Below are 42872 nucleotides of genomic sequence, written 5' to 3' on the forward strand. Positions count from 1 at the left end.
CGAGAATGCCAGCGTTCTGGTCGAGGGAAACCTCATTAAATCCGTTTCGACCGATGCGATCGAGGCACCGGATGCCACCGTGATCGATGGCGGAGGACGGACACTGACCCCCGGCTTTATCGAGCTGCATGCACATCTCATGCTGATGGGCCCAACGCTTCCGGCGATGGAGGCCAACACGACGTGGGAAGACTTCGCCATTCACGGCGCCCGGATGGCCGAGATGTACCTGATGCAGGGCTTCACCACTGTGAGGGATGCGGGCGGGGCCAATGGGGGACTTCGCAGGGCAATCGACTCGGGTCAAATCGAGGGCCCCCGTTACTATCCGTCCGGTGCGTTCATCGGAACCCGGGGTGGCCACGCCGACTTTGCCAATTTCACCGCGCCGCCGGGTTCGGAAACCAACATGAGCCGCCTGAACCTGGCGCAGGAGGTCAGCGGCGTTGACGATGTCTACAAATTCGCGCGCAACAATTTTCGCATGGGTGCGACGCAACTGAAATTCATGCAGTCCGGTGGTGTGGTTTCGGCATTCGACCCCTGGCAATTGCTGGCGGGGTCCCCTGAAGAGATCAAAGCCGCAGTGCAGGTGGCAAATGAGTACGGCAGCTACGTCATGGCGCATTCCTATCGTAAGGAAGCGATCCTGGGTGCGCTCGACGCAGGTGTGATGTCTATAGAACATGGCTTCTCGTTTGACTGCGAAATTGCCCAGGTCATGAACGAGAAAGGGGCCTACATCACCACGAACCTGACAGCCTTCGACCCCGGCCTGCTGGATATTCCGGCGGTTGCCAATGTGCCCTCCAGCCTCGCCAAGGCGAAATCGGCCTCGGCCACTTTCGCTGGCTACATCGACAACATGAAAGAATGCCCGGTCAAGCGCGGGTTCCAGACAGATTGTGTCGGCTCGGTCGAAGCGTGCAACATCCAGATCGCCTACGAGAAGCACCTCAATAACGAATTCTTCGGTCCCTACACGTCATTGGTGACGCTGACCTCGACCGGTGGCGAGGTTGTGGCGCTGTCGGGCGATTTCATGAACCCGTATACCGCCGGCAAGCTGGGTGTGATCGAAGAAGGCGCCTATGCCGACATTCTGCTGATCGATGGCAACCCGCTCGAGGATTTCTCGGTGGTTGGTACCGGGGATCAATGGTTCGGTGCTGATCCCAGACCCGATAGCCCGGAAACCATTCGCGTGATCATGAAAGACGGTGTAATTTACAAAAACACGCTGGATTGACCGCAGAAATCACCCGGAGGTTCTTAATGCGTCACTGGTTTTTCCTCGCTGTCGTCGCAGCCATGTCCTGGTGTGCTCAATCTGCGGTGGCGATGTCAGGCACAGCGCTGGACTGGGCTGATTTGCCCGACCCGTCCGTGCAGGAATTCGAGGACCCGTACCGGGACCTCAGCCCCGAACAATTCGACGACGTTCTGTTTGTTGTGCGGTTGCGCGGCAGGCTGCAGCAGGACAAAGGCAGCGCCGAAGAACGGCAGAACTGGCAAGAGCTTCTGACCGAGACCGAGGATGCCTTGCTGGCCGGTGGTGTGGATGTCGACTGGCTGCTGGATCAGCGGGAAATCGTGACTGAACGCCGAAGAAAGGCGGGGACTGCCGGTAACCCGCAATTCGACGGTCAGACAATTACGCTGGCGGGTTTTGCTATTCCCGCACCCAGCGACCCGGACGGCCAGCCCGTGGCCTATTTGGTGCCGGAACGCGGGATGTGCAGCCACATGCCCCCACCTGTGCCCAACCAGATGATCCGGGTGCGGCTGAACGGCGATTGGACGCCCAGCTATGTTCATGAACCTGTGCGACTGACTGGAAAGCTGACAATTGACCCTTCGGATCAGGAACTGATGGTTGTCGATGGACTTGTGCCCATGCGCGCAACTTTCCAGTTGGAGACGGACAGCGTTGAAACTTTGGAAACAGAGGCAGACAGGCTGGAGTGGAAAAAGCAGGCAGCAGATCGTCTCCGCGCGGCGGGTGACCGCAAGACCGGTGGGGCAAGGATTTCCGAATGATAAGGCACCTGATTGCCGCCGTTTTTGTCATCGCGACCGTTGCTGCAGCCAATGCGCAGGGGCTGTCAGGACCTTCATCCGTTGAGGCCGATCTTGAACCCGGGGACGGGCTGACCGACCCGCAATACCGTTCGGATTTTCCGCGCAACATCGCGCCGGGTTGGTTCAATTGGAAAGATCGGCTGGCCGAAAACGGGGTTCGGTTCAACCTGGATTATCTGGCGTTGGGCCAAACCACGAATGCAGACTGGGGAACCGGAGAAGCAGCCAGCGGCATCGCGCGCTTTTACGGAAACTGGCAAGCGACCGAGCGTGGCTCTCTGACATTCAAGATCGAGCACCGGCACAGCTATACGGATGTTGCGCCGCAGTTTCTTGGACTGGACGGCGGCGCCCTGTCGATCACCGGGACGGCTTTCAACGACACCGGGCTGCTGTTGACCAATCTGTTCTGGACGCAAAGGGCCGACGACGGGGCGTGGACATTACAGTTTGGTCAGATCGATGTGACCGACTTCGTTGATATCTACGGTCTGGTCAGCCCATATAGCGGGTTTCAGAACCTGGCATTCAACACCAATCCAACCATCAATGCCCCAAATCCTGGGCTTGGTATTGCCGGGGGCCTCAAGCTCAACAGCAACCTTTATTTGGTCGCCAGTGTCGCCGATGCCAATGCCGACCCGTCCGACCCGGATTTTGATGTTTTCAGCGATGGCAATCTCTTCAAATCGCTCGAACTTGGTTACACATCCGGCTTCGACCGCATCTATTTTGACAATGTCCATCTTACCCTCTGGCACGCGGATGCCGCCGACGACGGCAGCCGCCCCGAAGACTATGGCGGTGCGTTCTCTGCCGCTTGGTTTGTGGACAACAAATGGATGCCGTTCCTGCGTGCCGGGGCCGCGAAAGGGACGGCCGCGCTGTACAAGCGGTCAGTCTCGGCCGGCATGGGATATTACGGCCGAAACACCGATCTGGCCGGGTTGGGCCTGAACTGGGCCGAAGCCCGCGGCATCGACGGAGACCAATTCACAGTCGAGGCCTTCTATCGCTTTTCGATTTCGCCCGGCCTGCAGATCACGCCATCGGTGCAGTTCATTTCCAATCCGCTGCTGAACCCAAATCAGGATAATATCACGCTGTTCAGTCTGCGAACCCGGATCGTTTTCTGAGGCTCGCCCGACGTCCTGAACAACAAATAACAAGGGAGATTCCGTAATGAAGACCCTGTTGGCCGCAAGCGCCCTGGTAATAATCTTTGGTGGCGCGTTGCTTGCCAGTGAAGAAAGCAAGACATGGGACGCGTCAGATGAAGCCAGGCAGTTCGTGAAGGACACAATCGTTCTGGGCATGCTGGCCAGCCCCTATGGCACCGGCTGGACCGAGTACGAACAGCTGCACACCTACTTTGAACGTGCTCGGGACAATGGCATCACGGGGCATGAGATGACGCTGGCAGCCTGAAAACTACCTGATCGTGAACGAGACACGCGACATCGAGGCCGCCCATATCCAAGGCAAGACGGCGGTCATCTGGAATAGCCAAACGGCAACGATCCTGGATGGCGATCTCAGGAAGATGGCGTTGCTGAAGGATATGGGGGTCAAGAGCATGATCCTGGCCTACAACGATATTTTCCGAACGGGTTCGGGACAATTAGCAGCCTACAACGGACGTGACATCGGCCTTACGCCCTGGGGCAAATCCGTCATCGATGAAATGGTGCGGTTCGGCATCCTGCTGGACCTCAGCCATACTGGTTCCAAGACCGCCAACGACGCCATGGACTATATGGACGAGAATTACCCCGGCGTGCCTTATGTCTACACGCATTCTGTGCCTGCCGGACTTTACGCAAACGAACCCAATGCCACGGCACGCGGGTGTTATAGGGCCATTCCCGACGACGAGGCGCTGCGCGCGGCCAAGTCGGGCGGATACGTATCGCCGACGTTCACCGAATGGATGATGGACGGCGTCTGGCCCGAGGATATCTCGCCCAAACAGGCCGCAGATATGATCGATTATTACGTCCAGCTTGTGGGTGTCGACCATGTCGGGATCGCAACGGATGACATGTTCTCGACCGAACTTGTCGTGCAGTTCGCAACTGCAAATGCAAGCATGTACGATGATGGCGGATACATGATCGACGCCTTCAACAAAGGAGCCACCGGCAACGGTGAACTCGCCAAGATCCTGGCGGCCATCACGGATGATCTTTGGGCGCGCGGCTATTCCAACGAGGATCTCGAAAAGATCTATGGCGGCAACAAGATGAGGGTCTACGCGCAGGTCTGGGAAGGCAAGCCGCCCGAACAGTTTCTGAAAGAATACCCCGAGCGTCTGCGTTTGCGACAAGAGCTTCGTGACGAGTTCTATTCACGTTAGACCAACAACAAACACCCGCGATGAACGCAAAGTGGCGTTGTCGCGTCTTTATTTGAAAAGACGCCAGAACATCAGGGCTGAAGTATGGTGGGTGATGAGAGACTCGAACTCCCGACATCTTCGGTGTAAACGAAGCGCTCTACCAACTGAGCTAATCACCCGTGACGGTGCATGTAGCCAAGCCTGCGCGCGGGCGCAAGAGGGTCCGGAACAAATTCTTGCGCCAAAGGACAGGAACGGACCGGATCAGATCAGCGATTTCGTCAGACCACTGGCCCACAAATTCCTTCGCCGCAGGGAAAGGCGCTTGCGTGTTCCCTGCTGCCTCCGATATTCCCGAAAGGACTGAAACCACAGGAATGCGCATGATCCTGACCCGCGCCTGCCGTTTTCTCATTGCGGCCCTGGTCCTTGGCACCCTGACGCTGGCTCCGGTGCGGGCCACGGCCGAGGGTGTTCTCGTCTTTGCGGCGGCCAGCCTCAAGACGGCGCTGGATGAAATCGTCCCTGCTTTCGAAGACCGGACCGGGCATCAGGTGACGGTGTCTTATGCCGCATCCTCAGTTCTGGCGCGGCAAATTCAGCAGGGCGCACCGGCGGATCTTTTCATCTCGGCCAATCAGGACTGGATGGATCAGTTGCAGGACATGGGGCTGATTGCGCCCGATTCCCGTATCGATCTTCTGGGCAACGGTCTTGTGCTGATAGGCCCTTCCCGTAAGGCACCCGCGCAAGACCTGTCCGCTGATTTCGATCTGATGACCGCGCTGGACGGCGGGTATCTGGCCACGGCGCTGGTCGATGCCGTCCCTGCGGGTGTCTATGCCAAGGCCGCGTTGCAAAGCCTCGGCCTGTGGGACGATGTGCAGGAACAGGTTGCACAGACCGACAACGTGCGCGCCGCACTTGCGCTGGTCGCAAGCGGCGCAGCCCCGCTGGGGATCGTCTATCGATCCGATGCGCAGGCCGAAACCCGGGTCAGCGTCGTCGCCGCGATACCGGGTGACCTGCACCCCCCAATCGTTTATCCCGCCGCCCTGACCGCAACCGCCAATCCGGCAGGTCGGGCCTTTCTCGAACACTTGCAATCTACGCCATCTCAGGGCGTTTTTGCCGCGCAGGGTTTTTCCCTGCCGAACGGGTAAAGCCGATGGGCTGGTTGGGACCAGAGGAGCTTGAGGCGCTGAAACTGTCCCTGCGGGTGTCGTTCTGGGCCACACTGGCCACGCTGCCGTTTGGCATTTTTGTGGCCTACGCCTTGGCACGCTGGCGCTTTCCGGGGCGGCAGGTGCTGAACGGGCTGGTGCATCTGCCCCTGATCCTGCCACCTGTCGTGACCGGATATCTGTTGTTGCTGACCTTCGGCATTCAGGGACCACTAGGCAGCTTCCTGGCCGAGTTCGGCATCGTGTTTGCCTTTCGCTGGACCGGCGCGGCGCTGGCCGCCGGCATCATGGCCTTTCCCTTAATGGTTCGCGCCATCCGATTGTCGATTGAGGCGGTGGACCCCAAACTGGAACAGGCTGGTGCGACCTTGGGGGCCTCACGGCCCATGGTGTTTGCCACCGTGACCCTGCCGATGATCCTTCCGGGCGTCATCGCCGGGGCAATTCTGGCCTTTGCCAAGGCAATGGGTGAGTTTGGGGCCACCATAACATTCGTGTCCAACATCCCCGGTCAGACACAGACGCTGCCATCCGCAGTCTATGCCTTTCTGCAGGTTCCCGGCGGTGAGGCCGCCGCAACCCGGCTGGTCATCGTGTCCATCATCATTGCCATGGGCGCGCTGCTCCTGTCCGAATATGTCGGCCGCCGCGCGGCGGAACGGGTGGCCGGGTCATGAGCCTTTCTGTCCGCTTGCAACAGGAACTGCCGGGGATCGATCTGGACCTCAGCTTTGACGCACCGCCCGGTGTGACCGTCCTGTTCGGGCGATCGGGTTCCGGCAAGACCACCGTTGTGAATGCGGTGGCCGGTCTGCTGCGTCCCCGGGCGGGGCGGGTGGCCGTGGATGACTGGGTTCTGTTCGACACGGATCAGGGCCTGTGGCTGCCACCCCACCGGCGGCGTCTTGGCTATATCTTTCAGGAAGGCCGTCTGTTTCCGCATCTGACCGTCCGCCAGAACCTTGCTTACGGCCGCTGGTTTGCGCCCCGCAGGGCGCACCGTGAAGATCCCGGCAAAGTAATCGAAATGCTGGGCGTCGGCCATCTACTGGATCGCCGCCCCTCGGGCCTGTCGGGTGGCGAAAAGCAGCGTGTTGCCATCGGCAGGGCGCTATTGGCCAGCCCCCGCCTGATACTGGCCGACGAACCGCTCGCCGCGCTGGATGACGCCCGTAAGGCGGAAATCCTGCCCTACTTCGAGCGGCTGCGGGACGAAGTATCGGTGCCTATCCTCTATGTCACGCATTCCGCCGCCGAGGTGGCCCGGTTGGCGACCTCGGTTGTGGCCTTGCAGGACGGCAAGGTCGTGCGGCACGGTCCCGCCTCGGACGTGCTGGCAGACCCTTCTGTTGCACCTGCCGGTGTGCGCGCGGTCGGCGCGGTGCTGCGGGTACGTGTACACGATCACCACGCCGACGGGCTGAGCGAGCTGGACGCGGGCGGTGCACGCCTGTTCCTGCCGCGCATCCCGCACCGGGTCGGAGAAAACCTGCGCATTCGCATCCCGGCGCAGGAAGTCATCCTGTCAGACCGAAAACCCGAAGGTCTGTCGGCCCTGAACGTCCTGGAAGGCACGGTCGATACGATCCGCGCCGGTGACGGTCCGGGGGCAATCGTATCGGTGCAAACCCCCGCGGGCCCGGTTCTGGCCCGCGTCACTCGCCGGTCGGTGTCGGCCCTGGGCCTGGCCCCGGGACGCACCTGTTACGCCGTAATCAAAACCGTGGCTCTGGCACCTCAGGATGTCGGCGGCCGGGTGAACACAAGCTGATCCGTCCGGAGCGGCATTCCGGATACAAACCGCGGGCATTCCCCGACCAAGTCACAGAAAACAAGGTGTTGAACCTGCCTGCGCGCCCTCCTATCGTGCCCACTCAGAAAAACCAGTCAGGAACAGGCCATGACCGACCAAATTGCACATCCCATGTCCCCGCAGGATTGCCTCGTGGCGATCATGGTTGCGGTCTCGGCCTCGGACGAAAACATTCGCACTGCCGAATTGGTCAAGATAGAAACCGCCGTCAACATGCTGCCGGTCTTTGCCGATTACGACATCGACCGTACCCGCCGGGTGTCACAGATCGTGTTTGACCTGTTCGAACAGGAAGACGGCCTGGACGCCCTGTTTGGCCTGATCCGGGAAAACCTGCCCGAGCGGCTGAACGAAACCGCCTACGCGCTGGCCTGCGACGTTGCAGCCGCCGATGGCACCCTTGCGGAAACCGAACTGCGCCTGCTCGAGGAAATCCGGTACGAACTGGACGTTGACCGTCTGCACGCCGCCGCAATCGAGCGGGGGGCCCGCGCCCGCCACACCGTCTGAGTTCAACTGCCGTAAAGTGACCCCCAGCGCTCGATCAGCGTGCGCTGCAGCTTGCGCGAGCGCCTGTTCCAGTTGCGCGCACCCTCGGGGCGTTCGCGCAGCGCACGTGGAATTGTGGCGCGCCGGTCCACGTCGGCGGTAAAGATGGCAAAGGCCAGATCGGTTCCGTCAACCGTGGTCAAAAACCCGCCCAGGCCGGAAACGAAATTCAGCGTACCGGTTTTGGCGGCTACCTTGACGGGGTGATCCCGCACGGCGCGTCCTTTGCTGTCGGTCAGGGTGAAGGGCTTCAACAACGGGCGCAGCACATTTGTCTTGCGCGCCGCCACCAGCGCCTTGACCAGATCGCCGGGCGCCATGCGCGAGGCATCGCCCAGACCCGAATGATCCACCATGGCGATCCGGTCGACACCATAGGTTTCAGCCGCCCATCGGTTCATCTCGGACGCGGATTCGGCAAGGGTCTGCGGCCGCGCGCCCCGCGCCCGTGAGGCTGCCAACCCGACCATCTCGGCCGTCAGGTTGGTCGAGTATTTCAGCATTCCCCGCAGGATGCTCTCCAGCGGGTCACTCTGGTGCACCACCAGAATCGTGCCCTCGGGCGCCTGCCGTGTGACCTGAACTCGGCCCAGAACGATGCCGTTGACCCGCGCCAGCGTACGGAACACATCGCCCGCATATAGCGCCGGCTTTCGAACGGGCAGCCACCGCGCGCCGCCATTGCCCAACGCCGCCTTGGCAACAGTCCACCGGTCCTGCCGCGCACTGGGCTGGTAGGTGTAAATCGGCAAACTGCGGGCTTCGACCTGCATCGTCGCCATGTCGACGGCCGGGTTATACCGTGCACTGCGCGCATCCATGGCCACATCATAGCCCTTGCCGTCGCGCTTCCATTCGAAATGAACCCGGTTGAAATTCAGCGATATGCCACTGATCGCCGGGCTGTAGCCCAGATGATCCGGCTGGCCTGGGTCGATGCTGTTCACGTAGGGCAGCGCGCCATCATACACTTTGAACGCGCCGCGCACCTCGGTGATCCCGGCCTCGCGCAGATTGGCCGCCATACTGGCCAGCGCATCCGTATCCAGCAGCGGATCGCCGCCGCCCACAAGGATCAGGTCGCCCTTCAGAATACCGTTCTCGACCGGTCCGTCTGCCATCAATCTGGTTTCAAGCCGATGCTCTGGCCCCAGTACATCCAGCGCATACATTGCCGTCAGCGCCTTGGCCACGCTGGCTGGCGGCAATCCGTCCTGCGCGCCATATCCTTCCAGCTGCGCCCCGGTTTCCGCATCGGCGACAGCAAAGACGACCTCACCCTGCAGTCCGGCTGCGCGGACAATCCGCTCGACACCGTTCAGCTCCGGCCCGCGCATCTGCGGGCGCAGTGACACCAGCGGCGCCCCAGCCAGTCCGGTAGCGGGGATCAGCGCGGCCCCAAGCCCGCCAAGAATGAATCGACGCGAATAACGATCAACCATAGGTCAATTAAAATCCCAGAGTTTTCGCCCAAACAACCGCCTGCACAGGATTATGTGGCCATGGGGGCTATTCCGGCAACACCTGATTTGCCCATTCACCGCGCCCGCGTATTTCGGTCGAGCTGACATCGACCATCGGCACATTCACGAAACACCAAGCGGGGGCGCTGGCCCGCCCCAGCAAATGCCGCGCCTGCCCGTCAATCCGGTGGCTTGCGTAAGCCCGTGCCGCCGGAGACATCCGCGCCGATATCCGGTCGCCGGGCCGCGCGACCACACCCACAGGTACACTGTCCATTATCTTCCGCCAGTCTTTCCAGCGGTGAAACTGCGCCAGATTATCCGCACCCATCAGCCAGACAAACCTGACCTGCGGATAGAGCCTCTGCAACGCCGCCAGAGTATCCGCCGTCGCCCGCGTTCCCGTCTGTGCCTCGATATCCGTGACTTCGACCCTTGGGTGCCGCATGACTGCCCTTGCCGCCCGAACCCGCCGTTCCAGCGGCGCGGGGCCGCGCTCTTTCAGCGGATTGCCCGGCGAAACCAGCCACCACACACGATCCAACCCGAACGCCTTCATCGCCTCAAGCGTCACATGCACATGACCGCGATGCGGCGGATCAAAGGATCCACCGAACAGCCCCACGACCTGCCCGGGCCGCGCAAAAGGGATCGAATACCGCTTCATCCTTTGCTGATGTTCAAATTCGGTCGGGCTTGTCAATCAACTGGTTGCACCGCGTCGCCCAGGCGGACCTGCCCGGATCGCACCACTTCGGCACACCAGCCGCCATGTCCGCGCACGGCTGAGTAGCCACCTTTGCCCAGCGCCTCCTCCATTCGGCTGCAGGGCGCACAAATCACGGTGAACCGCAAAATGGCCTCACCCACCTGCACCTCGCGCCCCTTGAGGGCCGCCAGATTGATCCCCGACACCACCAGGTTGCGTCGGAGGGTTTCTGGCAAAACAGGTCCCTGCCCCAGATACGCGCCAATCGCCGCCAGATGCTCCTGCTGGATCAGCGTCACTGCGCGTTTACCTGCACGGCCCCGATCGCCCTCGGGTCCGGCCTCGGATACCAGAACCTGTTTCACAGGGATCATCGCGGCCCGCCGGTCAGGGCGCAAGCCGATCCAATCAACATGCCCGGGCTGCGCCCATCCAGCTATCAAACCTGCCAGTTCCGACAAAACACTCTCCCCTTCAACCATGGCCACAATACCCGTCGCGATCCGTGAACGAAATTCACGAAACCACCAGCTTGCCCCGCCCGTCCCGCTTGGATATCTAGCGTTCCAACCCAATTTCCCGACCCAGAGGACGCGACATGGCCGCCTATCAATATGTCTACCACATGCAGGGTGTCTCCAAGACCTATCCCGGTGGCAAGAAGTGCTTTGAAAACATCCACCTGAGTTTTCTGCCCGGCGTGAAAATCGGTGTCGTCGGCGTCAACGGCGCAGGTAAATCGACGCTGATGAAGATCATGGCCGGTCTCGACACCGACTTCACCGGTGAGGCCTGGGCCGCCGAAGGTGCCAAGGTCGGCTATCTGCCGCAGGAACCGCAGCTGGATGAATCGCTGACGGTCCGCGAAAACGTCATGCTGGGCGTGGCCGCGAAAAAGGCCAAGGTCGACCGGTTCAACGAAATCGCCATGGAGATCGCCGAGAACTACTCGGACGAGCTGATGGAGGAAATGACCACCCTGCAGGACGCCATAGACGCGGAAAACCTGTGGGACCTCGACAGCCAGATCGACGTCTCGATGGAGGCGCTGCGCTGCCCGCCGGACGATGCCAACATCGCAAACCTCTCGGGTGGTGAGAAACGCCGTGTGGCGCTGTGCAAGCTGCTGCTGGAAGCGCCCGACATGCTGCTGCTCGACGAACCGACCAACCACCTGGACGCCGAGACCATCGCCTGGCTGCAACAGCACCTGATCGACTACAAAGGCACCATCCTGATCGTCACCCACGACCGGTATTTCCTGGATGACATTACTGGCTGGATTCTGGAACTCGACCGCGGCCGCGGCATTCCTTACGAGGGCAACTACTCCGCGTGGCTGGAACAAAAGGCCAAACGGCTCGAGCAGGAAGCCCGCGAGGACAAGTCTAAGCAAAAGACCCTGCAGCGTGAACTGGAGTGGATGCGTCAGGGTCAGAAGGCCCGTCAGGCCAAATCCAAGGCCCGGATCAATGCCTATAACGAGCTGGCCGAACAGTCCGAACGCGAAAAGCTGACGCGCGCCCAGATCGTCATCCCCAACGGCCTGCGCCTTGGCGGCAAGGTGATCGAGGTCGAGAGCCTGTCCAAACACATGGGCGACAAGCAACTGATCGAAGGGCTGGACTTTGCCCTGCCACCCGGCGGCATTGTCGGCGTCATCGGCCCCAACGGTGCCGGTAAATCGACCCTGTTCAAGATGCTCACCGGTCAGGAGCAGCCTGACAGTGGTACCATCACGCTGGGTGACACGGTCGAGCTGTCTTATGTCGACCAGTCCCGCGATGACCTGAAAGATAACGACACTGTATGGGAAGCAATCACCGGCGGTGCCGAGATCATTCAGTTGGGCGACGCGCAGGTCAATTCCCGCGCCTATTGCTCGTCCTTCAACTTCAAGGGCGGCGACCAGCAGAAGAAGGTCTCTCTGCTGTCAGGGGGTGAGCGCAACCGCGTCCACATGGCGCGCCTACTGAAAGAGGGCGGCAACGTCCTGCTGCTCGACGAACCCACCAACGACCTTGACGTCGAAACCCTGCGCGCACTGGAAGACGCGTTGGTCGATTTCGCCGGCTGCGCCGTTGTCATCTCACACGACCGCTTCTTCCTCGACCGGATTTGCACGCATATTCTGGCCTTCGAGGGTGACGCTCATGTGGAGTGGTTCGAGGGCAACTTCGAGGACTACGAAGAGGACAAAAAGCGCCGTCTGGGACCGGACGCGCTGGAGCCCAAGCGGTTGAAACATAAGAAGTTTGCGCGGTGAACGCTAAACGTGGCGCGCCATTAATAAATTGGCGCGCCACGTTTGCTTCGCCATTCTTTCAACCGCCTTTACTGCTCGGTCCGACGCAAGTATCACCGCCGGGGTCATGTTTCATCAAGCTTGAGGCTTAAGAAGCTGTTAGTAAAAGACAAAATAGCAACCCGATTTTTTATTGCAGCCCGCGAGCATATTAAGTGCGGTCTGTTTCTTGCAACACTCATTTTAAGTATCTTGGGCAGACCACTTTTGGCTGACACCGAAACGCCGCTTAAGGTTAGTGGGCATTCCGCACCGCCCAGCTTTTTTCGCTACTTGTTTCTGCATGATGGCGGCAATCAAAAATTTGACCAGAGCGGGACATGGGTGCCACCCGAGAATGCTGACATAATGGTCGTTTTCATCCAGAACAGTCAAAACATGGGTTTCGTCCCAGCTAAACTTTATAGTTCGCTCCAAACCGTTCTCGCCATTGTCAACACTCATTTCTATGAGATCCCCAGTGATGCGTTTGGCGATACATTGGACTCGGATGTTTATTTGATCTCCTTTGATCGATTGTTGAGCAAGCTAGAAGAAATCAAAACTAGCTTCCCAACTGATCCGTCGGAAAGAAGTGAGTTCGCTACTTGTGTTTCCGCAGGCCTAATAAATTCATTTTACGAACGTGGAGACTTGAATGCGGATTACAACAAAATCGGGAAAGCTTGTTTGGCTTGGGCAAGTTAAGGCCCCAGACCAAACAATGTGAGTGAAAACACCAAGTGTAGGATGGGTGCTCGCACCCACTCCTCCATCTTGTAGGCCGGGCTTCAGCCCGGCAAAGCGCGCAACACTCGTGACTTCCTCAACATTGGCCCATGAATTGCATCAAATCCCTTAAATCAACCCGAGGTTATGGTGAATGCCGGGCTGAAGCCCGGCCTACAATATTCGGATATCTATTCTACGGCTCCCCGAACGCGCCCTCTGTCTCACCACCACTCCATTCCGGATCGACCCGACCTGCGCGAATATCGCGGTGTATCGACGAATACGGCCAATCGGCCGGCTGCTCCACCAACCCATGTTTGACCGGATTGCCCCAACAATACGCCATATGATTGCGGTAATCCCGTTCGTCCCGGATGCAATGTTCCCAAAACCGGCGTTGCCATACAGGCGCTTCGCGTTTATCGGCCCGTAGGCCGGGCTTCAGCCCGGCATACCTGCCGGATGTCACAACGGGTAATTCCCTGGGCACGGGTGCCGGGCTGAAGCTTGCCTTATTCACACGCATGGTAAACCGTGCCTTGATCGCGCCCCACCGCGTCGAATAATCCGCATCCCCAGGCGGCAGGGTCCATACTGCATGCAAATGATCGGGCAACACGACAAACGCATCGCACCGGAATGGCCGCTCCCTCTGCGTCATCGCAAAGGCCGCCCTCAGATGCGCCGGTTCGCGCGTCAACAGGTCCGACGAACGATCGGCCAAAGAAACGGTGAAGAAATAACTGGCGCAGGGAATGCGGACACGCCGAAAGTTAGACATGCATCCGGTTTACGGCAGCTATAACTACCAACTCGTAAAGGGGTGGACTGAAACGGTAAGGGACCGGAAGGACGGGCGGTTCTATCCATCCAGCGACTGGTTGCATACGCGACCTCGCGAAGCCAAAGCACCGCGCCATCGGATTACATAATTCAATTTCGAAATACCAAGGGGTCGTTCGTTGCCGAACCTAACCGGACCGGCTGCCACCCATCCGTCTGAACCCGAACAGTCCCGCCAAAGCAGCGATCAGCAACAACCCAGTGGCCGGAATTGGGACGGCAGAGACATTCACTTCTGTCACGGTACCTTCCGACCCGGGCTCTTCGCACCACAATTCACAGAAATCGGGCTCTGTAACTTCCGTCAATTCCTCACCCTGTTCGATGGGATCCTGTTCGATTGGGTCCTGCTCCTGCTCCAACTCCAGCTCTTCAAGATGCCGAATTTCTTCGAGGTGGCGATCAGAGGTTGATGCCGACTGGATGATTCGGAACATGTCCCATTCCATATCCTCACGGGATTTTTCGCTCGAATACGTGGACAACCGGTTGGTTTCCCGTTCGATACCATCAGGCAACGGGCTTTCCCAATCAACTGTAACAGTCAATGCATCGGTAGAACCAGCCCAGCAAAGGACCGCAAATGTACAAACAAGTCTCATATCCGCCCCCACGGTTATGTACGATACTATAGCACCAAAAGTCTGCTTTTCAAAACATCGTAATATCTGAATAAAATCTAAGGGTTGTAGGCGACCTTGCTTCTCTACCCTATAGTTTTTCGGGTGCTCTGCGACTCGGGACTCAACTGACGATTGCCCGGGCACGGTCCATGGTGGTAGGCGCTTCTGTCAATTCTGCTCAGGTTGTTGAAATCGCGGTCCCCGTATCAGGTTCGACATGCGCGGGATTCGGGCCGAACCCTTCGGCGGGAAACCGTTCAAAACGCGCTGCAGGCCCTTAAACCGTTGTACAAAGCACACAAACTCCCTTGTCACACGCCCTGCGCGGTGCCATATCCCGGTTGCTTACGTTTTTCTATTTCGACCTACTGTCTCCGTTTCCGGCGCTCAGTCTATCGATCCAGACCGACGACGCCAGGCTGCCGCAACCCCGTGGGCAGCATCAAAACAGGAGACAACGGACATGCCAGCAGGCACCGTAAAATGGTTCAACACCACCAAAGGCTACGGCTTTATCGCACCCGAAGATGGCGGCAAAGACATCTTCGTACACATCTCGGCCGTGGAACGTTCCGGCCTGACTGGTCTGGCCGACAACCAGAAAGTCACGTACGAGCTGCGCTCGGGTCGTGACGGCCGCGAAAGCGCGGACAATATCGAACTGGCCTGACCAGTTAAAAAGGGCGGAGAATCTCTCCGCCCTTTTTCTTGCCGCGCCCTTGAACTGTGGCGCGCAAAATACATCACAATCCCTTTATCAGTGCGCAGCGATTGACCGGATGGTGTATCCTTCCGAGACTGAATTCATGTTTTTCATGAAGGATAGGTGAGCCCACCATGTTCACGCGCCGTGTATTTCTTGCATCGACAGCAGCAGCCAGCCTCACACCGGGAATGAGCCTGGCCAAGAAGAAAGCCGTCGAATACGACCCCACGCCGCAGGTGGTCCGGATCAAGAAACAGTTTCAGCCTGGTCAGTTGCTGGTCGTGCCACGCTCGTTCTATCTGTATTTCGTGACCGAGCCGCGCAAGGCGATCCGCTATGGCTGCGGGGTCGGCAAAGCCGGATTGGAATTCACCGGCACCGCGACAATCGACGTGAAGAAGGAATGGCCGACGTGGCGGCCAACGGACGAAATGATCGAGCGGGAACCGGTGACTTACGCCAAGTTCAAGGACAACGATTATGTCCAGCCCGGCGGAGGAGACAATCCACTGGGGGCCCGGGCGCTCTATCTGTTCCAAAACGGCGTCGACACCTATTTCCGCATTCACGGTACAACACAGCCGCAGACCATTGGACGGGCGGTGTCAAACGGCTGCATCCGAATGCTGAACGAGCATGTGATCGACCTTTACCAGCGCGTACCATTGGGCACGGTGGTCAGTGTGGTTTAATCCGATCACGGCGCTGACCAATCCACATTATCAGCCCGCTCGATCCTTAACCGCCCTTCTGGCCACGGGCGAGCAAGGCTTTGCGCTTCAGCCTCGGTTCCGGTCAGCCATCCCGGCACATCGGACGGATTCAGCAAAACCCCCATGCGATGATGAATCGGCCGGACATCCGCGTTCGGTTCGCAGGTCACTGCGGCAACCTGATTGACACATAGTCCGCCGGGGGCCTGCCAGGTGTCCGTAATCGCCGCAAATATCAGCGGCGCACCGTCAACCGAGGAAATGCGCCACGCTGTCTTGCGCCGTTTCTCTCCGGTCCATTCGTACCAGCCGTCGACAGCAATCACAGCCCTGCCCACACCCTGAAACGCCGTCTTGTCAAACACCGTTTCGGATCTTGCGTTGATGATCGTCTCCATCACCGGGCGGCCCCGCGCGTTGACCCGCCCCACCGGGATCATGCCCCCGCGCATCGGCGCCAGCCCCGCGCTTGTCAGGGTCATCACCTCCTGCCCCGGCTGAATGTTATGACGCGGCGGCTGAGCGGCCACCTCAGCGGGCACACCCAGAAACCGGGCAATCTCGGAAATGGGCCGCGTCAGAGAAAACCGCCCCGGCATGATGCGCTCCTATCGGTTTGCGTTCCCGACCAGCTTGAGAACATCTGGCCCAAGCGCCTCGACAATCAGGGCCACGCCCTGTGCATTGGGATGAATGCCATCAGCCTGCATGAACCCAAGCGCGGCAGTCGGATCGCCCCCGGCATCAAGACCGGCAAAAAAGCTTTCTGCATAAAGCGTTCCGTGTTTCTGCGCCAATTCGGGATAGATGGCGTCAAAGGCCTGTTTGTAGTCAGGGCCAAAGTTTCCCGGCGCTTCCATCCCGATCAGCAAGACCTCGACATCGGCCGCTTTGGCTGTCTGCAGGATGGTATCGAGGTTCTCACGCGACACCGCAGGATCAACACCGCGCAACAGATCATTGGCCCCGAGGGCAACGATTACGCCATCGACTTCCGGTGTCAGCGTCCATTCGATACGCGCCGCGCCACCGGCTGTTGTGTCCCCCGACACACCTGCGTTGATCAGCGTCACCTCGGCGCCGCGATCTTCAAGCCAGCGGCCGAGCTGAGGGACAAATCCCTCCTGCTCGGGCAAGCCATAGCCATGCGTCAGCGAATCCCCTACCGCCGCGATGACCACCGGTTCGGCTGTGGCCGCAAAGCCGCAAAAGACAAACAGGCCCGACATCAAGGTCTTGCGCAAGGTCCCAACCGCTCCATATCCCAAATGACCGCTCCTTTTCGGAAAGACTGATGACGTCACCAGTTCTCACGCTCCAAGATGCCTCATTGTCGCTGGATGGCAATGCCGGTCAGGTGAATATCCTGCATGGCATCGACCTGACTGTGCGGCAGGGTGAAACGATAGGCCTGGTCGGACCCTCCGGGTCAGGCAAATCCTCACTCCTGATGCTGATGGGGGGGCTTGAACAGGCGACCCGTGGGACCGTCTCGGCGCTTGGGCGCGATCTGACGGGGCTGGACGAAGACACTTTGGCGCGTTTCAGGCGCGACTACATGGGTGTTGTGTTTCAGAACTTTCACCTGATCCCGACAATGACCGCGCTTGAAAACGTCGCCACGCCACTGGAACTGGCCGGTCACAAGGATGCGTTCACCCGCGCCGAGGCCGAGCTTGAAGCCGTTGGACTGTCGCACCGGCGCAATCACTACCCGGCGCAGTTGTCGGGTGGGGAACAGCAGCGCGTTGCCCTTGCCCGCGCATCGGCCCCCCGGCCTCAGATCCTGCTGGCGGATGAACCGACCGGCAATCTGGACGAAAGCAATGGCGCCGCCATTGTCGAGCTGTTGTTTGGGTTGCGGGACAAACACGGTGCCACCCTTGTTCTGGTAACGCACAGCCACGCACTGGCCCGGAAATGCGACCGAGTCGTGCGCTTGCGGGATGGGCGCATTGCCGGGGATGCCCAACAGGAGGCCGCTGAATGAGCCTGCGGCTGGCCGGACGGTTGGCGCGCCGTGAACTGCGCGGCGGATTGCAAGGATTTCGCGTGTTTCTGGCCTGCCTTGCGCTGGGTGTCGCCGCGATCGCTGCGGTGGGTTCAGTCCGGCATGCGATTCAGGCTGGCTTGGCTCAAGAGGGCGCCGCCCTTTTGGGCGGGGACGCGCAGCTGGAATTCACCTACCGCTATGCCAGCGACGAAGAACGCAGTTGGATGAACGCTTCAGCTCGGCAGGTATCCGAAATCGTCGACTTCCGGTCCATGGCTGTCACGCAACACGATGACGGTCCGGATCGCGCATTGACACAGGTGAAGGCGGTCGATGACGCCTACCCATTGCTTGGCTCTGTCACGCTGGAGCCCGCGATGTCCCTGCCAGTTGCTTTGAATGGAACGGACGACCTGCCCGGTGCGGTAATGGACCCGGCCCTGATGGATCGGCTGAACCTGGAGGCAGGGGACACCGTCACGCTCGGGACGCAGGAGTTTGTCGTAATGGCCGCGCTGATGTTCGAGCCGGACGGGGCCGCCGACGGATTCGGGTTGGGGCCGCGTACTTTGGTGCGCACTCAAGACCTGAGCAAATCGGGTTTGCTGGAACCCGGCACGCTGTTCTCCACGAAATACCGGCTGGACCTGCCGCCCGCCACAGATCTTGCCACCCTGTCGACCGAAGCAAAAGAAGCCTTTGACGGCACCGGCATGCGCTGGACAGATGCTCGCAACGGTGCCCCTGGCATCGCTGAGTTCGTTGCAAGGCTCAGCGCCTTTCTGGTGCTTGTAGGTCTGTCGGGTCTGGCCGTAGGCGGCATCGGCATCTCGGCAGCGGTACGGGCGTACCTGTCACAAAAGACGGAAACGGTTGCCACATTGCGCACTCTTGGCGCCGACCGTGCCACGATTTTTCAGACATACATGATCCAGATCGGCATTTTGTCTGTCATCGGCATCGCGTTGGGCCTAGCCCTGGGCGGCGCGGCCCCCCTGATGCTTTCACCGCTGATCGAAAGCCGGTTGCCTGTTCCCGCTGTATTCTCGATCTATCCCCAGCCATTGGCCGAGGCTGCCCTCTACGGCGTTCTGACGGCGTTCCTGTTCACTCTCTGGCCGCTGGCCCGAACCGAAGAGGTCCGCGCCGCAACCTTGTTTCGCGATGCCCTGACATCGGCGCGGTTTTTTCCCCGTCCTGCTTACGTGATCGCCACCGCAGTGGGCCTTGTTCTCCTGATCTCAGCCGCCGCATGGTTCAGCGGCTCCGCCCGCCTGACCCTGTGGACCAGCGGCGGTTTGGCCGGAGCGATGGCTTTGCTGGCCGCAACCGCGTGGATCATTCGACGGGTCGCCCGAGCCGGGGCTTCAGCAACACGCGGGCGGCCCGCCTTGCGCTGGGCCCTGTCGGCCATCTCTGACCCGCGCGAAGGTGCTGGTCCCGTCGTGCTGTCGCTTGGGCTGGGGCTGTCGGTGCTGGCGGCCGTCGGGCAGATTGACGGAACATTGCGCAACGCAATCTCGGGCAATCTGCCGGACGTGGCGCCGTCATACTTCTTTGTCGACATCCAGAAAGACCAGATGCCCGGGTTCATGGAACGGCTGGAAACCGACCCGGCGGTCCGCCGCATCGAAAGTGCGCCAATGCTGCGCGGGATCATAACCGGGATCAACGGACAGCCTGCACGCGAGGTGGCTGGCGATCACTGGGTGCTGGACGGAGACCGGGGGATCACCTATTCCGTACGTCCCCCCAAGAACGCGCGCATCACCAAAGGGGAATGGTGGTCAGATGACTATTCCGGCGCGCCGCAGGTCAGTTTTGCCGCGGAAGAAGCTGCTGAGATGGGTCTCAAGCTGGGCGATGAGTTGACGGTTAACATTCTCGGCCGGGATATCACGGCCCGGCTGACCTCTCTGCGTGAGGTCGATTTCTCAACCGCCGGAATGGGGTTTGTCATGTCCATGAACCCCGGCGCGCTGGCCGGGGCACCGCACAGTTTCATCGCAACGGTCTATGCCAATGAACAGGCCGAGGCCGCCATACTACGCGATCTGGCAGGGCAATTTCCGAACATCACCGCGATCCGTGTGCGGGACGCGATCGACCGGGTTTCCGGCCTGCTTGCCGGGCTGGCATCCGCCACGTCTTACGGGGCCGGGGTGTCACTGCTGACCGGGTTTCTTGTGCTGATCGGCGCAGCCGCCGCCGGAGAGCCCGCGCGCCGCTACGAGGCCGCGATCCTGAAAACGCTCGGGGCTGGCCGCCGCCGCATTCTTCTCAGCTTTGCATTGCGCGCCGTACTTCTTGGCACGGCAGCCGGAGGCGTGGCCCTTCTGGCCGGCATCACCGGCGGTTGGGCCGTGGCAACGTTCATTTTTGACACAGGCTTCACGATCATCTGGCCATCCGCGCTTGCCATCGTTCTGGCCGGAATCGCCGTGACCACAGGAGCCGGCCTGGTCTTTGCCCTGCGTCCTCTGGCTGTCAGGCCGGCGCGCATCCTGCGCGCCGCCGGTTAGGTCTCAGCGAACACAGGCCACCGGCTGCAAAATCTGCAACAAGCGATCATTATCACAGACCAGCGCGTCCAGTGTGATTTCATCCAGCGACGCATAAAACACTTCGGCTGCATCGCGCAGGGCCAACCGCAATCGACAGGCATCGGTCAGCGGGCACGTGTTGTCCGCATCGGCAAAGCACTCCGTAATCGGCAGATTGCCTTCCACATGGCGAAACACCGATCCGATCCGGATCTGTTCCGCCGGACGGGCCAGCATCATGCCGCCGTTGCGCCCGCGTTGCGTGTTCAGATAGTTCAGCTGGCTGAGCTGGTTGATCACCTGCGCCAGATGGTTTTCCGAGATGTTGCACACTTCGGCAATCTCGGCCTTTGTCACCAGCCGATCCTGATGCGCCGCGCAATACATCAGCAGGCGCACTGCAATATTCGTCCGTTTGGTAATCCGCATCACAGGCCTCCCAAATATCAAGATGCAGTCTTATTGCATGTTCCGCAAAAAAGCGGTTTGACATACATCAATCGAGATCCAGGACGGTACAGCGCATGAAAGACCCGTATTTCTTCGGTTATGGCAGCCTGGTCAATCTGGCCACCCATGACTTTCCCGATCCGCATCCGGCCCGGCTGAAGGGCTGGCGGCGCGCATGGCGACATACCGACCTGCGCGAAGTGGCGTTTCTGACAGCCGTACCTGACCCCGATGCCGAAATCGAAGGCATGATCGCGCATGTTCCAAAGAACGACTGGGCAGCGCTGGATCAGCGCGAATGGGCCTACGATCGCGTGACTGCGACGCAATCAGTGACCCACCCCCTGGCGCATGAAGTTGAAATCGCCGTCTACGCCGTTCCGCAGGATCGGCACAATGCGCCAAGCAACAAACATCCGCTGCTGCTCAGCTATATCGACGTGGTGGTGCAGGGTTATCTGCGCGCTTTCGGTCTGGACGGAGCAGATCGTTTCTTCGCCACCACGGACGGGTGGGACGCCCCGATCCTGAATGACCGCTCCGAACCCCGCTATCCGCGCCATCAACAGCTCCGCCCCGACGAAACAGACTTCGTCGACGACCGCCTGCGCAGTATCTCGGCAAACATCGTTCAAAACGCATAAAAAAGGGGCCGGATTCAACCAGCCCTCTTCATCTTTTTCAAAATACTCTCGCCGAAGGCACGCGCCGCAAGGCGCGTTTCATCACCCCCGCGCGCGGATCACCTGCAACAGGGGCAACAGGGCCGCCATCTCGGGCCCGCGTTCCATCCCCGTCAGCGCCTTGCGCAACGGCATGAACAGACCTTTGCCCTTGCGGCCGGTCGCTTCTTTCACGGCGCTGGTCCATTTACCCCAGGTTTCGCCGTCAAACGGGCCCTCCGGCAGCAGCGCCATCGCCTCAACGATGAACGCGCGATCCTCATCGGCGATCAGTGGTTCCGCGCCTACGCGGCACAGCTCCCACCAGGCTTTCAAATCGCCCAGCGTGGTGATGTTCTCGCGCGCCATGGCCCAGAACGGCTCGGCCAGATCTGCCGGAACACCGGCATCGGCAACAGCATCAGCCACATCGGCAAGCGGCAGTGATTGCAAATACTTCGCGGTCAGCGGGAACAGGTCCTGCACGTCAAACTTGGTGGGCGCGGCACCAAAGCGGCTTACGTCGAACCCGTCAATCAATTCGGCCATATCCGCGCGCAGTTCGACCGGGTCGGACGATCCCAGACGTGCCATCAGGCTCAGCAAGGCCATCGGCTGCACGCCCTGTTCACGCAGATCCCGCAGCGCCAACGTGCCCAGACGTTTTGACAGCGCCTCGCCCTGCGGACCGGTCAGCAAAGAATGGTGGGCAAAGCGCGGGCAGGTGCCGCCCAGTGCCCTGATGATCTGAATCTGGGTCGCCGTGTTGGTTACATGGTCCGAGCCGCGGACCACGTCGGTCACGCCCATCTCAGTGTCATCCACAACGGAAGCGATCGTATAAAGAACCTGACCGTCACCACGGATCAGCACCGGATCGGAAACCGAGGCTGCATCGATCGAGATGTCGCCCAGAATACCGTCGGTCCACTCGATCCGCTCGTGATCCAGCTTGAAGCGCCAGACCCCGTTGCCACGTTCGGCGCGCAGCGCGTCTTTCTCGGCCTCGCTGAGGTTCAGCGCGGCGCGGTCATAGACCGGCGGTTTGCCCATGTTCAGTTGCTTCTTACGCTTCAGGTCCAGTTCGGTCGGCGTCTCGAAAGCCTCGTAGAACCGCCCCATCTCGCGCAGCTTGTCGGCGGCCTCGGCATAACGGTCCAGACGCTCGGACTGACGTTCGACCCGATCCCAGTGCAGGCCCAGCCATTCAAGGTCCTGCTTGATGGCATCGACATATTCTTCCTTCGACCGCTCAGGATCGGTGTCGTCGATGCGCAGGATGAACGTACCCCCGTTTTTGCGGGCAATCAGATAGTTCATCAGGGCAGTGCGCAGGTTGCCCACGTGTATGTAACCGGTGGGCGACGGGGCGAAGCGGGTGGTGGTCATGGATATCTCCTGTTGGCGCGGCTCTTGTCACATGAGGGGCGTTTTGTCCAGCAAGCGAATGAGGCCCCGGGCAAGATTGGGCGCGCCAGGAAAGGCTCAGGTCGGCTCGACTTGCCAATGTCGGCCCAGATCTTCAAGCCCCGCGACGATCAGCTCGGACAGAACCGAAGGATCGATATCCGCCAGCTTGTTCACGTAAAGACAGGATTTCCCAAGTTTGTGTTTTCCCAGCCGGGACAGGATGTCACCGAAATCAGCATAACCGGGCATGATGTAGATGGAATGCGCCGCCTTGCGCGGGGAAAACCCGGTTGCCAGAAAGTCTCCTTCGCGCCCGGATTTGTAGCGATAGTGATAGCGGCCATACCCGATGATCGACTGTCCCCACATCATCGGTTCAAATCCGGTTGCTTCGCGAAACAGCGCATCCAGCACACGCGCCTCGTCGCCCTTTCGCGGTGGCAGGACGGATGACAAAAACCCGTCGACCGGCTGCCCTGTCGGCTGTGTTTTGTTTTCGGATCGGGACATGAGCAAAAATTAACACGTAATGTTTATCCATGCAGCCCATGTCAGGCGGGTAAGATATGGGAAATGACCCACAGCGGGCTAGTTCCAAGACTGGTGTCCTGACAGGGAGAAACATAGTGACCATCAATTTGACAAGAAGAGCAGCGCTCGGCGCTGCCGCAGCAATGCCATTTGCGTCGGCTGCAGCTCCGGTTCTGGCCAATGATGCTGAAACCGGCGCAAACCCGACAACCGCCAGATCGTTCGCGCTTGGTGATTTCACTGTTACAACATTGCTGGATGGCAGTCTGCCGCGCGACGGCGCCAAGGAAATTTTCGGCGGCGGTGCATCGGACGAGGAATTCGCGAGGGTTTCCGCCGAGAACTTTATTCCAGACGACATGGCCCAGTTCTTCTTCACGCCAACGCTGGTCAATACCGGGTCCGAAATGGTGCTGTTCGACACAGGCCTCGGAAAAGGCGGGATTCAGGCGGCACTGGCCGATGCCGGTGTGACACCCGATCAGATCGACGTGGTGGTCATCACCCACATGCACCCCGATCACATCGGCGGCATGACAAACAGTGACGCACCGACCTTTCCGAATGCACGCTATGTGACCGCCTCGAACGAATACGATTTCTGGGCCGCGCAGGAGGCAGGAAACCGGGTCGGCGATCTGGTTGCGGCCAAGGTGACGCCACTGGCGGACAAGATGACCTTTGTCGAAGACGGCGGCGATGTTGCGTCCGGCATCACGGCCATGTCTGCCTTTGGCCACACGCCCGGCCATACGGTCTATCATCTGGAAAGCAACGGCCGGCGTCTGATCCTGACTGCGGATCTGGCAAACCACTATGTTTGGTCGTTCGCCCATCCGGAATGGGAAGTCCGGTTCGACATGGACAAGGCGGCAGCCACCGCGGCACGGCGCAATGTGCTGGGCATGCTGGCGGCCGACAAGGTGCCGATGATCGGTTATCACATGCCATTCCCCGCAGCGGGATATGTCGAAACCCGTGGTGAAGGGTTCCGGTTTGTCCCCGTCAGTTATCAGATGATGGGCTGACCCCAAAGACACAGGATTTCATAGCGGACTCGGCCCGCCCTTGAACTAGGGCGGGTTTTTTTGCGCGTGGATTTCCACCTGCCGCAACCTGCGGTGGCCTTACCAGCAAAAGTTCAGATCGCGCAAAAGCCGCACGACCGGAGGCCTGTTCGACTGGACCATCGCAGGCCAACGAGCCACAGCGCTACACCTCATCGAGCGTCACTAGTTCTGTCTGTGCGACATTGTCCGGCCAGTCAGAAAGCTTGAAACCGTCCTTGGTACTCTGGGGCAGTTCACCGGCAGGGCGAATCGAATCCACACCTGAAAAGTGTCGCGCTCAGCGGTGAGTCTCTACTTGGTTGTATTGAGCATCAAACTGCCAACCACCCGCGCTGAGTCACGCGGGTAATGGCCTATCAGAATGAGACAAGGTCAAGCCGTTACGAAGCCAGCACCCCCGTCCCTAGAATGACGGCACTGCATCCGTAATTTCATCAAAAGGGGAATCAAATGAGCATTTTGTCCAAACTGCTGACTACCACTGCAAGTGTTCTCGTATTGTCAATGACCCCAGCGGCGGCTGTTTTGACCGGCTTTGTCGCAACCTCCGCTTATGCCCAGGAAGGCGAAGGCGAGACTGAGGGTGGTGGTGAAACCGAGGGCGGTGGCGAAACCGAAGGCGGTGGCGAGACCGAGGGCGGTGGCGAGACCGAAGGCGGTGGTGAAACCGAAGGCGGTGGTGAAACCGAAGGCGGTGGTGAAACCGAAGGCGGTGGTGAAACCGAAGGCGGTGGTGAAACCGAAGGCGGTGGTGAAACCGAAGGCGGTGGTGAAACCGATGGCAACTCGGGCGGTGATGAAGGCGGCAGCGAGACCGAAGACGATGGAGACACCGAAGGCAATTCGGGAGATGACGAAGGGTCAACCGAGAATGACGTAGAACGGCCGGGCGAAGATCGCTAACCAAACACGGTTGGTATTACCGGAAATGCCGAATGATCAGAGCTTTTAAAGCTCACGATCAAAATCCTTCGGGAAAGTTCAATAAAAAGGCCGGTGCTGTCCCGCACCGGCCTTTCAACTCTGTACGATATCTTCAGTCGCGCAGCAGCTCGTTGATGCTGGTTTTCGAACGGGTTCTTTCGTCCACACGCTTCACGATTACGGCGCAATAGAGGCTGATATTGTTCTTCGACGGCATCGAACCCGCAACGACCACCGAATAGGGCGGAACCTCGCCATACATGACCTCACCGGTTTCGCGATCCACGATCTTTGTGGATTTACCGATGAAAACACCCATCCCCAGAACCGAACCTTCGCGGATGATGCAGCCTTCGACCACTTCCGAGCGGGCACCGATAAAGCAGTTGTCTTCGATGATGGTCGGACCAGCCTGCATGGGTTCAAGTACCCCGCCGATGCCGACGCCACCTGACAGGTGCACGTTCTTGCCGATCTGCGCGCAGGATCCGACGGTGGCCCAGGTGTCGACCATGGTACCTTCGTCAACATAGGCGCCAAGGTTCACAAAGGACGGCATCAGAACCGCACCCGGTGCGATATAGGCTGATTTGCGGACAACACAGTTGGGCACGGCGCGGAAGCCGGCGGCGCGCCACTGGCTCTCACCCCAACCGGCAAACTTGCTGTCGACCTTGTCCCACCAGCCACCGGCCTGCGGTCCGCCAGCGTGGATTTCCATGTCCTTGATGCGAAAGCCCAGCAGAACTGCCTTTTTGGCCCACTGGTTCACGTGCCAATCGCCACTTTCCAGCTTCTCGGCAACGCGCAGCGATCCGCTGTCCAGCGCGTTCAGTGTTTCCTCAATCGCCTCTCTCTGCTCGCCGGTGCTGGCGGGCGAGATCGTGTCGCGAACCTCCCAGGCGGCTTCGATTGCGGCTTCCAGTTGCGCATTGGACATGAGATCACTCCCTGCTGAATCTGTTCACGTTGTTTTTGCCTATAAGCAAGCCACACACAGGGCGCAATGCGGCGTAGGCGGGCGGTTTTGCGTCACTCGTGGGACAAAGACCATCGCCCGGGTGATTATCCGCAGCCTTTCGCGGCTTTTGTCAGCTGGCCCGGCGTATGTGCCGAACCAGTATCGAGACAGCGGCGGCAGCGTCCCTGCCTTTCATCGCGCGCACGATGGCGGCGTGATCAGTGTCTGCGCGTTGCTTCCACCGGGGACGCCAATAGGCAAACAGATGGCGCGCGCTGGCGATATGCAGATCGTCAATCGTGTGAAGCAGGCGCGGCAACCCGCAGGGTGTCAGGATGGCCCGGTGAAAAGCACGGTTTCCCGCCTCCCACTCCGGCATGGTCCGGGCCGCGTCGCAGGCCAGCCGTGCTTCGTCAATTTTCCGCAAGGCGGCTGGCGTCAGGTTCTGAACCGCGTGCTGCATCGCCAGCGATTCCAGCGCCACGCGCATTTCGATGACCTCGCGCACTTCGGATGGGTCCAGCGCAGTGACCCGCATCCCCCGCCGCGGCTCGCTTTTGGCCAGCCCATGCGCCTCCAGCCTCAGCAGCGCTTCGCGCACCGGAACATGGCTGGTCTCGAATGCGCGGGCGATATGGTCCTGACGCAGTTTTTCACCGGCGATCAGGTCGCCGGTGACGATTTGCTGGCTGAGTTTCTGATAAATCGTATCGGCAATGGTCGCGGTCATAGATTGTAGATAAAAATGAAGCCCGCCTTCCACAAGCAGATAATTCAGCCCGCGAACGGGTCCGGGGCAATATTGCCGCCGCAAATCAGAACGGCCACTTTCTCGCCCGGTTCCGGCCGATAGGCACCCGACATCAAGGCCGCCAAAGCCGTTGCCCCCGCCGGTTCCACCAGAAGCCTATGGGCCCGCCACAATCCGCGCTGCGCCTTGGTAATGGCCGCATCCGGGACCAGAACCGATGGCATGCCACGCGCCAGATCGAAACAGATCGATCCGATCCGCCGCGCGCCCAATGCGTTTGCCGCAACCCCTGATACGGACACGTCCACCGGTTCCCCGGCCAGCAACGCGGCGTGCAGCGCGCAGGAGGTTTCCGGTTCGACCGCTACAACTTTGCGCGCACCCTGAAACCAGGCCAAAGCCCCGGCGATCAGACCACCGCCACCGACCGCGACAAGAACGGTATCCGCCTGCAAGCCCTGCGCCTCCCACTCGGCGAAACATGTGCCCTGCCCGGCCACCGTCGCCGGTGCATCGTAAGCATGGATCTGCATTGCCCCGGTTTCTTCTTCATGAGCCCGGGCCAGGGTCAGCGCATTGGCGTATTCGCCGGGAACAACGCTCAGGTCGGCACCAGTCTGCTCGATCAGCGCAATTTTGGACGGCCCCGCCAGTTCCGGCACAAAAATCTTGGCCGGGTGGCCCAGCGACTGCGCCGCATAGGCCGCCGCCGCACCGTGGTTGCCGCCTGATGCCGCAACAACGCCCGCCTCGGGCACATCCAGGCTGAGCAGCGTGTTGAAGGCCCCGCGTGCCTTGAAACTGCCGGTGTGCTGCAAATGCTCCAGCTTCATTTCAATCGGAAACCCCGGAATACGGCTTTCCATCACCGGCGTGACCTGTGCATAGCCGGCAATGCGATCCCGCGCCGCCGATATTTCACTCTTCCAGTTCATTCTTGTCTTTCCGTGGCTGGCACTCTGTCCGCGAACCCTATAGCTGTTTGAAAAACACGCAAGCAGGGATCGTTCACCCATGAGAGAAGACCGACTCAGCCCCTTCCGCGACGCGCAGACCGACCGATCGACCGCAAGCGAGGTGCCGGACACGCCACAGACACGGTCGCCCGCCTATCGTCTGGCCTTTGCCGACGAGGACTTCATGTGCCGGGAAGAACTGCGTCCGGTACGCCTGCAACTGGAATTGCTGAAACCCGAGATGATCATGACCGAGCGCGAGATCACCTCGACCATCGTGATGTTCGGAGGGGCCCGCATTCCCGAACCGTCACAAAAGCACACCGCCCGGACCGAAACGCTGGCCGGTCTGTCGCAGTATTACGACGAAGCGCGCGAATTTGCCCGGCTGATGACCCTGAAGTCGAAGGAAACCGGCTGCCGCGAAAACGTGATCGTCACCGGCGGCGGTCCCGGCGTGATGGAGGCCGGAAACCGCGGCGCACAGGATGCCGACGGTTACTCGATCGGCCTGAACATCGTGCTGCCGCACGAACAGGCACCAAACCTTTACGTGACACCGGACCTGAGCTTCAATTTCCACTATTTCGCGATCCGCAAGATGCATTTCCTGATGCGCGCCCGCGCCATCACCATCTTCCCCGGCGGGTTCGGCACGATGGATGAACTGTTCGAGTCGCTGACCCTGATCCAGACCGGTCGTATGGAACGCGTCCCCTTCCTGCTGTTTGGCCGCGCATTCTGGGAAAAGGTCATCAACTGGGAAGCTTTGGCGGACGCTGGCACCATTTCGGACGAAGACCTGGACCTTTTCCGCTTTGTCGACACGGCACAAGAGGCGGTCGGGATTATCGAGAACTGGGAACCCGCCCCGCCCCGCGACGAAATTCCGGGGCGCTGACGGATGACGGCGCCAAAGACCGGGGAAATGCTTCACCTGCGCGGGAATGCCCTGAAAATGGGCGACCCGGTGGCGCTGCCGCTGACGCAAAGCAGCATGTTCCACTTGCCGGGCCCGCCAGATGGTCACGCGACCTACGGACGCGTCGACAATCCAACATGGGTACATCTTGAGCACGTGCTAGCACATCTTGAAGACGCGCCCTGCCTCAGCTTCCCGTCGGGCATGGCGGCGATATCGGCGGCGTTGTTTGCGACCGTGCAAGCCGGATCGCGCCTGCTGATCCCTTCGGACGGATATTACGTCACGCGCCTGCTGGCGGACAGGTTTCTCTCACGCCTTGGCGTGAAGATCGAGGAACGTCCCACCACCGCCTTTGCCGAGGGCGGCTTTGGCGGGTTCGATGTGGTCTTCGTCGAAAGCCCTTCGAACCCCGGACTGGACATGATCGATCTGGCAGCCGTAGCCGGACAGGTGCGCGCCGCCGGGGGGCTGACCATTGCCGACAATACGACCCTAACACCATTGGGCCAGCGCCCGCTGGATCTGGGCATCGACGTCGTCGTGTCTTCGGACACCAAGGCGATGGGTGGGCATTCCGACATGCTGATGGGCCATGTGGCCAGCCGCGACGCCAAGATCATGGAGCGGGTCGAGGAATGGCGGAAGATCTCCGGCTCGATCCCCGGACCTCATGAGGCATGGCTGTTGCACCGCGGGCTGGAAACGCTGGACGTCCGGTTCGACCGCATGTGCGCGTCGGCACAGGTTCTGGCGGAACGGCTGGCGGCGCACCCGGCCGTGAAAAAGGTCCGTTACCCCGGTCTGCCCGATGATCCGTCCCATGCACTGGCACAGGCCCAAACAGCGCGGTTCGGCTTTCTGCTGTCTCTGACACTGGACAGCGAGGCCAACGCCGAATCCTTCATCAATGCCTGCCCATTGCTGCGCCCGGCCACCTCGTTCGGAGGCATCCACAGTTCGGCCGAGCGTCGCGCTCGGTGGGGCGACGCCGTCGATCCTGCCTTCATCCGCCTGTCGGTCGGATGCGAGCCGGTGGAGGAACTGTGGCAGGCCATCGAGGCCAGCCTGAACGCGCTGTGATTACTTCTTGGGCTCACGCAGTTCTGTGAACACGTAGATCGGCAGCACCACGCTGGCGATCAAAGCCCCCAACCAGACCAGCAAAGTTGCAGCCAGCAGATTGGAGATGCCGCCGACGGTAAGGCCCGTCGTCACCAGATCAGTTACCAAAAGGCCTACAAATGTCACGATCAGCGCAATCCCGCCTTTCAGCGCGGGCGCTTTCTTCTCTCCCAGCTTCAGGATCAGCGGTTCGGCCACGACCTGAACAAGGGTGAATACGATCACCACGACAATGAACGAGATTGGCCGGATCGCGAAACCGGACAACAGAAGTGAGGCGATCAACAACCCGATGGCATTCCCCGCCAGAAGGGCCAGTGCGGATTTTATTCTGCGTGTCATGGGGGCTCCGTCAGAAAACAAGCTGAAATATGCATATGTTATCAGACCTGCGGGAATTTGCGAGCGGTTTCAAAAGCCTCTTCCAATCGGGGCATTGAAATCGCATGATAAAAAACAAGCCCAACGATCAGACGTGACCCGCGAGAGTGAGATGAGCGACGAGCCATATTCGGTCCTTGGCGTCCAGAAAGACGCCAGCGCCGCTGATATCAAGAAAGCCTACCGGCGCATTGCCAAGGATTGCCACCCGGACCTGAAACCGGGTGACGCCAGAGCCGAGGCAAAGTTCAAAGCTGCCGCAGCAGCCTATGATCTGCTGAAAGACCCCGAAACGCGGGCGCGCTATGACAATGGCGAAATTGATGCATCGGGTCAGGAGAGACCGCAGCAGCAATATTACCGCGACTATGCCGAGGCGGCAGGAAATCCCTATCGTTCGGGTGCGTCTTATGGCGACCCCGAGGATATGTCCGACATCTTTGCCGAGTTCATGCGTGGGCGCGGCGGGCGCGGCCAGGACCGCAGCCATGAATTTCACGCGCCCGGTCACAACCTGAACTATTCGCTTCAGGTCAGCTTTCTGGACGCGGTGTTCGGGGCCAGTCAGAAGTTGACCCTGCCCGATGGTGATCGAATCGAGGTCAAAATCCCCGCTGGCATCACCGATGGTCAGACCATCAGGCTGCGCGGCAAGGGTGCGCCCGGATATGGACAGGGGCCTGCGGGCGATGCGCTTGTCACCATCTCGGTCGCCAAGCATCCGGTCTTTGACCGGCAGGGCGACGACATCCACATCACTCTGCCGATCTCGATCGACGAGGCGATTCTGGGCGGCAAGGTTCCCGCCCCCACCATAGACGGTGGCGTGAACGTCAGCGTCCCGGCGGGGACCAGCAGCGGCAAGACCCTGCGCCTGCGCGGCAAGGGTGTCAAAAAGCGGGGTGCGTCCGAGCGCGGAGATCAGCTAATCGAACTGATCGTGACCCTGCCGGACAAGGTCGATGATGACCTCAGGGCCTTCATGGAAACCTGGCGGGAATCGCATCGCTACGATCCACGCGAGGGGATGCCGTCATGACCCGACACCTGACAGAAGACGAAGTGCTCGCAACTATTGCCCGCCTGACACCGGATCGGCTGTCCGTCTATCTGGCCGCCGAAATTGTGATCCCCGAACAATCGGAGCAAGGGCTTGTCTACCAAAGCATCGACGTCGCCCGTCTGGAACTAGCCTGCGAACTGCATGATCAATACGAAATGGAGCCCGACGCGCTGTCGATGATGATTTCCCTGATCGACCAGATGCATTGTCTGCGCGCCGAACTGCGCGAGGTTCTGAATGCCGTCGATACCCAGCCCGAACCGGTGCGCCAAACCCTGATCGAGGTCATCGGGTCGGCCCGGTTTGGTCGCAGATAATCTGCGATCAGTTGTTCACAAGGTAGTCTTCCGGCACGAAAAACGTGTAATCCCGATCCGCCACGGCCTCGTGGCAGTCGTGACAATAGGAAACAGCTTCTGACCGAGCGCCCATCGTGTCCCCAAAGAGCGATCCGTCCGGCATAACCATGATATAGCGCCAGTCACCGGTTTCAGGGCTGGCGCCTTTGGCCAGCTTTTCCATTACGAACATGGCACCCGGGTGCAGATTGCCGGTATCGGTCACCGTCATGCTGTCTTTGGCCAGAACAGACCCCATCGGCAACTCTTCGCCCTCTTGCAGGGTTCCGTAATTATGCGCCATGCGATTGGCGTAACTGTTCACGTAGCGCTGACCGTGTGTGGCCGAGATATAAGGCGCATCGTTGAACAGCGGCCAGCTTTGATAGTTCCGGATCAAATCCATCTGCGCAGCCGCGTACCCGCGCGCCAGACGCTTTTGCAGGGACTTATAGAACTTGCGCGCATCCTTTTTCGACAAATCCGCCGGGTTCTCGATGGCCAGATGCGCGTCTTCATCACTGGACTGAGCCGCAGAGAAGGACGGCAGGGCCGTTGCCATGATCAGGAAAACGAGGGGTTTCAAAAGCTGAATCTGGTAACGTGCAATCATACTGGATGACCCACCTGAGTTGAAAAAGGCTTGCCTTGTTTCAGCGCACCTGCGTCAGATTCGATAATAACAGGCGCAAAAAAACCTGCCACAACCGGTCCATGGCTTTCACCGCCTTGTGCACACGCGTGACCCCCCCGGGCGCCGACAAGATGAAACATAACAAATCGCGCATATAAAGAACAGGCGCGGGAACATTAATTCTCGCGACCGGCAGGGTTGCAAGGGTCAGGGTCAGGTTCCCAGACCGGCCTCGGCCTCGATCTGCCTACGGGACTTCCGCGCGCGTTCGGTCGCCGATTTCAGCTGCCCACAGGCCGCCATGATGTCCTCACCCCGCGACTTGCGGATGGGTGAGGCGTATCCGGCCTGATAGATGATGTTGGCAAAGGCCCGAATGCGGTTGTTCGAGCTGCGCTTGTACGGCGCGCCGGGCCATTCGTTGAACGGGATCAGGTTGATCTTTGCCGGAATGTTATGGCGCTTGATGTGGTCGATCAGGCGGTGCGCGTCTTCGTCACTGTCGTTCACGCCATCCAGCATTACGTATTCGAACGTGATCCGTTCCGAGTTCGACGCGTTTGGATAGCTGGCCAGCGCCTGCAGCAACTCTTCGATGTTCCAGCGCTTGTTGATCGGCACCAGCACATCGCGCGTTTCATCCGTGGTCGCGTGGAAAGAGATCGCAAGCAGACACCCGATTTCTTCGGCAGTCCGTGCAATTTCCGGCACCACGCCGGATGTGGACAACGTGATGCGGCGGCGCGACAGGGAAATCCCTTCAGGGTCCATGGCGATCTTCATCGCATCGCGGACGTTGTCGAAGTTATACAGCGGCTCGCCCATGCCCATCAGAACGATGTTTGACAGCAGACGGGTTTCGTCCTTGGGCGCGCCGGGGACGGGCCATTCCTCAAGGTCGTCGCGGGCCATCATAATCTGACCTACAATCTCGGCCGCCGTCAGGTTTCGCACAAGTTTCTGAGTGCCCGTATGACAGAACGAACAGGTCAGCGTGCAGCCGACCTGAGACGAGATGCACAGTGTCCCCCGGTCTTCTTCGGGGATATAGACCACTTCGACCTCATGCCCGCCGGCGATGCGACACAGGTACTTGCGGGTGCCGTCTTCGGACACCTGACGGGTCACAACCTCGGGAACCTCGATGACGAAATGCTCGGCCAGTTGCGCGCGATAGGCTTTGGCCAGATTTGTCATCTCGGCAAAGTCGCGCACGCCCCACTGATAGATCCACTGCCAGATCTGGCCGGTGCGCATCTTGGCCTGCTTTTCCGGCGTCCCGTGTTCGATCAGAACCTCGCGCAAGCGGTCACGGGTCAGACCGACAAGGTTCACCTTCCCCTCGGGCAATTTGCGGGGGATGGTCATGACATCCTGAGTGATCGGCGCTTTGGGCGACATGTGGTTATCTCGAAGAATTCTGGCTTGGGATGCGCCTCTATATAGGATTGCGCGCAAAGATCAAAAGGAATCGTGCGACTTAATTTGCCATGCGCAGCAATTCGTCCACGCGCGCCCGACCCAGATCAATGCGGCAGGACGTGATGGCAATCCCGGTTCCAGACCCGCCGCCATACGACGCACCTACGGCGTCACACTGCGTATCGCGATACGTGGTCCAAGCTTTTTGTGCGGCCTCAAGTGCGGGTTGCGCGGCCATGCGGCCTGTAACCTCATCCAACTCTGCTGCTGTCTGCATGGCAAAATCGTAACTGGCCTTCACTGCCATGTTTACGCGTTCTTCCATTTTCCCGACGCAAGACCCGATCTCAACCTGCGAACCCGCGTCAGAGCATTCCAGGCTGGGGTCGGCCAACGCTGCGGATGAGAATAGCAGTGCGATCAAGACGTAACGCATCATCGTTTCCACATGTGAACCCTTACATCAGGTCACAGTAGCACGTGTTTTCCGGCGTCCCAATCGCAGTTCGGTCGCAAAGACCAAGTCGATGCGACCGAAACAAGTACATTTCGCTTTCAGGGTTTCAGATCAGGCGAATACGTCAAACGCCCGGGGGAAGGATATCGCAATCCGCAGCGTCCAGGGTTTGTACGGGATCTTCCGGGCCACATTGTTCACCGGTCACAGGGTATGTTTCGGCGGTCTTTTCACACGCGCTCAGCAACATCGCGGCCATCATCAGCGCGGCAAGTGATTTGTTCAGCATTGGCAGGTTCCTTCTGAATTCCTGAACCGATTAGTTCAGAAAAAGCGGGTAGCCTGCCTTGATGCGGATCAAGTTCAGGATCGAACGTTGCGTCAAGGAAAAGACTGCATTGCGCCTTTTCACGAAAAAGCCCCGCCGGATGACGGGGCCGCATGAACTTGAAATGAGCGCTTAGTTGGTGCAGCGCTTCTCGGCGTCTTCGATCGCTGCGGTGAACCCCAGCAGCGAGAACGTGTCTTTGGTCTGAGTTCCGCGTTCTGAGCGCGCCGTCAGAACTGCTTCGGTGCCGCGCTTCATTGCTGCAACCACCTTAAGGTCTTCGCCTTCAGTTGCTGGCCAGGCCCATTCGCCCTCGGTGATCAGTTCAAACTCGGTCCCGTCGACATTCAGATTGACCGTCGATCCAGGCGCAAAGGGATAGCCGCCGGTAAACGTGACCTGCCCTTTAACCTCGGCATTGGGGCGGAAGAACACAAACAGCAGAATATCGCTGCGGCGCACCGAAACCACTCGGCCACCGCGTGTGTTGACCGTTTCCCTTGGCGCAGAAACGCTCCAGCATTCCGTCGGATCGCTTTCGACAAAAACGCTCCAGTCGGTTTTTGCCGCAACCCTGTTGGTGCTGCTTGCCTGTTGGGCCGTTGCGGTTGTTGCCATCCCGGCCATGCACAAGCCCGCAACTGCGCGGACTAGTCTTGATCCCATTTGTCCAGCCTCCTAGCCCGACCCATACCCCAAACCGATCGGACGCGCCCGCGAACCCTTATGGTCCGTCTCTCGTATGTTGCGCATTCCGATAATTGCCGACATACACACACTAACGCAGGTTTCGCCACAGGCGAAAGGGCGATTGGCAGAAATTTGCGCATAATTTCGGAGGATAACATGACGCAGCCCGTGGCAATGACAGAACTGTGGCGCGGCTCGCTGCTGGAAAGCCTGCATCTGGGCCATGCAGTGATCTGTGACGACAGTGGCCAGATCGTAAAAAGCTGGGGCGATCCGCAGGCGGTTATCTATCCGCGGTCGTCGGCCAAGATGATCCAGGCTCTGCCGCTGCTCACCTCGGGTGCTTCAGCCAGATACGGGTTGAACAGCGAACATCTGGCGTTGGCCTGCGCGTCACATAGCGGTGCCGCGACTCACACTGATCGTGTGTCGACGTGGTTGGATCATCTAGGTCTGGCCGAGCCTGACCTGCGCTGCGGCCCGCAAGAGCCGCAGGACATGGCCGCGCGGGATGGGTTGATCCTGGCCGATGATACGCCCTGCCAGATCCACAACAACTGCTCGGGCAAACATTGCGGGTTCCTTTCGGTGGCGCAGCATATGGGCGCCGGGCCGGAATATCTTGAAATCGATCACCCGGTTCAGCAGGCCTGCCTGGCGGCCTTTGAAGAAACCACAGGTGAAACCAGCCCGACCTATGGAATTGATGGGTGTTCCGCCCCAAATTTCGCGACAACACTTTCGGGTCTGGCGCGGTCGATGGCCTGGTTCGCCTCGGCGGCGGACCGATCTGGCCGGGCCAGCGATGCCGCGCGCCAACTGACCGAAGCCATGCTCGCGCATCCTGAGCTGGTTGCCGGGGAAACCCGGGCCTGTACCGAACTGATGCGCGCCATGAATGGTCGCGCTGCAATCAAAACCGGGGCCGAGGCGGTGTTTGTCGCCATCATCCCCGAGAAACGAATGGGCGTTGCGCTGAAAATCACTGATGGCACAACCCGCGCCAGTGAGTGCGCTATCGCTGCTATTCTGGTCAGCCTCGGTGTGCTGGAGGCCGATCACCCGGCCACCCGCAAGTTCATGAACGCCATTCAATACAGCCGCCGTGGGCTGGAATGCGGCGTGATCAGACCTGCACCGGGGTTTCCCGGCTAAGCCCGCTACATCTCGATCTCATGCACCTCAGCCACTTCGACCGAGCCCGAGCCATTGACGACCATTGGACAGCCTTTGGCCATTTCGGTCGCGGCATCGATGCTGTCGGCCCGAACGACGGTGAACCCCGAGGCGGGGTTGGCGCCGCCATTATCGGCAACGCCATTGTTGCTGACCGTATAGGACTGACCCACCGGGTTGCCGGGGATATCCAGCGAATCGCCCATGCCCTGAAACCAGGCACCCCATGCGGCCATGGTCGCCTCGATCTCGGCGGGGTCGGTTGGGGTTGTCCCCCCGTGATAGACAAACAAATATTGGGGCATATCGCTCCTCCCTTTTTGAAAACCTACGTGCACTGGGCCTGCAATTTGCGCAGGGACGAAGTCCAGCCCATCTCGTGATTGGCCGCTGCCTCGGCATCCGCGAGCTCGCGGTGATCCACGGTCAGTCGCGCCCCGGTTTGCGTCGCTGCAACGGAAAAAGTCACGTGGCTTTCCGCTCCGCGCTTGTCCTGATCGTCATGCCAGGCCCAGGTGAAGCCAACCGACTTCGGCGGATCAACATGGGTCACGTGACCGGACACCTTGAACTGTTTGCCCTCATCGTTCTGCATGACCGAGAACCATGGTCCGGTTCGTGAAAAGTCCAGATCATACTCGGGCACGTGTACGCCTTCCGGCCCCCACCATCGCGACAGCTTTGCGCCGTCGCTGATCCAGGCAAACAGGGTTTCGGGGCTGACGGGAAATTCCCGTTCGAGTTTCAGGTCGGCCATGAATTCTCCTGTTCAAGTATGTCGCCCAAACGGTCGAGGCTGGCCTCCCAGAACTGCCGCTTGGAAATGGTCCATTCCGCAATCGCGCGCAGGCCATCGGGCTGGATTGAGTAAATCCGTTGAGTGCCATTCACCCGTTGCCGCACCAGTCCGGCTTCCCGCAGAACCTTGAGATGACGAGAGATCGCGGCACCGGACATGCCCCGGCCTTCAATCAGATCACCGGCGGGCAGCTCACCCTTCTCCATAAGTTGTTCAACGATCGAAAAGCGGGTGGCGTCGGACAGGGCAGAAAAAGCGGTCAGAAGCGTGTTCATGACCCATAATTAACACATGAGTTAAATAAAGGGAAGCCTCGATCAAATCGAGACGAATTCCGCGCGTGTGTAGCCCTGCAGGTAAAGCAGCGCCGTCAGATCACCATGGTTGACGCGAACCTCGCACTGCTCAGCGACCGACGGTTTGGCGTGCAGCGCGACGCCGGTTCCGGCGCGGCTCAGCATGCCCAGATCGTTGGCCCCGTCGCCCACCGCAATAACATCGGCCTCGGCCAGGCCCAGGCGGCTGGTGACCTGCTCCAGGGCTTCAATCTTGGCCTGACGCCCCAGGATGGGGTGCTGGACTTTTCCGGTCAGCTTGCCGTTTTCGAACAGCAGCGTATTGGCCCGGTTTTCGTCAAAGCCCAACAGTTCAGCGACCCGTGCGGTGAAAGCGGTGAACCCGCCAGAGACCAGCGCTGCATAACCGCCATTTGTCCGCATCGTGCTCAACAAGGTCTTACCACCGGGCATCAGTGTAATACGTTCATCCAGAACTTTCTCTATGACGCCGACATCAAGACCTTTCAGCAGGCCGACCCGCTCCGTCAGCGCGCCTTCGAAATCCAGTTCGCCGTTCATAGCCCGAGCCGTGATATCCTTGACCCGTTCACCGACACCCGCCTCATCGGCCAGTTCGTCAATGCACTCCTGCTGGATCATGGTGCTGTCCATGTCCGCCAGCAGCATCCTTTTGCGCCGCCCTTCCGCTGGCTGCACGATCAGATCGACCCCCATCTGCTGCAAATCCGCCCAGACGTCCCAGCGATTTCCGGGCATCTCTGACAGCGGGAATTCCGCCGCCTCATCCGGGCTGAGCCACAGAATATCGCCACCGCCCCAGGCATTGCGCAACGACTCGACCAAAGCCTGGTCCAGCGTCCGTGTCTCGGGGCTGGTCAACAGAGTGGCAATGAACATAATCGATCTCCTGCAAGCTCACCTGCGAAGAATCGCGGGTACAGTGTTTCGGCCAGAGGCTGTTGCGAAAACACGCCCCGCTGGGTCAGGTCGTGCCCGCCCGTCATCCGACAGGTGCCTGAAGTTCCACGCGTCCCTGATCCGTCAGCAACCAGCATCTTCGACCTTCGAACACCGCGACACTCACGCTTTTTCCATAGCCCGCGCCGCTGTCCAGATTGACCCGGTTTCCGTAATGGGTCGCCCTGTCTACCGGTGTGTGGCCATGCACAATCAGCTTTGAATACGGCTTCTTGTGCGCATGAAAGGCCTGCCTGATCCAAACCAGATCGTTTTCGTTCTGATCGCTCAGCGACGCGTCGGGGCGGACGCCGGCATGCACGAAAGCAACCTGTTGGGTCTGGTACATGGCAAGAAGATCACGCAGGAAATTCACATGCGACTTCGGAACCGCCGCACGGGCCATTGCGTGCAGGTCTTCAAGCCGGAGGCGATCCTCGAACTCCACTCCGTAGCTGCGCAAGGTCTCGATGCCGCCAAGGCGCTCGTGCAGCCAGTGGTACCCGACCAGCAGATGGGGGTCGTGGCGGGGAACATCCTCCATGAACCAGGCGAACATTCGGTCGTGATTGCCCAGCAGCGTGATCCAGTCCCGGCCTTCACCGCGGCCGGCAATGAGCCTTTCGATCACACCCCGGCTGTCCGGGCCGCGATCGACATAGTCCCCCAGAAACACGATGCGCGCATCCGGCCCGCCATCGCGCTCGACCAGTTGCATCGCCCGTTCAAACTCGGCCACTTGCCCATGCAGATCGCCGACTGCGTAAACTGGCATTGTCATTGGTATCCTCCGGTGACGACCACAGGGAACGTTCTGGCGCAATTGACGACTTTCATAAAGCCGATACCCGCGGGAATGCACCTGCGGGTATCCGTGCGTCTCAGATTCTCAACAGGCTTCAGGCCACATCAAATTCCAGCGGCTTGATCTGCGTGAACAATCCGGTCTCCGCCAGTTTGGCCCGTGCCTCGGCCGGGACGGGTTCATCAACATAAAGCAAGGCGATCGCCTCGCCGCCAGCTTCGGACCGGCCGAGCGTAAAGTTCGCGATGTTCACACCATGCTCTCCCATGGTCTGTCCCAGCGTACCGATGATGCCCGGAACGTCCTCGTTGGTGGTATAGAGCATGTGCGACCCGATCTCGGCATCGATATTGATGCCCTTGATCTGGATGAATCGCGGCTTGCCGTCGCTGAACACGGTTCCGCCGATCGAGCGTTCGCGCTTTTCCGTGACGACAGTCACCTTGATATACCCGTCAAAAGCACCCGATTTGTCCTGATTGGTGGTCGAGATCTTGATACCACGCTCTTTGGCAACCACTGGTGCCGACACCATGTTCACCTCGGGGTTGAACTTCTTCATGATCCCAGCGATCACCGAACAATTCAGCGCCGCCAGGTTCATTTCCGCCGCGACACCATCGTAAAGGATGTTGATCGCCTTGATCGGTTCATCCGTCATCTGGCCAATGAAGCTGCCCAAATGACCCGCCAGTTTAATCCACGGCCCCATGATCTTGGCCTCTTCGGCGGTAACGCTGGGCATGTTCAGCGCGTTCTCGACCGCACCTGTCAGCAAGTAGTTCGAGATCTGCTCGGCCACCTGAAGCGCGACGTTTTCCTGAGCCTCTGTCGTCGCCGCCCCAAGGTGCGGTGTGCAGACCACGTTGGGCAGGTTGAACAAAGGGTTGTCTTTCGCAGGCTCGGCACTGAACACATCGAACGCGGCACCAGCGACGTGACCCGATTGCAGCATTTCGGCCAGCGCCTCTTCGTCGACCAGACCGCCTCGGGCACAGTTGATGATGCGTACTCCCTTCTTGGTCTTGGCCAGATTCTCGCGGCTCAGGATGTTGCGCGTCTGGTCGGTCAGCGGAACGTGCAGAGTGATGAAATCCGCGCGGGCCAGCAGTTGATCCAGGTCGACCTTTTCGACTCCTATCGCGTCGGCTTTTTCCTCGCTCAGATAGGGGTCATAAGCAATGACCTTCATTTTCAACCCATGCGCGCGCTCGCAGACGATGCCGCCGATATTGCCCGCACCGATTACGCCCAGGGTCTTGTTGGTCAGCTCGATCCCCATGAACTTGGACTTTTCCCACTTGCCCGCATGGGTCGAGGTGCTGGCCTCGGGAATTTGGCGCGCCACGGCGAACATCATTGCAATCGCGTGTTCTGCGGTGGTGATCATGTTGCCGAAAGGCGTGTTCATCACGATCACGCCCTTTTTCGAGGCCGCTTCCTTGTCGATATTGTCGGTGCCAATCCCGGCTCGGCCGATGACTTTCAGCTTGTCCGCCTTCTCCAGAATTGTCGGTGTGACCTTGGTGGCCGACCGGATGGCAAGACCGTCATATTGGCCAATCACCTCGGCCAGTTTGTCTTTGTCCTTGCCCAGGTCAGGCATGAAATCCACGTCGATGCCGCGATCACGGAAGATCTGCACGGCTGTTTCGCTGAGTTTGTCAGAGACGAGTACTTTGGGAGCCATATTCTTTGGTCCTTGAATTGTATGGGATGTCCGGGCCGGATGTGGCCCGGTGAATAAGATCAGGCGGCCTCAGATTGCGCCGCGATTTCAGCCTCGAAGGCCCATGCCAGCCAAGGCAGCATCGCCTCGATATCCGAGGTTTCAACCGTGCCGCCGCACCAAATGCGCAGGCCCGCAGGCGCGTCGCGATAGGCCCCGATGTCCAGCGCGATATTCTCGGCCTCGAGCCGCTTGGCCACAGCCTTGGCGAAACCCGCTCCGTCCTGAATGCGCGCGTCGGTGAACTTCAGACAGACCGAAGTATTCGACTGCGTCGCCGCGTCCTCGGCCAGATTGGCAATCCAGTCATTCTGTTTGCAGAACGCGTGCACCGCACCGGCATTGGCATCCGCACGGGCCATCAGCCCCTGCAACCCGCCGACCGAGCGCGCCCAGTCCAGCGCGAACAGGTAATCCTCGACCGCCAGCATCGACGGCGTGTTGATCGTGGCACCGGTAAAGATGCCCTCGATCAGCTTGCCACCCTTGGTCAGGCGGAAAATCTTGGGCAGAGGCCAAGCCGGTGTGTAGTTTTCCAGCCGCTCCACCGCACGGGGGCTCAGGATAAGCATGCCGTGCGCCGCCTCACCGCCCAGCACTTTCTGCCAGCTGAAGGTGGTCACATCCAGCTTGCCCCAAGGCAGGTCCATCGCGAAAGCTGCCGAGGTCGCGTCGCAGATCGTCAGGCCCTGACGGTCATCCGCGATCCAGTCGCCATTCGGAACCCGCACACCCGAAGTCGTGCCGTTCCAAGTGAACACCACATCATTGGCAAAATCGACCGTCGCCAGATCAACAATCTGACCGTAATCCGTAGTCTTGACCTCGGCGTCGATCTTCAGCTGCTTGACCACATCGGTCACCCAACCCGCGCCAAAGCTCTCCCATGCCAGCATCTCGACCTTGCGTTCGCCCAGCAGCGACCAGAGCGCCATCTCAACCGCGCCGGTGTCCGAAGCGGGAACAATGCCGATCTTGTAGTCGGCCGGAATACCCAGAATTTCGCGCGTGCCTTCAATGGCCGCCTTGAGCTTGTCCTTGCCGACAGCGGCCCGGTGCGACCGACCGAGTGCGGCGTCGGCCAGCTTGTTAAGTTCGAATGTAGGGGGTTTGGCGCAGGGGCCCGAAGAAAAACGCGGGTTCGCCGGCCGCAGTTCGGGTTTGCGCACGGCGTCTTGCGGCGCCGGTTGTTCGATAGTCATCTGTATTACCCTTCCAGATACACGCCCCTCGTTGGGGAGGGGTGTCCCGCGGACAGAGGTATGGTCAGTTTGCACCCGCAGCAAGCAGAAAAGACGCTTCGTTGGGTGAAAACGACATCCAAAAAGGGCACAAATTGGAACGCAGGTTTCCGATTGGCGAAAAACCCCGCCGGATGTTTCCGGCGAGGGGTTTTATCTTTCACTCAGCGGCTTCTTCGTATTCTGACATTGGAGGGCATGTGCAGATGAGGTTTC

Annotated in this window: 49 protein-coding genes and 1 tRNA gene (1 of these 50 cut by a window edge); 23 read left to right on the top strand and 27 right to left on the bottom strand. The window is 59.8% G+C overall.

The features are described from left to right. The 5 genes in view from ACR0FE_RS10225 to ACR0FE_RS10245 are tightly spaced (at most 46 nt apart) and all read left to right on the top strand, a layout consistent with a single transcriptional unit that may run on beyond the window. Positions 1-1249, top strand: the 3' portion of a protein-coding gene (locus tag ACR0FE_RS10225) for an amidohydrolase family protein (protein WP_170619305.1). Its footprint begins 149 nt before the window's first position; the window shows 1249 of its 1398 coding nt (coding positions 150-1398); its start codon lies beyond the left edge, outside the window; the stop codon is at positions 1247-1249. A 26-nt stretch (positions 1250-1275) separates the two neighbouring features. After that, on the top strand, positions 1276-2040 hold the full coding sequence (locus ACR0FE_RS10230; protein ID WP_480491176.1) for a DUF3299 domain-containing protein: 765 nt from the start codon (positions 1276-1278) through the stop codon (positions 2038-2040). Next, a complete protein-coding gene (locus tag ACR0FE_RS10235) occupies positions 2037-3218 on the top strand; it encodes a carbohydrate porin (RefSeq protein WP_480912692.1) in 1182 nt (393 codons plus the stop codon). The genes ACR0FE_RS10230 and ACR0FE_RS10235 overlap by 4 nt, the downstream gene beginning before the upstream one ends. A gap of 46 nt (positions 3219-3264) precedes the next feature. Beyond that, positions 3265-3510 (top strand): hypothetical protein, encoded by a 246-nt coding sequence (locus tag ACR0FE_RS10240; RefSeq protein WP_480912693.1) that lies wholly within the window; start codon positions 3265-3267, stop codon positions 3508-3510. 13 nt (positions 3511-3523) lie between these two features. After that, positions 3524-4438, top strand: a complete 915-nt coding sequence (locus tag ACR0FE_RS10245) for a dipeptidase (RefSeq protein WP_480912694.1) — start codon at positions 3524-3526, stop codon at positions 4436-4438. A gap of 85 nt (positions 4439-4523) precedes the next feature. Here the strand turns inward: ACR0FE_RS10245 and ACR0FE_RS10250 are convergent. After that, positions 4524-4599, bottom strand: a tRNA-Val gene (locus tag ACR0FE_RS10250). A 204-nt stretch (positions 4600-4803) separates the two neighbouring features. Between ACR0FE_RS10250 and modA the strand changes: the two genes are divergently transcribed. The 4 genes from modA to ACR0FE_RS10270 all read left to right on the top strand — a co-directional run bounded on the left by modA (position 4804) and on the right by ACR0FE_RS10270 (position 7927). After that, entirely contained in the window at positions 4804-5583 is a 780-nt protein-coding gene (gene modA / locus ACR0FE_RS10255) for a molybdate ABC transporter substrate-binding protein (protein WP_480912695.1), read from the top strand. Between the two features lie 5 nt (positions 5584-5588). Next, positions 5589-6281 (top strand): molybdate ABC transporter permease subunit, encoded by a 693-nt coding sequence (modB, locus tag ACR0FE_RS10260; protein WP_170614171.1) that lies wholly within the window; start codon positions 5589-5591, stop codon positions 6279-6281. Further along, positions 6278-7375 carry a molybdenum ABC transporter ATP-binding protein gene (gene modC / locus ACR0FE_RS10265; protein WP_170679313.1) on the top strand — a complete coding sequence of 366 codons (1098 nt, stop codon included), beginning with the start codon at positions 6278-6280 and terminating at the stop codon, positions 7373-7375. The genes modB and modC overlap by 4 nt, the downstream gene beginning before the upstream one ends. Before the next feature lie 129 nt (positions 7376-7504). Next, on the top strand, positions 7505-7927 hold the full coding sequence (locus tag ACR0FE_RS10270; protein ID WP_170614169.1) for a tellurite resistance TerB family protein: 423 nt from the start codon (positions 7505-7507) through the stop codon (positions 7925-7927). 2 nt (positions 7928-7929) lie between these two features. Here the strand turns inward: ACR0FE_RS10270 and dacB are convergent, their stop codons facing one another. From dacB to ACR0FE_RS10285, 3 genes are all read right to left on the bottom strand, one after another. Continuing rightward, the gene (dacB, locus tag ACR0FE_RS10275) at positions 7930-9408 is read right to left on the bottom strand and encodes a D-alanyl-D-alanine carboxypeptidase/D-alanyl-D-alanine endopeptidase (RefSeq protein ID WP_480912696.1); all 1479 of its coding nucleotides are present in this window, start codon (positions 9406-9408) and stop codon (positions 7930-7932) included. A gap of 67 nt (positions 9409-9475) precedes the next feature. Beyond that, positions 9476-10096 (bottom strand): nicotinate-nucleotide adenylyltransferase, encoded by a 621-nt coding sequence (locus ACR0FE_RS10280; protein ID WP_480912697.1) that lies wholly within the window; start codon positions 10094-10096, stop codon positions 9476-9478. Positions 10097-10128: 32 nt separating this feature from the next. Further along, positions 10129-10599 (bottom strand): MOSC domain-containing protein, encoded by a 471-nt coding sequence (locus tag ACR0FE_RS10285; protein WP_480912698.1) that lies wholly within the window; start codon positions 10597-10599, stop codon positions 10129-10131. A 137-nt stretch (positions 10600-10736) separates the two neighbouring features. On the opposite strand from ACR0FE_RS10285, the gene ettA reads away from it, so the two are divergent. Next, entirely contained in the window at positions 10737-12404 is a 1668-nt protein-coding gene (gene ettA / locus ACR0FE_RS10290; protein ID WP_480912699.1) for an energy-dependent translational throttle protein EttA, read from the top strand. Positions 12405-12650: 246 nt separating this feature from the next. Then, positions 12651-13130 carry a hypothetical protein gene (locus tag ACR0FE_RS10295; protein WP_480912700.1) on the top strand — a complete coding sequence of 160 codons (480 nt, stop codon included), beginning with the start codon at positions 12651-12653 and terminating at the stop codon, positions 13128-13130. Positions 13131-13347: 217 nt separating this feature from the next. Here the strand turns inward: ACR0FE_RS10295 and ACR0FE_RS10300 are convergent, their stop codons facing one another. After that, the gene (locus tag ACR0FE_RS10300; protein ID WP_480912701.1) at positions 13348-13935 is read right to left on the bottom strand and encodes an REP-associated tyrosine transposase; all 588 of its coding nucleotides are present in this window, start codon (positions 13933-13935) and stop codon (positions 13348-13350) included. A 190-nt stretch (positions 13936-14125) separates the two neighbouring features. Beyond that, positions 14126-14545, bottom strand: coding sequence for a hypothetical protein (locus tag ACR0FE_RS10305; protein WP_480912702.1), 420 nt, complete (start codon positions 14543-14545; stop codon positions 14126-14128). A 538-nt stretch (positions 14546-15083) separates the two neighbouring features. Here ACR0FE_RS10305 and ACR0FE_RS10310 point away from each other — a divergent pair. Both ACR0FE_RS10310 and ACR0FE_RS10315 read left to right on the top strand, forming a co-directional pair. After that, entirely contained in the window at positions 15084-15290 is a 207-nt protein-coding gene (locus ACR0FE_RS10310) for a cold-shock protein (protein WP_170378838.1), read from the top strand. Between the two features lie 167 nt (positions 15291-15457). Further along, entirely contained in the window at positions 15458-16018 is a 561-nt protein-coding gene (locus ACR0FE_RS10315) for a L,D-transpeptidase (protein WP_170679301.1), read from the top strand. A gap of 5 nt (positions 16019-16023) precedes the next feature. Here the strand turns inward: ACR0FE_RS10315 and ACR0FE_RS10320 are convergent, their stop codons facing one another. Then, positions 16024-16638, bottom strand: a complete 615-nt coding sequence (locus ACR0FE_RS10320) for an SOS response-associated peptidase (protein ID WP_480912703.1) — start codon at positions 16636-16638, stop codon at positions 16024-16026. Positions 16639-16647: 9 nt separating this feature from the next. After that, positions 16648-17268, bottom strand: a complete 621-nt coding sequence (locus tag ACR0FE_RS10325; RefSeq protein WP_170808389.1) for an arylesterase — start codon at positions 17266-17268, stop codon at positions 16648-16650. 65 nt (positions 17269-17333) lie between these two features. On the opposite strand from ACR0FE_RS10325, the gene ACR0FE_RS10330 reads away from it, so the two are divergent. Continuing rightward, positions 17334-18029, top strand: coding sequence for an ABC transporter ATP-binding protein (locus tag ACR0FE_RS10330; RefSeq protein WP_480912704.1), 696 nt, complete (start codon positions 17334-17336; stop codon positions 18027-18029). Then, the gene (locus ACR0FE_RS10335) at positions 18026-20554 is read left to right on the top strand and encodes an ABC transporter permease (protein ID WP_480912705.1); all 2529 of its coding nucleotides are present in this window, start codon (positions 18026-18028) and stop codon (positions 20552-20554) included. Before ACR0FE_RS10330 ends, ACR0FE_RS10335 begins: the two co-directional genes overlap by 4 nt. 3 nt (positions 20555-20557) lie before the next feature. On the opposite strand, the gene ACR0FE_RS10340 is transcribed toward ACR0FE_RS10335, so the two are convergent. Next, positions 20558-21004 carry an RrF2 family transcriptional regulator gene (locus tag ACR0FE_RS10340; protein ID WP_170614159.1) on the bottom strand — a complete coding sequence of 149 codons (447 nt, stop codon included), beginning with the start codon at positions 21002-21004 and terminating at the stop codon, positions 20558-20560. A gap of 95 nt (positions 21005-21099) precedes the next feature. Between ACR0FE_RS10340 and ACR0FE_RS10345 the strand changes: the two genes are divergently transcribed. After that, positions 21100-21669 (top strand): gamma-glutamylcyclotransferase family protein, encoded by a 570-nt coding sequence (locus ACR0FE_RS10345; RefSeq protein ID WP_480912706.1) that lies wholly within the window; start codon positions 21100-21102, stop codon positions 21667-21669. Between the two features lie 81 nt (positions 21670-21750). On the opposite strand, the gene gltX is transcribed toward ACR0FE_RS10345, so the two are convergent. Together gltX and ACR0FE_RS10355 are read right to left on the bottom strand one after the other, a co-directional pair. Continuing rightward, on the bottom strand, positions 21751-23076 hold the full coding sequence (gltX, locus tag ACR0FE_RS10350) for a glutamate--tRNA ligase (protein WP_480912707.1): 1326 nt from the start codon (positions 23074-23076) through the stop codon (positions 21751-21753). A gap of 96 nt (positions 23077-23172) precedes the next feature. Then, the gene (locus ACR0FE_RS10355; protein ID WP_480912708.1) at positions 23173-23607 is read right to left on the bottom strand and encodes a DUF1801 domain-containing protein; all 435 of its coding nucleotides are present in this window, start codon (positions 23605-23607) and stop codon (positions 23173-23175) included. Positions 23608-23723: 116 nt separating this feature from the next. On the opposite strand from ACR0FE_RS10355, the gene ACR0FE_RS10360 reads away from it, so the two are divergent. Both ACR0FE_RS10360 and ACR0FE_RS10365 read left to right on the top strand, forming a co-directional pair. Further along, positions 23724-24656: an MBL fold metallo-hydrolase gene (locus ACR0FE_RS10360; protein ID WP_480912709.1), complete on the top strand. Its 933-nt coding sequence runs from the start codon at positions 23724-23726 to the stop codon at positions 24654-24656. A 492-nt stretch (positions 24657-25148) separates the two neighbouring features. Continuing rightward, the gene (locus ACR0FE_RS10365; RefSeq protein WP_480912710.1) at positions 25149-25601 is read left to right on the top strand and encodes a hypothetical protein; all 453 of its coding nucleotides are present in this window, start codon (positions 25149-25151) and stop codon (positions 25599-25601) included. Positions 25602-25734: 133 nt separating this feature from the next. Here ACR0FE_RS10365 and dapD read toward each other — a convergent pair whose 3' ends face one another. The 3 genes from dapD to ACR0FE_RS10380 all read right to left on the bottom strand — a co-directional run bounded on the left by dapD (position 25735) and on the right by ACR0FE_RS10380 (position 28269). Continuing rightward, entirely contained in the window at positions 25735-26562 is an 828-nt protein-coding gene (gene dapD, locus ACR0FE_RS10370; RefSeq protein WP_170619300.1) for a 2,3,4,5-tetrahydropyridine-2,6-dicarboxylate N-succinyltransferase, read from the bottom strand. A gap of 151 nt (positions 26563-26713) precedes the next feature. Then, complete coding sequence (locus ACR0FE_RS10375; RefSeq protein WP_170614153.1) at positions 26714-27313, bottom strand: GntR family transcriptional regulator; 600 nt, start codon at positions 27311-27313, stop codon at positions 26714-26716. 44 nt (positions 27314-27357) lie between these two features. After that, on the bottom strand, positions 27358-28269 hold the full coding sequence (locus ACR0FE_RS10380; protein ID WP_480912711.1) for a threonine/serine dehydratase: 912 nt from the start codon (positions 28267-28269) through the stop codon (positions 27358-27360). Between the two features lie 79 nt (positions 28270-28348). Between ACR0FE_RS10380 and ACR0FE_RS10385 the strand changes: the two genes are divergently transcribed. Further along, positions 28349-29191: a TIGR00730 family Rossman fold protein gene (locus ACR0FE_RS10385; RefSeq protein ID WP_321249735.1), complete on the top strand. Its 843-nt coding sequence runs from the start codon at positions 28349-28351 to the stop codon at positions 29189-29191. Positions 29192-29194: 3 nt separating this feature from the next. Continuing rightward, positions 29195-30295, top strand: a complete 1101-nt coding sequence (locus ACR0FE_RS10390; RefSeq protein WP_480912712.1) for a cystathionine gamma-lyase — start codon at positions 29195-29197, stop codon at positions 30293-30295. Here the strand turns inward: ACR0FE_RS10390 and ACR0FE_RS10395 are convergent, their stop codons facing one another. Then, on the bottom strand, positions 30296-30679 hold the full coding sequence (locus ACR0FE_RS10395) for a hypothetical protein (protein WP_170679273.1): 384 nt from the start codon (positions 30677-30679) through the stop codon (positions 30296-30298). 151 nt (positions 30680-30830) lie between these two features. On the opposite strand from ACR0FE_RS10395, the gene ACR0FE_RS10400 reads away from it, so the two are divergent. Together ACR0FE_RS10400 and ACR0FE_RS10405 are read left to right on the top strand one after the other, a co-directional pair. Then, positions 30831-31757, top strand: coding sequence for a DnaJ C-terminal domain-containing protein (locus ACR0FE_RS10400; protein ID WP_480912713.1), 927 nt, complete (start codon positions 30831-30833; stop codon positions 31755-31757). Next, a complete protein-coding gene (locus ACR0FE_RS10405) occupies positions 31754-32098 on the top strand; it encodes a hypothetical protein (RefSeq protein ID WP_480912714.1) in 345 nt (114 codons plus the stop codon). The genes ACR0FE_RS10400 and ACR0FE_RS10405 overlap by 4 nt, the downstream gene beginning before the upstream one ends. A 7-nt stretch (positions 32099-32105) precedes the next feature. Here the strand turns inward: ACR0FE_RS10405 and ACR0FE_RS10410 are convergent, their stop codons facing one another. The 5 genes from ACR0FE_RS10410 to ACR0FE_RS10430 all read right to left on the bottom strand — a co-directional run bounded on the left by ACR0FE_RS10410 (position 32106) and on the right by ACR0FE_RS10430 (position 35626). After that, positions 32106-32732, bottom strand: a complete 627-nt coding sequence (locus ACR0FE_RS10410; protein ID WP_480522663.1) for a cytochrome P460 family protein — start codon at positions 32730-32732, stop codon at positions 32106-32108. A gap of 234 nt (positions 32733-32966) precedes the next feature. After that, positions 32967-34154: a dual-specificity RNA methyltransferase RlmN gene (gene rlmN / locus ACR0FE_RS10415; protein WP_480912715.1), complete on the bottom strand. Its 1188-nt coding sequence runs from the start codon at positions 34152-34154 to the stop codon at positions 32967-32969. 79 nt (positions 34155-34233) lie between these two features. Next, on the bottom strand, positions 34234-34614 hold the full coding sequence (locus tag ACR0FE_RS10420; RefSeq protein WP_480440782.1) for a lysozyme inhibitor LprI family protein: 381 nt from the start codon (positions 34612-34614) through the stop codon (positions 34234-34236). A gap of 142 nt (positions 34615-34756) precedes the next feature. Further along, a complete protein-coding gene (locus tag ACR0FE_RS10425; RefSeq protein WP_170679265.1) occupies positions 34757-34921 on the bottom strand; it encodes a hypothetical protein in 165 nt (54 codons plus the stop codon). Between the two features lie 171 nt (positions 34922-35092). Beyond that, entirely contained in the window at positions 35093-35626 is a 534-nt protein-coding gene (locus ACR0FE_RS10430; protein ID WP_170614143.1) for an invasion associated locus B family protein, read from the bottom strand. Positions 35627-35806: 180 nt separating this feature from the next. Between ACR0FE_RS10430 and ACR0FE_RS10435 the strand changes: the two genes are divergently transcribed. Beyond that, entirely contained in the window at positions 35807-36805 is a 999-nt protein-coding gene (locus ACR0FE_RS10435) for an asparaginase (RefSeq protein WP_170614142.1), read from the top strand. A 5-nt stretch (positions 36806-36810) separates the two neighbouring features. Here ACR0FE_RS10435 and ACR0FE_RS10440 read toward each other — a convergent pair whose 3' ends face one another. The 7 genes from ACR0FE_RS10440 to ACR0FE_RS10470 form a co-directional block, all read right to left on the bottom strand. Continuing rightward, positions 36811-37131, bottom strand: a complete 321-nt coding sequence (locus ACR0FE_RS10440; protein ID WP_170619302.1) for a YciI family protein — start codon at positions 37129-37131, stop codon at positions 36811-36813. 23 nt (positions 37132-37154) lie between these two features. Then, positions 37155-37583: an SRPBCC family protein gene (locus ACR0FE_RS10445; protein ID WP_480912716.1), complete on the bottom strand. Its 429-nt coding sequence runs from the start codon at positions 37581-37583 to the stop codon at positions 37155-37157. Continuing rightward, entirely contained in the window at positions 37571-37900 is a 330-nt protein-coding gene (locus ACR0FE_RS10450) for an ArsR/SmtB family transcription factor (protein WP_170614139.1), read from the bottom strand. The genes ACR0FE_RS10445 and ACR0FE_RS10450 overlap by 13 nt, the downstream gene beginning before the upstream one ends. Positions 37901-37942: 42 nt before the next feature. Then, positions 37943-38821 (bottom strand): phosphoserine phosphatase SerB, encoded by an 879-nt coding sequence (gene serB / locus ACR0FE_RS10455; RefSeq protein WP_480912717.1) that lies wholly within the window; start codon positions 38819-38821, stop codon positions 37943-37945. A 103-nt stretch (positions 38822-38924) separates the two neighbouring features. Next, on the bottom strand, positions 38925-39662 hold the full coding sequence (locus ACR0FE_RS10460) for a metallophosphoesterase family protein (protein ID WP_480912718.1): 738 nt from the start codon (positions 39660-39662) through the stop codon (positions 38925-38927). A 118-nt stretch (positions 39663-39780) separates the two neighbouring features. Continuing rightward, a complete protein-coding gene (gene serA / locus ACR0FE_RS10465; RefSeq protein WP_170614136.1) occupies positions 39781-41376 on the bottom strand; it encodes a phosphoglycerate dehydrogenase in 1596 nt (531 codons plus the stop codon). A 59-nt stretch (positions 41377-41435) separates the two neighbouring features. Then, entirely contained in the window at positions 41436-42617 is a 1182-nt protein-coding gene (locus tag ACR0FE_RS10470; protein ID WP_480912719.1) for a phosphoserine transaminase, read from the bottom strand. Positions 42618-42872: the final 255 nt, after the last annotated feature.

The organism is Ruegeria sp. K7 (genome assembly GCF_056531785.1).

What these genes read in the sequence shown, in the direction of transcription:
- ACR0FE_RS10315 (WP_170679301.1), top strand. Translation starts at nt 15,458, where the DNA reads ATGTTCACGCGCCGTGTATTTCTTGCATCGACAGCAGCAGCCAGCCTC.
- ACR0FE_RS10430 (WP_170614143.1), bottom strand. Translation starts at nt 35,626, where the DNA reads ATGGGATCAAGACTAGTCCGCGCAGTTGCGGGCTTGTGCATGGCCGGG.
- ACR0FE_RS10240 (WP_480912693.1), top strand. Translation starts at nt 3,265, where the DNA reads ATGAAGACCCTGTTGGCCGCAAGCGCCCTGGTAATAATCTTTGGTGGC.
- ACR0FE_RS10470 (WP_480912719.1), bottom strand. Translation starts at nt 42,617, where the DNA reads ATGACTATCGAACAACCGGCGCCGCAAGACGCCGTGCGCAAACCCGAA.
- ACR0FE_RS10235 (WP_480912692.1), top strand. Translation starts at nt 2,037, where the DNA reads ATGATAAGGCACCTGATTGCCGCCGTTTTTGTCATCGCGACCGTTGCT.
- ACR0FE_RS10385 (WP_321249735.1), top strand. Translation starts at nt 28,349, where the DNA reads ATGAGAGAAGACCGACTCAGCCCCTTCCGCGACGCGCAGACCGACCGA.
- gltX (WP_480912707.1), bottom strand. Translation starts at nt 23,076, where the DNA reads ATGACCACCACCCGCTTCGCCCCGTCGCCCACCGGTTACATACACGTG.
- ACR0FE_RS10230 (WP_480491176.1), top strand. Translation starts at nt 1,276, where the DNA reads ATGCGTCACTGGTTTTTCCTCGCTGTCGTCGCAGCCATGTCCTGGTGT.
- ACR0FE_RS10365 (WP_480912710.1), top strand. Translation starts at nt 25,149, where the DNA reads ATGAGCATTTTGTCCAAACTGCTGACTACCACTGCAAGTGTTCTCGTA.
- ACR0FE_RS10310 (WP_170378838.1), top strand. Translation starts at nt 15,084, where the DNA reads ATGCCAGCAGGCACCGTAAAATGGTTCAACACCACCAAAGGCTACGGC.
- ACR0FE_RS10270 (WP_170614169.1), top strand. Translation starts at nt 7,505, where the DNA reads ATGACCGACCAAATTGCACATCCCATGTCCCCGCAGGATTGCCTCGTG.
- ACR0FE_RS10460 (WP_480912718.1), bottom strand. Translation starts at nt 39,662, where the DNA reads ATGACAATGCCAGTTTACGCAGTCGGCGATCTGCATGGGCAAGTGGCC.
- ACR0FE_RS10330 (WP_480912704.1), top strand. Translation starts at nt 17,334, where the DNA reads ATGACGTCACCAGTTCTCACGCTCCAAGATGCCTCATTGTCGCTGGAT.
- ACR0FE_RS10335 (WP_480912705.1), top strand. Translation starts at nt 18,026, where the DNA reads ATGAGCCTGCGGCTGGCCGGACGGTTGGCGCGCCGTGAACTGCGCGGC.
- ACR0FE_RS10395 (WP_170679273.1), bottom strand. Translation starts at nt 30,679, where the DNA reads ATGACACGCAGAATAAAATCCGCACTGGCCCTTCTGGCGGGGAATGCC.
- ettA (WP_480912699.1), top strand. Translation starts at nt 10,737, where the DNA reads ATGGCCGCCTATCAATATGTCTACCACATGCAGGGTGTCTCCAAGACC.
- modA (WP_480912695.1), top strand. Translation starts at nt 4,804, where the DNA reads ATGATCCTGACCCGCGCCTGCCGTTTTCTCATTGCGGCCCTGGTCCTT.
- modC (WP_170679313.1), top strand. Translation starts at nt 6,278, where the DNA reads ATGAGCCTTTCTGTCCGCTTGCAACAGGAACTGCCGGGGATCGATCTG.
- dacB (WP_480912696.1), bottom strand. Translation starts at nt 9,408, where the DNA reads ATGGTTGATCGTTATTCGCGTCGATTCATTCTTGGCGGGCTTGGGGCC.
- ACR0FE_RS10280 (WP_480912697.1), bottom strand. Translation starts at nt 10,096, where the DNA reads ATGAAGCGGTATTCGATCCCTTTTGCGCGGCCCGGGCAGGTCGTGGGG.
- ACR0FE_RS10345 (WP_480912706.1), top strand. Translation starts at nt 21,100, where the DNA reads ATGAAAGACCCGTATTTCTTCGGTTATGGCAGCCTGGTCAATCTGGCC.
- serA (WP_170614136.1), bottom strand. Translation starts at nt 41,376, where the DNA reads ATGGCTCCCAAAGTACTCGTCTCTGACAAACTCAGCGAAACAGCCGTG.
- ACR0FE_RS10425 (WP_170679265.1), bottom strand. Translation starts at nt 34,921, where the DNA reads ATGCTGAACAAATCACTTGCCGCGCTGATGATGGCCGCGATGTTGCTG.
- ACR0FE_RS10410 (WP_480522663.1), bottom strand. Translation starts at nt 32,732, where the DNA reads ATGATTGCACGTTACCAGATTCAGCTTTTGAAACCCCTCGTTTTCCTG.
- ACR0FE_RS10390 (WP_480912712.1), top strand. Translation starts at nt 29,195, where the DNA reads ATGACGGCGCCAAAGACCGGGGAAATGCTTCACCTGCGCGGGAATGCC.
- ACR0FE_RS10435 (WP_170614142.1), top strand. Translation starts at nt 35,807, where the DNA reads ATGACGCAGCCCGTGGCAATGACAGAACTGTGGCGCGGCTCGCTGCTG.
- ACR0FE_RS10405 (WP_480912714.1), top strand. Translation starts at nt 31,754, where the DNA reads ATGACCCGACACCTGACAGAAGACGAAGTGCTCGCAACTATTGCCCGC.
- ACR0FE_RS10440 (WP_170619302.1), bottom strand. Translation starts at nt 37,131, where the DNA reads ATGCCCCAATATTTGTTTGTCTATCACGGGGGGACAACCCCAACCGAC.
- dapD (WP_170619300.1), bottom strand. Translation starts at nt 26,562, where the DNA reads ATGTCCAATGCGCAACTGGAAGCCGCAATCGAAGCCGCCTGGGAGGTT.
- ACR0FE_RS10340 (WP_170614159.1), bottom strand. Translation starts at nt 21,004, where the DNA reads ATGCGGATTACCAAACGGACGAATATTGCAGTGCGCCTGCTGATGTAT.
- ACR0FE_RS10420 (WP_480440782.1), bottom strand. Translation starts at nt 34,614, where the DNA reads ATGATGCGTTACGTCTTGATCGCACTGCTATTCTCATCCGCAGCGTTG.
- ACR0FE_RS10375 (WP_170614153.1), bottom strand. Translation starts at nt 27,313, where the DNA reads ATGACCGCGACCATTGCCGATACGATTTATCAGAAACTCAGCCAGCAA.
- ACR0FE_RS10400 (WP_480912713.1), top strand. Translation starts at nt 30,831, where the DNA reads ATGAGCGACGAGCCATATTCGGTCCTTGGCGTCCAGAAAGACGCCAGC.
- modB (WP_170614171.1), top strand. Translation starts at nt 5,589, where the DNA reads ATGGGCTGGTTGGGACCAGAGGAGCTTGAGGCGCTGAAACTGTCCCTG.
- ACR0FE_RS10380 (WP_480912711.1), bottom strand. Translation starts at nt 28,269, where the DNA reads ATGAACTGGAAGAGTGAAATATCGGCGGCGCGGGATCGCATTGCCGGC.
- ACR0FE_RS10450 (WP_170614139.1), bottom strand. Translation starts at nt 37,900, where the DNA reads ATGAACACGCTTCTGACCGCTTTTTCTGCCCTGTCCGACGCCACCCGC.
- ACR0FE_RS10355 (WP_480912708.1), bottom strand. Translation starts at nt 23,607, where the DNA reads ATGTCCCGATCCGAAAACAAAACACAGCCGACAGGGCAGCCGGTCGAC.
- ACR0FE_RS10325 (WP_170808389.1), bottom strand. Translation starts at nt 17,268, where the DNA reads ATGTCGGGCCTGTTTGTCTTTTGCGGCTTTGCGGCCACAGCCGAACCG.
- serB (WP_480912717.1), bottom strand. Translation starts at nt 38,821, where the DNA reads ATGTTCATTGCCACTCTGTTGACCAGCCCCGAGACACGGACGCTGGAC.
- ACR0FE_RS10445 (WP_480912716.1), bottom strand. Translation starts at nt 37,583, where the DNA reads ATGGCCGACCTGAAACTCGAACGGGAATTTCCCGTCAGCCCCGAAACC.
- ACR0FE_RS10300 (WP_480912701.1), bottom strand. Translation starts at nt 13,935, where the DNA reads ATGTCTAACTTTCGGCGTGTCCGCATTCCCTGCGCCAGTTATTTCTTC.
- ACR0FE_RS10320 (WP_480912703.1), bottom strand. Translation starts at nt 16,638, where the DNA reads ATGCCGGGGCGGTTTTCTCTGACGCGGCCCATTTCCGAGATTGCCCGG.
- rlmN (WP_480912715.1), bottom strand. Translation starts at nt 34,154, where the DNA reads ATGTCGCCCAAAGCGCCGATCACTCAGGATGTCATGACCATCCCCCGC.